Source organism: Pseudoalteromonas sp. Cn5-37, assembly GCF_021532495.1.
In the GTDB taxonomy this organism is placed as follows: domain Bacteria; phylum Pseudomonadota; class Gammaproteobacteria; order Enterobacterales; family Alteromonadaceae; genus Pseudoalteromonas; species Pseudoalteromonas simplex.
This window is the reverse complement of record NZ_JAKGBA010000025.1, coordinates 1-44,942: the sequence shown is the minus strand read 5'-3', so window position 1 is coordinate 44,942 and position 44,942 is coordinate 1. Positions and strand designations below refer to the sequence as shown.

Genomic DNA, 44,942 nt, shown 5'->3' with positions numbered 1-44,942 from the left:
GATCAACTGCTTGTAACTCATGGTAAATGCTTCTGTTTGTTTGGCGACGATAGAGTACCACCAACAGGCAGTTGATCTCTTCTCACCGTTTAACCATGAGTGGTGCACTTATTATCTGAATTCGGGCTAAGTTGTATCTGGTTTTTTTATTGCGCCATAAAATACAAACAAAAAGCAGGTAAAGCGGTATATCTTTTATTAGGCGTAGGAGCTGTGTTCTATTATTTTTGGTTTAGAGGCTTTTACGGTTTTTGGCAGTTATTGAACTACGAGCAAAAAGAAATCACAGTACAAGAGTTTTATGAAAAAACAGGTGGTACAGATAGACTCACTTCGTTGTTTGGTAACCGCCTCAGGCATCATGAACTGTGTAAGTCATCACATGACAAGATTAATTAAAATTCAGATGAGACGTTTTGTGTGATACCAATATCGGTTGCTGTAAAAATACACAGCATAGTTATTTCGTTCTTATATTCAAGATAATTAGCGACGAGCGCATTTTATTTTTCCGAAACCCTTTAGGATTAATTAAAAATACGAGTTGGCAATGCTTTACGTTATTTGTTACTAATAGATTGATTAATACCTGAGCGTGACATTGGCAGAAAGGTGCGTGTCGCGCGCACTATTAAAAAGTTATTTTTTGCTTTAACAAATATACAGCCCCGCGCTATTGCCGTTGTGCTGAACGTTAGGTAAAACGAGAGGTTAGAGATGAAATTATCAATCGTATATATAATTCTAGCTCTTTCGTTTGGTATTTTATCTGTCGTGAGTGTTCCAAGAGATGGATGTTATGGCGCAGTATGTAGTGACTTTCAATCTGTTGGTGTTATCACATTCATATTTTTTGGTTTAGCTTTATTGTTTTCTATTTTAGGCCTGTTGCGTTTATTAAAAAAAGTTAAACTCAACCAGTTGCATAAATATGAAAGTAAAGATCTAAATAACCTTGATGGGTAAGTTGTACCTAACAAGTATCTAAACCAAAGGACGCAAAACAGCAGGCTTGTGCTCCTTCGACGCTAATTTTAGCCAAGTATTTTACGCCCATTAATAAGGCGTTAGAGTTTCAGGGAAGATCTATGAAAAATTTCTGGTTAATTGTTTTCACCTTAGTATGTGTAGTTTCTTTCGCTACGTACGCATCAGATAAAATAAATTGGAAAGGCGTGGCTGAGATTAATCATCATGTACTTGCCACCGAAGCAGATGACTACATTAAATCAAAGTTCCCAGAACTAAAGAGTGTTGAGATAAAGCTAATTCGAGTTAATGCTAGTTATTCGTTTCAACATCAACATTATAACCTTAATGTTATGTTTATGCATTCGAACTCTCTCGTTGAAGGCTCAAATCATAAGCGTATTGTTTACGTTGATGAGAAAGCTCAAGAAATTGAAATGCATTTAATTCACTATATATTTTTGGATTTTGACGAAAATGGTGAGGTTATAAATCATCGTATTGAGGAAGTTCCTTTTCACGGTTCAAAAGAAGAATTTGAGAAGGAATTTCAGAACCTCTAACAAACGCATTAAGTGAATGGACTACTAAAGCTTAGCTCGGTTCCGCTTCGAAGAACAGTTTAGCCAGATATTACCAGCCCATTATTGGGGCATTAGGAGTACTAATGAGACCATGCATATTTCTTGCATTGTGTATAACTTCATTGAATGCATTTGCAATAGATAAGACTCAATACACACCAGAGCAATTGTTTGTTATTGGTACTGAATTATTCAAAGAAGAAAGAAATGAATTTAATCCTAAATTGGGTTTAGAATTCATGCTTGAATCAGCAAAATTCAAATATCAGTTTGCTCCTTTCGGGTTATGTGTTTCCTTATCAACTACAAAAGAGGTTTTGGATTTAAAAGAAGCTTATTCGTGGTGCTACGTCGCTGAAAAAATTGGCAACAAATATTCGAAAATGGCAGCGGAAAGAAGTAAGGAAATATTAGGTAAAATACTTTTGGATGATGGTGTTGAAGCAGTTACAGAAGCAAAAGAGTTAGGGAAATTAAAGTACAGTCAATAAGGTAAACCTAATAAGTGCATCAAAAATGATGCTAAACGCTTGGTTGGCACTGATTCTTCACTAGTTTTAGCCAAGCATTATCTGCCCAGTATGCGGGTGTTAGTCGGCAAGGAGTAGGAGTTTGGATTTTAAGGATGAATTAAGACCATTGATAAGCATTGAAGCTGCCAAATGGATTAAATATTTGAGAGTTGACGAAGAGTACTCGTTCCGTGGTATTGCAGAGGAATGCGCAATTAAATGGGATAAAGATTGGGGTACCAATCAAATATTAGGTGAAGATTTGTGCGCTGTTGCAATTGAAGTATTGGGCGATGATCCGCAAAAAGATGGCTGGTTATAAATTGCATACCAACAAGGCAGTGAAGCGGGATAATTAACATTTGGCTGGTTTCACTGCGTACAAACGTTTTAACCTACTATAAATTTTCACTTAATGGAACGTTACCGAATTAATATTCTAAACGTTTTAATCCAAATATGGTTATACGCAACGTTTGCTCACATTGAATGAAGGCCTTAAGGCGGCTAATGGCAAAAGGCCATCCCCTCCGCATATGTTAATTACGTAACATATGAATCATCAAGCATTTAGTAAGAGGCTCCTGAGAGTCGACTTCTAACTTCAACGAATAATGGCTCTGCATTGGTGTTACTATTTAATCAAAATTTCATCGTGCCTGAGATTCTCATATTGAATGGCAATCGCCACACGCAAAACTTGCTTTGCTAAATAGACTGGCGTAACTTAACACTGGTACGATGAGTCTATAAGAATAAAAAGGTCAAACGTGACGATTAAACAAGAATCGGTGTTTATTAAACTCGCCGAAAGCCAAACTTTACATTTACGCCGTATCAGTAAGACTGATGCGAAAGGCCCTGCGGTGTTTTTTATGCATGGTGCCGTTGAAAATGGCAAAATCTTTTACACCCACAGCAATAAAGGTTTAGCACCATTTTTAGCTGAGCATGGCTATGTTTGCTATGTGGCTGATTTGCGTGGTCGTGGTGAGAGTAAACCTGCGATTTCAAAGCATGCAAAGTATGGTCAAACCGAGGCTATTTTAGAAGATATCCCCGCATTTTTAGATAAAATTAAACAGCTTGAAGGTGAGCCTGCTCGTTATTGGGTGGCACACTCATGGGGCGGAGTGTTAATGAATAGTGTGTTTGCCCGTTTTCCCGAGTTGATTGATGATGTGAAAGCCTGCGGCTATTTTGGTTCTAAACGGTCTTTGTATAACCATCATCCAAGCAAGTATATTCAAGGTAATTTGATTTGGTATGGGTTGGCGCCCTTAGTTGCCCGTAAGCATGGCTTTGTGCCGGCTAAAAAACTGAAATGGGGCAGTGATGATGAAACCCGTAAGTCACATTATCAAAGTATGCAGTGGGCTAAGCGTAAACCTTGGATCGATACTGACGATGGCTTTGATTACGCTAACGCATTAGCTGATAAGGCACTGCCGCCCATTATGCATGTGGCGGGTGTTAAAGATAAAGCCCTATGCCAGCCGATTGATATTGAAAAATTTATGGAAGAGTCGGGCATCGGCAAGCAAACGATGACCATTTATGGCCGTAAGTTTGGCCACAAGGTCGATTATGATCACATTAATATGCTTACTCACCCACAGGCGCGTTTTGATCAGTTTGTTGACTTGTTGAACTGGTTTGAGACTCACGCATAAGTGTGTGCATTGCGCTCTCGTAGCGTTTGTATTTTTCTAATGCTTTATCAGTTAACGGCTGTCTTACAGCCGTTTTGCTGAGCGTTGCCACCGGTTTTTTTGACTTATAAAAATCTAAAAACTGTGTGCTGTACTCAATGTTTAAGAACTTGCAGAGGTCTGTAAGTGTTTGTTCGCTGTCACTGATAAGTGCTTCATAGCTTAAATCAAAAACCGCCTCTGGCATCACGTTTTGCCAATGCTCCATTAACTGCTGATACAAATCAAAGTACTGCTTAAACTCTGGGAGTGAACAAAAATAAGGTTCGTTTTCAGCAAAATAGTTGCTAAACACCGACCACGCAATTGCATCATATTCGCGCTGCATATTAATAAACTTGGCGTTAGGAAAGAGTAAGTAAATCAATCCGAGAGACTGGTAGTTAGCAGGTAGCTTGTTGATCATAAAAGGGCGCACAACTGGCGCTTGTTTTATTCGTTCAATATAAATATTGCGGGCATTGTTAATTAGCCCTTGGTTTAGCTCTGCTAAGCAATCTGGGTAGGGGAGTTGTGTTTGTTGTTCAAGGTATGCAACTACCTGATTGCTGATACTGGCATCTTCACCAAGGCTTGCAAAGTCATCGTGGCTTGCCAGCATTTGTTCTACTAGGGTTGAGCCACTTCTTGGCATGCCAATAATAAAAATGGGAGTAATTGTACCTGTAAATGTTTTGTCTCTGGCATCAATTAGCTCGGCCGTATTTTGCTCTATAATGCGCTGATAAAATGGCTCTAAATCACGGGTTCTAAACTGCGTGAGTTTTGTTTGTAGCTTATTAGCTAGGCTGAAGTAGTTAAAAGCTTGTTCTGTATCATTTAACTGATCATAGCTTTTACCAAGGGCATAATAACACACCATTTTTAAGCGCAAGTTATTGGTCAAAGTTAAAAACTGGTGTAGCTCATTTATGTAATTTTGTTCGTTGTTAAAGCGCCCAAACTGTACTAGTTCAAATAAAATGTACGCCGTCACTGGGTAATTTCCCATACCGAGTGCATGCTTTAAAATACTGTACGCTTTGTCTAACTCACCATAAGTTAAATAATGCTGGGCAAGGTAGTAATGTGGCTCAGGGTTATGGCTGGCAATTGATTTAGCATATTCGAGTACAGTTAAGGCATCTTGCGGTGAATGCACGCCATTAAAAGCATCGGCAAGCGCATGCAGTGGTTCAAGCATGTGGGATAGTCGTTCACAGGCTCTTTGTAAAAGGTAAACAGCGGCATCATAACGTTCTAAACGCAGTGCAATGCGGCCCAATCCAAATAACGCTTCGCCATTTTCAGGATCTGAATCGAGAAGGGTTTTAAAATGAAATTCGGCCTCTTTAAGCTTGTTTTCATTCAGTAGTTGATTCGCTTTTTCTAACAGCATAGGAATGGCGGGTTATTTGTTATTTTTATTTACTATAAAACGAAAAAGGCGAAATGTCTTTCGCCTTGGTTAACTATAAATATCCATAAAAAATCCGGGGTATCGACTTTCTAGGTTGATTGCTCAACCTAGAAAGCTGTTCTATTTAGAAAGTATAGGTAGCTTTCACGTAATAGAAGCCGCCGTTGATACCATATGGCGACGTTTCGTAGTATTTACCACCCCAGTTATTGTTAGGGATGCCAGTACTATCGAAGAAATCAAGTTTCTCTGCTTCTTGGTCGAATAAGTTTGTAGCACCAACAGAGAAGCTAAGCTCTTCAGTTAGGAAGTAAGTCACTTCTGCATCAATGGTTACTGCAGCATCAGCTGTTTTCGCTGTTGCATCGTAATCTACGTGAACACCTTGGTATTCGCCATAGTAGTTAACACGTGTAAATGCAGAGAAGCTCTCCCATTGTTGTGCCCAGCTAAGTGTTGCACGGTGGTTTGGTAAGTCATTTTCTAAACGGCTTACTTTAAATTCACCAGTAATGTCTGTTGACTTAGTTACTTCAGTGTCGTTCCAGTTGTACGCTAAGCTGAATGTTGAGCTACCGCCTAACAAATCAGTTGAGTAGTTAGCTACTGCATCAATACCTTGCGTTGTTGTATCGAAGTCATTGGTGAAGAAGCTTACTTGCGCTAAGTTTTGTACGTTTGGCACGCCTGCTGCTTCAAGTGTGTCTTTATCTGCTTGACTTAATTCAATTTTATCTGATTGACTGATACGGTCATCTACTTGGATGTTGTAGTAGTCAACTGTGAAGAATAAGTCGCCAAGTGTCCATACTGCACCAAACGTGTAGCTTTGAGACTCTTCAGGTTGTAGCTCTGTACCACCTAATTGCACTGCAATTGGGTTTGTTGGTGGTAAAAGTGCCGAGTCAACAAGTACACCGCTGCTTAGGTTAGTTTGAACGTTACTTACGTTTGCTTGACCAACAGTTGGTGCACGGAAACCAGTACTGATTGAACCACGAATGTTCAAGTCTTCAGTTACGTGGTATTGACCCGTTAACTTGTAGTTAGTAGTTGAACCAAATGAATCATAATCTTCATAACGTAGTGCTAAGCCCATTAAGAAGTCTTCTGTGAATGGTGCTTCAACATCAACGTATGCAGCATAGTTACGACGTGTATACTCGCCCGCATCAGATGGTTTGAAACCAGGGAAACCGTTCGAGCCGATACCAAAACCTTGTTCTGTTAGTGGGCCAGCTGTGAAAGACGCTTCGTCACCAGAAACAACTGTGAATGTTTCTTCGTGCCATTCTAGACCACCGGCAACGTTTACATCGTAAGCTAAACCAAAGTCAAAACCTTTTGATAAATCAGCATTAAAGTTTTTCTCTAACTGTGAGTATTTACCTGGGCTGAAATCGCGCGGGCTTTCTGGACCTAATGACGCATTGATTGTGTCATAGATGAAGTAGCGTGATTCGTTGTAACCAACTGTACCGCTTAAGTCATAGTATGCACCTTCAAGGAAACCAGATGTGATTTCACCTTTAGTACCAATTGTTAATGCAGTATCTGTGATGTTACCACCGAAGTTAGGTGTAAAACCGCCCGGAAGCATTTCGTTAAACGCAAAACAGTCTGGGTTGTTAGCAACTTCATCGATGTATCTTTGGTTATCTAAAACGTTATCATCAATCATGATATCGGTAGGACAGTTACCGCTCATATCGCCAGTTAAATCACCAACAAGCAGTGTTTCACCGCCGTCATTTGAGTAAACACCTGGGCGAGTGTGTGGGTTACGATAGTAGAAACCACCACGTACATCACGCTCAGAGTAGTTACCAAACATGTAGAATTCAGATGAATTACTTAACTCAAGACCGATGTTACCAAAGATAGTAATATCATCATCAACTTCTGGTGCACCCCAAACTTGTGCTAACGAAGATACTTCAGGCACACCTGCGGCATCTAGTGCGGCTGCATCAGGGCGTTGTACTGAGCGGCTAGTCGCATCAGCTGTTTTATATTGGAAGCTTAAGTTAGCAAAACCACTATCGGTAAACGGTAGACCCACGTTACCAGAAATTTGCGTTGTATCTCCATCGCCTTCGTAGTATTCACCTTGACGTATTTCGAATGAGCCGCCTTCAGAGGCATCTTTTAATACAAAGTTCATTACACCCGCGATTGCATCAGAACCATACTGTGCAGCAGCACCATCACGAAGTACTTCTACTTGCTTTAAGGCAATACTTGGAATAACAGAGATATCGGCACCTTGAGCACCATCATTAATACCACCACCTAAGAAAGCGATAACAGATGCACGGTGACGGCGTTTACCATTAACAAGTACTAAAGTACTGTCAGAAGGAAGGCCACGTAAGTTAGCTGGGCGAACAAGTGACGCAGCATCACTAATTGGGTTTTGGTGAACGTTAAAAGAAGGAACGGAGCCTTTTAAAAGCTCAAGCATATCGGTGTTACCACCTTTATCTAGCTCTTCACCACCAATGATATCAATGGGTACTGGTGAATCACCGATTGAACGTGGTGCTGAACGAGTACCCACCACGGCAATTTTCTCTACATTTTTGTTAACTTTCGTCTCTTCAGCTGCTTGCTCTGCAGCAACAACCGAACCCGACACAAACAGGCCTGCTGTTGTAGTCGCTAAAGCAAATTTAATTGCTTGTTGTAGCGCATTATTTTTGAATTTCATTCCGACTTCCCCAGTTAGAATAGTTATGATTATGTCACCAAATAAAGTATTAGAACTTGGTGTAAATCTCTTATACATCCTGTAAATAATTTTTGCAAATTGTTAATTTTATGTTGTTTTGTGGGTGTTTCTTTGTTCTTTGTCGTTCTTTTGTGGATTATCTTATTGAAAGTAAAGGGGATAATTTATTCTCGATATTGGGTTTTAGCGTAAGAAAATATATAAATTATGCAAAAATAATTAGATAGAAGGCTTTTTTGGATAGTTTTTGAACGGTTTTTGATTTGGAACGGTCTATTAAGCTTGTTGTGAATTATTGCTTAACCGCCATTGTTGCAGTTTTTTTCGGTATTCATCCCATACACATGGGCAACAGCTACCACCTCCACAACACTCATCTGAAGCTGGTTTTTTGGGTTTTGGTTCAGCTTGTTGTTTAGGTTGGTTCATTTTTAATACTGAAAAATAGTTACGAATAGAGTATTAAGGATAAAGTAAAATCTAATATAAGTAAATTATGCTTTGTGAACGTCGCATGCTGTGTGAAAATAACTAAATGCGATTATATAAAGTTATTCATCGAGCCCCATTTCGAGTGGCTAAAATTACCAAAAAGCGTCAAACATTACGTTTTAAGCGCGCTATGGTAGCACTCAAAATCGCACTTGCCCAAGAAAAGCAAGAAACAAAAGAAATGCTTCATATTTATAGGCGATACACCCAAGGCCAAGCTACTAAAGAAGAGTTACATACTGCTAATGAGCAGTTTTTAGATATCTTAAAAGGGCTTGGTTTAGGTGTGTTTGCAGTTTTACCCTTTGCGCCTATTACCATTCCTTTGGTTGTAAAGCTGGGGCAATGGGTTGGTGTCGATGTGCTACCTAGTTCATTCAATATAAATAAGTCAATTAAAGAGCTGGATCAACAAGTAGCAAAAGAAGAAAAAGAGAAACAAAACAAAGACTGATTAGGTTTTTTATCTGATTTTGCCTATACCTTTTGTATCAAGATATTGGTATGCTTAAATACCTTTTCTTTATATCGAGTCGTTTAATGAGTTCATTAATTCGCCATTCTTCTTCGGGAATTCCCCTGTCATTTATTGCTAAAGCTGACCTATCAACGTGGTTAACCGAGCAGCCGCAAGCCTTACAAAATTGGCTAACAAATTGTGATTTTAAAAATAAAGGCATGGCCTTAGTTGCTAATAATGAAACCGGCTCACTTGAGCATGTTTATTGTCTGGTAAATGATTTACAAGACTTTTGGTTAGCAGGTGACTTATCAACAAAACTGCCTGCAGGTTGTTACCAAATACAAGGTGATGAAAAGTTTGTAGAGCAAGTAACACTGGGCTTTGTGTTAGGCGGTTACGAGTTTAGTGAATATAAAGAAAAACCTTCGCCACGCGCTACCCTTGCCATTAAAGACGAATCGTTAGTAAAGCGTTTATCTCAGTATGCAAGTGCAATTAATTTAGTGCGTGATTTAGTGAATACGCCTGCTGCGGATATGATGCCGCAGCATTTATCACAAGTAATGGCTGATTTAGCTGATACCTTTGATGGTGAGTTCTGTGAGTGGGTGGGTGATGAATTATTAGAGCAAAACTACCCAACGATTCATATGGTTGGTCGTGCGTCTGAGAATAAACCTCGCTTACTTGATTTACGTTGGGGCGCAAAAGATGCACCGCAAATTACCTTAGTCGGTAAAGGCGTGTGTTTTGATTCTGGCGGTTTAGATTTAAAACCAAGTTCAGGTATGCGCAACATGAAAAAAGACATGGGCGGTGCAGCACATGTTATTGGCCTTGCGCAGTTAATTATGGCTGCCAACTTACCAATTCACTTACGTGTTCTGGTACCTGCGGTTGAAAATGCGGTTTCTCGAAATGCATTTAGACCGGGTGATGTGATCAAAACTCGCAAAGGGATCACAGTAGAAATTGATAACACGGACGCTGAGGGCCGTTTAGTGCTGTGTGATGCACTTGCTGAAGCACAAAATGATAACCCCGATCTTATCGTTGATTTTGCAACCCTTACAGGTGCTTGCCGTGTTGCGCTCGGTACAGAATTACCTGGCTTTTTCGCAAATAACCGTGAAGTGGCTAATAAACTGATGGATGCAGGTGAAAGCTGTCATGATCCTGTATGGCAACTGCCGTTATTTGATCAATACAAAGCATTATTAAAAAGTGACGTAGCAGATATTGCTAATTGTGCTTCCACTCCATTTGGTGGTGCGATCACCGCGGCACTTTACTTAAAAGAGTTCGTCGAGCCAAGTACGCCATGGGTTCACTTTGATGTGATGGCCTGGAACTTACGTGCATTACCGGGTCGTCCTGCAGGCGGTGAGGCACTGGGTATTCGTGCTGTGTTCAACTACCTACAAGATCGCTTCCAATAAGTTAAAGCTGGTAAAGCTCTAACGGTAAATCATCGGGATCGGCAAAAAACGTAAATTGCTTCCCGGTGATTTCATCCACTCTTATTTCTTCAACCGAAATGCCTTGTTGTTCTAAATAATGCTTAGATTTTGCAATATCGGCGACTTTAAACGCCAAATGGCGTAGCCCTTGTGCTTCTGGATAGCTTGGTCTCGGTGGCGCTCCAGGAAACGAAAAAAGCTCTATTTGGCTGCCATCAGGAAGTGCTAAATCTAATTTATACGAGTCACGTTCAGCGCGGTATTGTTCGTGAGTGATTGGTAGCTTTAATATTTCATTATAAAAATGCTTTGATTTTTCATAGTTGCTACAGATGATTGCAGCATGATGTATGCCTAATAGTTCCATAAATTAATCCTTTTATGCCCATAAAAAAACGCGGACTCAGCCGCGCTTCTCTATAAATGATAGGGGGATTACTCTGCCGCTTTACATGCTGCAACAGCCGGTGCAACCAGTTCAAGACCTGTTTTATCACACTCAGGTAGAGCTGCATCAGAAACCGAGATAGGTGTTACACGCTCGCCCCATTTAATGTAACTCGCCGCCCAAGTTAAACCAGCACCAAAGGCTGCTGACATAATGTTTGAGTTAGGTTTGATAAGCCCTTGCTCAACCGCTTCACAAATGGCAATCGCAATTGTTGCAGCAGACGTATTACCGTAATCGGCAATGTTCACCATTACTTTTTCGTCAGCTACTTTCAAACGTTGCTGAATAGCTTGGATAATACGTAAATTGGCTTGGTGAGGAACTAATACGTCAATGTCATCAAGCTCTAACTGCGCCTGGTTCAGCACGTCGTCACAAGCTTCGCTCATCCCTTTAACAGCACGTTTGAAGATTTCGCGACCTTCGAATAATAAGTTAGAAGGGCCAATTGGCTCGTACTTATTTAAATCGCTACCGAAGTTTTCGATATGCAGAATGTCGCGATCTTCACTGTCGCAACCTGTTTTAGTGGCAAGTAAACCTGATGGTGTGTCTGAGGCTTCTAATACCACGGCACCAGCACCATCACCGAATAATACAGCACTGTCGCGACGAGCCCAGTTGATGTACCACGTCATACGTTCAGCGGCAATAACGACTGCTTTTTTGATCATACCTGCACGAATTTGTGCCGTTGCTGCTTGTAATGCATATAAAAAGCCTGAACATGCAGCGTTTGTGTCCATTGCTGCAGCGCCAATCGCGCCAATGTTTTTTTGCACTAAAGAGGCCGTATTTGCCACCATGGTTGATGGTGTACAAGTCGCAAGAAGTACAAGATCAATGTCTTTACCATCAACACCAGCACAAGCAAGCGCTTGCTTTGCGGCAACGGTCGCTAAATCGGCAGTAGAAACATGGCTGACACGGCGAGATTTGATGCCTGTACGTGTTGTGATCCATTCGTCATTGGTATCAACAATATTGCTAATTTCATCATTGCTGATGCTTGCTGGTGGTATACATTTACCCCAGCCAGTAATTTGGGCATAAGACATAATGTGTTCTCTTTATGTGGTCAGACTTGTTAAATTTTCCCGAAGTTATATCAAAATTCACTTGTTAACACTAGTTCATTGCCGCGCTATGTCGTAAATAATGGCATTTACTCAGTATTTAAGTTAAACCTAGTATAAAAAAGAGGCGATTATGAAAAAAATAAATCTAAAAATAAGCACATTATCGGTACTATCTTTGTTATCTACGTTTGTGGTTAATGCACAAACCACCCTTATTCATGCAGGAAAGGTACTTGTTGGCACTGAACAGAGTGTTAAAGAGCAGCAAACGCTGGTTATTGAAGGTAATAAAATTGCTGCAATAAAAGCAGGCTACTTAACAACACAGCAGTTAGGCCTCAGTGATGCAGATGTTTTTGATTTAAAAAATCAGATGGTCTTGCCGGGTCTAATTGATATGCACGTTCATGTTACCTTTGAGCGAGATGCAACGCGTAACCCACATCAATGGGTCACTGAATACGAAGCAGATTATGCACTACGTTCTTTAAAATACTTAAAACGCACGGTTAATGCGGGTTTTACCTCTGTGCGCGACCTAGGTAGCAGCTATCAAGTTATCTTCCCATTAAAACGAGCGGTTGAGCGTGGCGACATTGTTGGCCCGCGCATTTTTGCAGCAGGTGATATGATCACACCGACCGGCGGCCACGCTGACATGCATGGCTATCGCCGTGATATTACCAAAGCGACAGAGGGTGGGGGCTTAGGTGTGTGTGATGGTGCTGACGATTGTACTCGTGCGGTACGCGATGTAATTAAAAGTGGTGCCGATGTGATCAAAATTACGGCAACAGGGGGTGTTTTAAGTAATACAGCGGCCGGGGTTAATCAGCAATTTACTGATGAAGAGCTCAGTGCCATTGTTAACACTGCTCATCATTTAGGCCGAAAAGTCACCGCTCATGCTCATGGCACAGAAGGTATAAAAGCAGCTCTCAGAGCGGGTGTTGATTCAATCGAACATGGCTCTTTTTTAGATAAAGACACAGTTAAATTATTTAAAAAGCAAGACGCGTATTTAGTTCCAACCTTACTCGCTGGCGCGACAGTAAAAGAAGAAGTGCTAAATAACCCTAATATGCCAAAAGCTATTGCTGAGAAGGTTGAATTTGTGGCGCCAAAAATGGAAGAGTCGTTTAAATTAGCATTAAAAAACAAGGTTAACATAGCCTTTGGTACAGATTCAGGCGTATCTAAGCATGGTGATAATGCTAAAGAGTTCGAGTTATTAGTTAAATATGGCATGACACCAAAACAAGCAATTAAATCAGCCACCGTTGAAGCTGCTAAACTATTAGGTCAAAGTGATAACCTCGGTGACTTGAGTGTTGGTAAACAAGCAGATATTATCAGCGTTAATATGAATGTGCTTGATAACATTAATGAACTTAGTCAGGTTCAGTTTGTTATGAAGGGCGGTAAAGTGCTCAAACAGTAAGGGTTACTATGGGCGGTAAAATTAAAGAGACGTTATTTAATCATTTAATTGATGCTGAGCGGCAGCTACTTGAGCCAGAAGTTCGGCAATCTGCTGAAGCGCTTGATGCATTACTTGATGATGATTTTATTGAAATAGCTGCTGATGGTACGTCTTTTAATAAGTTCCAAGTGTTAACCCGTCTGCCAACTGAGGTAGTACCGCAGTTTTATAATCAACACTTTAAAGGTCGAATGCTCAGTGATGATATTGCACAGCTGAGCTATCAAGCAGCCTTTAGACGTTCTGCGCGGTCAGAGTTTAATTACTCCATTCGTATGTCACTGTGGCGTTTTAATGGTAAACAATGGCAAATGGTGTTTCATCAAGGAACGCCTTGTGCTGTTTTTACAATTTCAATGGACGATGATTAAGTTTTAAAGAGTCCGTTATGCAAACCGATCCGGCGATTAGTCGCCTACTAATTTTAAGAAGCGCCGCAATCGCCGTACAATTTGTTGCTGTTATTGCGGTGTACTTTCTATTTGAATACCAAATCCCCTTACTGCCTTTACTTGCTGTTATTTGTGTTGAAGCAATCTTTCAGCTGCTAAGTATATTCGCTTATAGAAAAGTAACCAAAGCCAGACCAGCCGCTGTACTGATGCAGCTGACAGCCGATTTACTGTTTTTAACGATTTTGCTGTCATTAAGTGGCGGGGCTACCAATGCATTTGTGTCGTTATTACTGTTACCGATAATGATCGCTGCGGTCTCTGTTAATGCGAAAGGGCTTGCTTATACCGCAGTGCTGGCAATCGCCGCTTATAGCTTTTTACTGATAAATATGCCTGAGCACACCATGCACCAAATGCAGATGACGCATCATTTTATTGGTATGTGGATTAACTTTGTTATTAGCGCCATTGTTATTGCTTTTGTTATTGGTACATTAAACAGTACATTGAGAGCAAGAGAAGCCACCATTGCACGAACTCGTGAGCAACAATTAAGGCATGAGCAATTATTAACGCTTGATGGCGCTGCTGCACAAGTAACGCACCAACTTGCAACGCCTATCGCAAACTTACAGCTGTTATTTGAAGAACTGAAAGAACAACAAGCTGATGACCCCATTGTACAAGAAATGGCTAAGCCATTAGCCCAGTGTAAAGAACAGCTTGCTCATTTTAGGTCGCTTTCAAATGCCTTAAGGACCGGTCAAACACGGCAAGTGATCAGCGCTGAAACACTACAAAGCACCATTCAAGATGCGATGACACTGCATTTTCCAGAGCAAAACTTACAGTGGCTAAATAACGCCCCTGATTGTTCGATTTTAAGTGATGCCATGCTGTTACCGGCTATTTTAAACTTGCTGCAAAACGCCGTATCGGCGAATAACCATAATCAGCAATACTGCGTAGAAGCTAAGTGGCACATAGATCAGCAAACAGTTTCATTGTCGTTACGTGATTTCGGTCAAGGTTTTAGCGAACAACAAATGGCATCATTAGGTGGCCAACTCATGCCAAGTAACAATGGTATGGGGATGGCAGTTATGCTTTCGAATGTGACTTTAGAGCGCTTAAATGGCTCATTAACACTAAGCAATCACCCACAGCAAGGTGCAATTGCGATGGTTAGTTTAAAAATTGTATGAAACTTTTAATTATTGAAGACGATGAAAATCTTGCCAGCACACTGGCAAGGCGTTTTACAAAACAAGGCTTCACATGTTCACTCGCTCATAACGCTGAGCAAGCTTTACAGCATATAACCACTTTTGAGGCGAGCCACTTTCTAGTGGATTTAAAACTCGGGGATGATAATGGACTTGCCCTGATTAAACCATTAAGAGCACAATTTCCTTCAGCTCGTATCGTATTGCTCACTGGGTTTGCTAGTATTGCCAGTGCAGTCGAAGCCATACGATTAGGTGCTGACGACTATTTACCAAAACCTGTCGATTTTAATTCACTTTTAAAAACAATCTTGGGAGACACAGAGGTAAACCTATCACTTGAAGAGTCAAAGCCAAACAAAATTATGTCGCCAGAGCGCCTTGAGTGGGAGCATATCCAACATGTTTTGCACAGTAACGATGGTAATATTTCCGAAACTGCGCGCCAACTGAATATGCACAGAAGAACATTACAGCGTAAATTACAGAAAAAACCAGTTCAGCAGTAAAGTGATTATTAACGTAAGTAAAATAATTAGAAGGCGTAAATCAGTACAGGATTGAATTCTAAATAGGTACAAAATTACGTGTTTTAAATTTGCTGCATCGCTGATCCTTAACTAAAGTCATGTTAAACCTAATCGTTGTATGAGTCTGGTGTATGCATTTTTATCAACTTAACTTTTTCGCAATTTTTTTTGCAGGTCTTGCTTCATTCTTATTGGGAATTGTCTGGTATTCACCTTGGTTATTTAAGCGTATTTGGATGGAGAGCTGTGGTCTAACTGAGTTAGATTTGCAACAAATTAATCCATTTAAAGTTTTTGGTAGCAGTTTAATATTATGCTGTTTGATCTCATTTAGCTTTTCATTATTTGTTGGGCCCAATGTTGCTGTTGGGGTGGCTGTTGGTACAGGTTTTATAATTGGTTTATGTTGGGTAAGCCTTGCTATAGGCATAGGCTACATATTCGAGCAGCGGCCGTTAAAACTGTTTTTGGTAAATTCAGGTTATGCTATTTTACAATTTTCATTAATTGGCTTGGTTTTGGGTCTCTGGTCATAGCGTGATAGCATGCACTTTTTGAAATAATAAATGGATTAATGGCAAAACCAAATAAAAAAGGGCCAACTAAAACGGTCGATATTTTTTGTTCACAATGTAAAACGCAGTTATTTAAATACCGTAAAGGTGGAAAAGGCGCGTTGGTTAAATGTTTTGTTGAACGGATTAGCCAAGATTTTACCAATGACACCGGTATTTGCCCTGACTGCCAACGCCCATTTGCCCGGCAGACCATGATCCGTGGTACTCCAACTTTAAAAATAATCGGTGGTAAGGTGACACATAAATAGAATTAAAATACGGACATTTATCCTCGTTTCTTACTCATGCTCTGATACTATTGACCGGTTTGCTGTTTCAATGAATGAAAACAACCCTCCCCATGGATTGGGCCAGTTGTATGGGTATAAACATATGAACAAAATGGACTCACGCACGTGATAGCACTTTTATTTGATATTATTGGCATGACAGGCACATTCTTAGTGGTTGGTGCTTTCTTTTTACTACAACTGAATAAAGCATCGCCAACCGGCCTTGTGTATAACATGATGAACTTAACGGGCGCAATTCTGTTACTGATTAGTCTTTGTTATAACTTTAACCTTGCTAGTTTTGTTATTGAGATTTTCTGGATAGCGGCGTCACTTATTGGATTATATAAGTACATCAAAGCAAAGCGTACTGGAAATGTTGAAACAGCTTAATTAAGCTTGGCTCATTAAAACAGACGTTTTTAGAAACCCATTTACAGTTGAAAATGGGTTTTTTTGTCGCTATTTAAGAAAACTTTATAAACTAAAATTATAAAAACATTGCAAGCTTACCAATCTTTTGTATTAATAGTGTAAACATGGTGTTGCTTTTGCAACACGGGCTATAAGTACAGGTATCGCTTACCGTGGATCTTTTCAGATGTTCAGCACTTTTTACTATTGCAGTTGCCTCAACCTCGCCAGTGGTTGCAAACGCGGCTGAAGAGCAAGACTTATTTTCTTTAAGTTTTGAAGACTTACTTAATATTCAAGTCGATATAGCAAGTAAAACCAACGAAACTTTGTCATCAGTCCCTTCTACAATAAGTATTTTTAGTCGTAAGCAAATTCAAGCATTAGGGGTTGATAACGCCTACGAAGTGATGAATTTTGTGCCTGGTATGCAATCAACTCGAGGTGATTGGGTAGGGGCGGTGCCTAAAGAACATGCTCGGGGCGTTTATCTAGATAGCGGTAATGTTTTGGTGATGATAAATGGTGAGCGAGTTAATGAATCATCATTTGGTAAGGCTTCTGTTTACATGCCTTATATTCCTATTGAAATCATTGAAAAAATAGAGTTTATTCGCGGTCCAGGCTCGGCTCTGTATGGCAGTAATGCGTTTTTAGGGGTGATGAATATTGTTACCTCTAAAGAGCGAAATACACTGCAACTTGTGCTTGGCAATAATGGTCGCTACGGGGCAACAGGGCAGTTCAATACCTCTTTAAGTGATGATACATCACTCTTTGCGAGTTTTTCGTATGATCAAAAAGACGGCGAAAGCTACCCGCAAGGAGTAAAAGATCCTCTTGAGGCGCTTTACCTAGAAGCAGGTGTTGATTACAAAAAGCTGCAATTACGTGCCCGTTACAATGAAACATCCCTTGATGAATTTTTAAACCTCGCTGGATATTCTGAGCAAAACCAACATAATAGTAATAACACCTTTGTGGGAATTAAATACAACTGGATCAATAACGATAAGTTAAAGCTAGATTCTAGTTACTCATTCACAAAGCATAATATTTCAAGTGCAGGGTTAATCGCTACATTTGACGATATTCCAGACTTTCTCGTTGGCCCTGCGTGGCAAACAACTGACAGTAAATTCGAAACTGAGCTAAGTTATCAATTCGATAACCAATGGCAGCTTGCTGCGGGAATTGAATACTCAGAGGCTAAGCAAACTGAAGCAGGAGTTCGCACGTCTTATTATGATTTCGATTCAGAGCAAATAATTATCGACCCTGCCTTTGAACAGCAAGGGATCGTGTCTGTGATGGACTTTCCTGAGTTTTCGTCACTTAGGTTTACATTCGAAACCTTGAGTGCTTATGGGCAGCTAAAAATACCATACTCAGATGCACTTACTTTATTTATTGGCGCACGCTATGACGATGTGAAGGACATTGACAGTAAACTTTCTCCACGTCTTGCGGGTGTCTATAAAATAAATTCAGAGCATACTGTTAAGCTGCAATATGGTGAATCGTTTAGAACACCGGTTACCAATGAGCTGTTTTCAAATGATGATGTGACAATAGGTAACCCATCGCTTCGCTCTGAGTCGATTAAAACCACTGAGCTTGTTTGGCATTATAAAACCTCAGAGTTACAAGCTAATGCAGTGCTTTTTTATAATGAACTTAATGATTTTATAAATATTGAGCCAACATTATCAGATGATGCATTGTTTACCTTTACAAACTCATTCAACACCCAAAACAGTGGTATCGAGCTTGATAGCACTTGGCAATCAAGTAAAAATTTCTCGATTACAGGCACTTATACGCAATATTTTGAAGATCCCATCAATGCGAGCTTTAAGCGCTTTGCAAGCATAATCAGTAGTTATAACTTATCTGATTCATGGCAGGTGAGCTTAAACTTATTGTGGCGCGATACAGTTGAAGTAAGCTCAGAGACAGGTGCTCACTTTAAACAATCTGCTTACAGCTTATTGGGTGGCAGTTTAAAATGGCAGTTAAACAACAACAGCCAACTAATGCTAAAAGCAGAAAATTTGTTAGGAAAAAAATACAACGCATTTGATCCTCGCATTGACGATGGCGCAGTCGCTGGTACAACTGAGGAATTATCGTTACACTACCAATTCAATTTCTAGTTGTCCTGTTCGTAAGGTTTGAATGTCGTCATTAAGTAAAAAATTTATTGCAGCAGGTGTATTGCTAATAATGCTGTTAATATTAGTTTTTTATCTCGGTAGAAGCCATGATTACGAACAAGCTCAGCATCAAAGTCAAACACAAGCTACTCAGCTAAGCCATTATATCGCCAGTGAATTAGCACGATTTAAAACCATTCCTAGCTTAGTAAGTGCCAATGATTTGGTAAAATCATTTATTGTCGAAAAAGGTGCTGGTGGAGATGCGGTCAATGATTATCTTGAAGATATTCAACGAGCGAGTGGGGCTTCAGATGTTTACGTAATGGATTTGTCAGGCACTGTTTTAGCAAGTAGTAACTGGCAAGTTGACTATACTTTCTTAGGAAGTAATTTTGCTTTTCGGCCGTATTTTTATTTAGCCAAACAAGGCGAAAAAGTTGCTTATTTTGCTTTGGGTATGCGCTCTAGTGAGCGAGGCTTTTATTTTTCTGAGCCGTTATTTTATCAAGGCGAGGTGGTTGCGGTAGTGGCACTAAAAGTTAATGCCAAAAAATTTGAACAAGACCGCCAGCTACTTAATGCATCAGACACTTCACATTTCTACATTGCTCTTGAAGACAACGTTATTGTTATGTCTGATGTAGCTGATTGGCGTTTAAAGTCACTTAAGCCCCTTGATAATCAACAAATGGCTGCATTAGTTAAATCGCGCCGATATCTGTCACATAAACCCACTTTACTGCCCTATACCCATAAACCTCTAAATGAACAAACCATACTGCAAAAAGTTTTATTAAACGGTAAGCAATCGCGCTTTATTACTGCTGTTGAAAGCATTGAAATCATTAACGCCAAAGCGAGTGTGTTGGTGGATGTGACGAATGTCGAGCTTGCACAAATCCCTAGGCTTCTTTGGTTTAGTGTGTTTTATGCTATTGCGGTAGGACTTATTCATACGGCAATGGTACGTTTTGCTGGTTATAAAAAGCTTTTGTTTTCTAGGCACAGTCTTGAGCAAGAGGTTATAGAGCGTACACAGGCTCTCGAAAAGGCTCAAAAAGCGCTGATCCAAACAGCTAAACTTGCAACTATTGGTCAGTTAAGTGCAGGCATTAACCATGAAATCAATCAGCCATTAAGTGCTATGAATACCTACTTAGTGAGTGCAAAAAGGTTACTTATCAAAGGAAATATTGAGCAAGCCAGCGAAAATTTAGTTTTGGTGCAGTCGTTAATAGAGCGTGTACACAAAATTGTTGCACAGCTAAAGCATTTTAGTAAACCGGCACAAACTCAACTGAGACAGCAAAGCTTAGCGAGTATGTTAAAAAATGCCTTAATGATTGCAAGCGCACAGTTAAAGCAAGATGATATCGAAGTTAAAGCCGCAGATATTGATGCAAACATAACAGTATGGGTCGACAGCGTTAAGTTTGAGCAAGTCTTGGTTAACGTGATCACTAATGCCAGCCAAGCAATGAGTGAATCTGACAAACGCGAACTGAGCTTTGAGCTTGAACTGTTTGACGACCGAGTAAAGCTATCAATTCTCGATACTGGCCCGGGTATTGATCAACATGCATTAGGTAATATCTTTGAGCCATTTTATAGCACTAAAACCAGCAATGGTTTAGGCCTGGGCTTGTCTATTTCAAGGCAAATAATCGACTCATTTAATGGCCGCCTAACGGCCCATAACCGCCCTAAGGGCGGAGCACAGTTTATTATAACTTTACAAACTAACAAGGAAACATCATGAGTGAAGTTGCAGCGACCTGTGATCAGGTAATCGTTATCGATGACGAAGCGGTTATCCGTGATTCATTGAAGCAGCTCCTTGAGATTGAAGGTTATCAAGTTCAGTGTTTTAGTGAGCCTACAGCGGCACTTTCAAAATTAAGTCGTCGCTTCGAAGGTATTGTACTAAGCGACATAAACATGCCAAAAATGGATGGCTTGGCATTTTTAGAGCAAGTTAAAGCCTTTGATAGCGAGCTACCGGTTATTTTTCTTACCGGCTTTGCTGATGTATCTGTGGCCGTTAAAGCCATGCAGCTTGGTGCTTATGATCTATTTGAAAAGCCGCTAACTGAGCAGTTATTAGATTGTATTGCTCGTGCTTCAGAAAAACGTGCGTTAGTAATGGAAAACCGCGCCTTAAAAATTGCTGTTGAAAAAACGTCTGCGCCCGGTGTGCGTATTTTGGGTGAAACCGAACAAATGCAACAAATGATGCATTTACTTAATGCGGTAATCGATACGCCAGCAGATGTGCTAATAGAAGGTGAAACAGGCACGGGGAAAGAGTTAGTTGCTCGCTATTTACACGATCAAAGTAATCGTTCAGCGGCTAATTTTGTTGCTATAAACTGCGGCGCAATACCTGAGCAACTTATTGAAAGTGAGCTTTTTGGTGCAGCCAGTGGTGCATACACAGGGGCGACACAATCTCGCCAAGGTAAGTTTGAATTTGCCAAAGGCGGCACTGTCTTTTTAGATGAAATAGAGTCTACGCCTGCGAGTTTACAAGTAAAGTTGTTGAGGGTGCTTGAAGAGCGCAAAGTAACCCCTGTAGGTGACAACCACGCCATTGATTTAGATGTACGTATAGTTGCTGCTACCAAAGTAGACTTAATGACACTAGTCGAAGCAGGGGAGTTTAGAGCCGATTTATATTACCGCCTAAATTTAGTAAAAGTGAGTATTCCGGCATTACGTGACAGAAAAGCTGATATTCCACTGCTTTTTAAACACTTCAGCTCGATAGCGGCGACACGTTTTCATAAGCCGCCTGCGCCATTGAGTAGTGAAGCTAAACAACGACTCCTTGCGTATGATTGGCCGGGAAATGTGCGAGAGCTTAGAAATCAGGCTGAACGTGCGGTATTGCTAGGTTCTGATCTTGCGTTTGCTTCTTACAGCGACACAAATAATCAAAATGAACTTGCTCAAGATCTAAGTCTTGCTGAGAAAATTAGCTTTTATGAGCAGTCACTTATCGAAGAAGCGCTAGAGCGAAACAACGGCAGCATAAAAGACACCATGGTCACATTACAAATTGCCCGTAAAACCCTTTACGACAAGATGACCAAATACGGTATTAATCGCGAAATGTTTAAAGACTAAACAAACCTCTCACATTAAACTCTTCACAATGGGTGGAACAAGTGACAGCATATTTTTATAAATGTGTGGAAATCCACCCATAAAAGCCAGCCTCTTTTACGCCAAAAAAGTTAATTGACTGTTATTTAACAGCTTTTTTAAAATTAACTAAGTTGGCAACCAACTTGCCTTATTAGTTAGGAACAACAATTTGAACCTAATAAGGGGCGCATAATGACAACAATATTCACTCATACAAAAACACGCGTAGCAGCGGCTGTGATTTTAGCGAGCACAGCTGGCTCAGCAATGGCAGCAGACTACGCGGTATACGGTAAAGCAGAAGTTCAAATAGCAAACACAGATACAGGCGCTATGCGCTATGTTGATGAAGGTACGCAAATCGAAGCACCTTTTTCGCGCATTGGTATTAAAGGTAGTCACAAATTAACAGAGTCACTTAAAGCAGTATTCAAATACGAAGTACAAGTAAAAGGCTTTGAACATGATGATACCAGTGAGCCATTTTCAGCTCGTAATACTTACTTAGGCCTTGCAGGCGATTTTGGTGAAGTGGTTGTCGGTCGTAACGACACGCGTTTTAAATACTCAGAAGGTAAAGTAGACGGTTTTAACGAAACCCAAGCAGATATTGCACAGCTGATCCCGGGTCAAGATCGTATCGGCGATACCATTACTTACAGCTCAAAAACGTACGGTGGCGCATCACTTGCGCTAACGTATGCACCAAAAGATGACAGTAGCAACGATGAAGATGGTTTTGCGGCAACGGTTATTTATGGTGACCGTGCATTAAAATCTAAAGACTACTATGTTGCTATCAGCCATGTTGATGCGCTGAACAAGTTAACAGCAAGTCGTGTGGTTGCCGCATGGAAACATGAAAACCTACAGTTAGCGGGTTTATTCCAGCGCAGTGAATCTACCGATGGTACGAAAGAAGGCAATGGCTATGCAATTAGTGCAAGCTATGCAATCGATAAATGGGTACCTAAACTGCAATACGTTAAAGACGACTCAAAGATTCGCCATGCTGAAGAAGGTAAACAATGGACAGCAGGTGTTGACTATGTGTTCGATAAACAAACCACTGCTTACTTATTCTATACTGATTTAGATTTAGAACTTGAATCAGATAACAGCGTTGCACTTGGCCTTAAATACAAGTTCTAAGGAGTCGGTATGTCATTAGTAAATCAAACAAAAGATGGCTCACAGCCACGCCCATTAATGAGCACAGTGATGTTACTGCTAGGCCCATTAGTGATGTTATTAACTTGCTTAATTGATCCACCAGCGGGTATGAGTGTATCTGCATTACGTACTGCAGGCCTTGCATTTTGGATGGCTTCTTGGTGGGTAAGCGAAGTTGTGCCAATTCCTGCTACGTCTTTATTGCCACTGGTTATATCACCTCTTGCTGGCATTGCAGCAATCAAAGGGGTCGCGTCACCTTATGCACACCCTTTGATCTTTTTATTCTTAGGCGGCTTTTTGATCTCAATCGCGATGGAGCGTTGGGGTTTACACAAGCGTATTGCACTTAATACCATGCTTCGTGCTGGTACTAAGCCAAGCCTACAAATTTTAGCCATGATGTTAGTAACGGCATTTCTATCAATGTGGATGTCAAATACAGCGACTGCTGTGATGATGTTACCGATTGCAATGTCGATTACTATGTTGGTTAAACAGTCTAACCCAGATAATGACCAATTTGGTAAAGCATTGTTATTATCAATTGCCTATGGTGCTAGCATCGGTGGTATCGCAACCTTAATCGGTACGCCACCAAACGCATTAATGGCTGCATACCTATCAGATAGCTACAAGATTGATATTGGCTTTGCTGAGTGGATGAAAGTAGGTGTACCACTTGCGACAGTTATGCTTATTTTATGCTGGGTGTGGTTAACTAAGTTTGCCTATAAAGTAGATACACAATGTGCAAAAAGTGCAAGCAAAGACACTAAATCTTTATTCTTGTCACAGTTACAAGAGTTAGGAGCTATGCAGCGCGCTGAAAAAGGCGTAGCTGTTGTATTTGCTTTAGCTGCAGTATGCTGGATTTTTAGACCTATGATTGCTGGTTTCTCTGGCCTTAAAATTTCTGATACCGGCATAGCGATTGCTGCAGCATTGATGTTATTTGTGTTACCAGCAAATAAAGGCGATGGTGAGCGAATCCTTGATTGGGAAAGTGCAGCTAAAGTGCCATGGGGCGTATTGCTACTATTCGGTGGCGGTTTAACACTAGCTGCACAAATCAAGTCGTCTGGCCTTGCTGAATATATTGCCCATATGATCGAGGGCGCAAGCGCTATTCCGTTAGTTTTAAGTGTTTTAGCGGTAACGGCTCTTATTACATTCTTAACAGAAATAACCAGTAACACAGCCACTGCTGCAGGTTTCTTACCACTATTAGGCCCAGTTGCTGAGTCAGTATTTGGTACACCGCTTGTGTGGGTCATTCCTGCTGCAATTGCATGTAGCTGTGCGTTTATGATGCCAGTCGCGACACCACCAAACGCGATTGTGTTTGGATCAGGGCAAATTCAAATGCGCGATATGATCCGTTCTGGGTTCGCACTTAACTTAATAGCTATTGCCATGATCACCTTAGTAACAATGACTGTAGCAGCGAGTGTATTTGCTTTTTAAATGTAAAAATTAATGAATACAGAACAATAGTTTCAACTCTTACCAACCACTCACAGCGCTCTTTATGGGCGCTGTTTTTATTTGCTCTCGATTTTATTCATCGTTATAGTTGTTTAAACCTTTTTGATGAGTACTCGTTTTGGTCGAACTAGATTCACAATTACAAGAACAATATTATCAGCTGAACGATGCATTTTTAGCTGAACCTTACTTACCAATAGATATTAGAATAAAGCTTCTAAAACGCGTCAAAGTTGCGCTTATTGAGAACGAGCAGGCTTTAGTGAATGCTTCAAGTAAAGATTTTGGATACCGTACAGCCTTTGATACTGTACTAGGCGATATTTTCCCAACAGTCAAAACAATCAGTGATGTGATTAAGCGTTTGCCAAAGTGGGCAAAAAATGAATCTCGTGGTGTTGGACTTAGTTTATGGCCTTCGTCTGCACATATCAGTTATCAGCCGAAAGGGGTTGTAGGCATCATTGCCCCATGGAATTATCCAATTCAACTTGCGTTAGTTCCTGCCATAACCGCATTAGCCGCAGGCAATCGCGTAATGCTAAAGTTAAGCGAATATACACCTCACACTAACGCAGTTATAAAAACGATTTTGGCTGATGAATTGAAAGAGCATTGTATCGTGATTGAAGGCGAAGCAGAACTTGCTGCAAAATTTTGCCAACTTCCTTTTGCTCATATGCTGTTTACTGGTTCAACCGCTGTCGGCCGTAAAGTAATGCAAAGTGCTAGTAAAAACCTTACCCCAGTGACGTTAGAGCTAGGTGGTAAATCGCCAGTAATTGTTCTTGATGATGCAAATATCAAAGAAGCAGCGAAAACAATTTTATTTGGTAAATTGAACAATGCAGGGCAAATTTGTGTTGCTCCTGATTACGTATTTGTTCCAAAGCGGCTTGAGCATCAGTTGGTAATGCAGCTTTGTGATATTTACCGAAAACATTTTAAACAAGGTGTTGAAGGTAAAAATCTGACTTCAATTATCTCCGAGAGTCAATACCAGCGATTAGCTGCTTATTTAGTTGACGCAAAAGACAAAGGCGCGCAAGTATTTGAGCCGATAGAAGGTCATCAAGTTGATGAACTAAAACACCGTATGGGCTTGCACATTTTAACGCAAGTGAATGATGATATGCGCGTCATGCAAGACGAGATCTTTGGCCCCTTACTGCCCATTATCGGTTATGAGTCATTGCAGCAGGTGATTGATACGATCAATTGTGACTCATTACCTCTTGCTTTGTATATTTTGGGGCACGATAAAGAGAAAATCAGTAAATTAAGCACATCAATCAGAAGCGGTACATTAGCAATTAATGATGTATTGATGCAGGTAACAGCAGATCAGCTACCGTTTGGTGGTATTGGTGAGTCAGGGATGGGGCACTATCATGGCATTGAAGGTTTTAAAACCTTTAGCCATGCACGAAATACCTTGGTATCCGGTAAGTTTAACCCTCGCACTAGTTTATTGCTAAAACAAAATAAGTTGCTGATCAAACTATTAAAATGGCTGTACTTGCGCCCTTAAGCGCAAGTACGAAGTTTATTTATAGACGCCCGTCAGGTGCGTATAAACCAGCCTGTATTTTTGCATAAATGGCATCTGCTTTTTCTTTAGCAGCTTCAATTTCTGCAGGCATCATACTTCGCTCATCAAGCTTACGGCTATGACTTGCATCCATGTTGCCGTTGTATTCAGCAATGGTATTCCAAATGTATGATTTTTCGAGATTCTTAGGAACTCCTAACCCTTCGTAATACATTAAAGCCATGTTGAATTGCGCAAGAGTAAAGTTATTTGCAGCCGCCTTTTGGTACCAACTAAGCGCGGTACGGTAATCTTGAATTACCCCTTCGCCATTGGCATACATAACCCCTAAATTAAACTGTGCCGCTGGATGGTTTTTTTGTGACGCCATTTCATACAATGAAATGGCTTTTTCTTTATCAAGTTTGACACCTTTACCTTCTTGATAAAGTACACCCAATGCGAACATTGAATCAGCATGCACTTTTTTTACTGCTTTTTCGTACAACTCTGCTGCTTTACGATAGTCTCGTTGCACACCAAAGCCACCTTCGTACATTTTAGCAAGCTCATACATTGCAGGAGCATAACCTCTGTCTGCAAGGTAATTAAATTCATGAAGCGCTTCTTCAAAACGGCCTTCATTCGCCGCTAATTGGGCATCTTCAAGACTGGCATTTGCTAAAGGTGACAAGATTAACGTGCTAGCGAGCAATAGTGATTTAAAATTAGGCTTGATCATAGTCTGCCTCCAAATGTGTGTTAGGTATCAATAACAAAGCATTGAGCTATTGATAAAATGCCTTGCCAAACAGCCTCAGAGCAAAACATCACTTTTAGTTTAGCCCCAACAGCTGCAAATGCCCAATTTATAGACAGCGGCAAGCTTTGCAATTAACAAGTAGGCTTAAGATACAGATTTTCCAGAAAAATTAAAGAAATAAAAAAAGCCCTTAGCGGGCTTTTTCGTGTCATATCTACCGTCACCGATATGAGCAATGTAGCAAGTAAAGTGTAACGTTTTATGTCTATGTTTGGGTCGAGGAAACAGATGACAATCAAGAGTTACATCTTGAACTAACTTGGTAAAACAGCATCAAAACCTTTAACAGTATGATGTTGCTGTGAGAATAGTCTAGCGAACCAAGTTGTTGATAACGATTATTACTTAGGTTTAACCGTTCGTCAATACTCAAATGATAATTAATTTCATTTAATTTGGTTGCTGAATTTTTGTTCTTAGTGGTAAGTTTACTTTGTTTTGAAATAGGATTTGAAAAAACTACAATGAAAAAGCTATCAAAGTATCTAATAGTATTTAGTTTATTGTTTACATCAGCTGGGTGTTCTCCGAGCTTTACTTACAATAATTTAGGTTGGTTATCAGGGTTTTGGATTGATGATTATGTTGACCTTAACAGTGACCAGGCTGATAAATTTGAGCATATTGTCAAAACCAGCCGAGATTGGCATAGAGAAACACAACTCCCCTTATATAAACGCGACCTTGAAAATTTAAAGACCATGTTAGATAAGCAAGTTGACCATAACGAGCTTAAAGCACACTTTGTACAAGCGAAGCAGCACTGGCAAACATTGATTAATAAAATTGAGCCTGAACTTATCGCTTTAGCGAATTCACTTTCTTATAAGCAGCGCGTAGAGTTTGTTGCTGCACTGCAAGAAAGCATTAATGATGAGTACAAAGAACACGAAGAAAAATCGCCTGAGCAACATAAAAAAGAACGTTTAGAAGAAAACCTTGAAAACTATAAAGAGTGGTTCGGTAGCAAACTCACTGCGCAGCAAAAAACACTCATAGAGAGTTCATCAAATTCTCGAGTCAGTACATTTTTAATGTGGATGCAGTACAAACAAAGGCGTTTAGATGCATTAAAAACGTTATTTATGCAAAAGCAAAAACCAACAGACTTTGATAGCCAGTTGGCAGTCATCATTAATAATCGCTTAGCTTTTATGAGCGACGAGTTAATTGCAGCCGATGATAAAAATCTCGATAACTACGTTAATTTGTTAGTGGAACTAAAACCTACATTAACCGATAAACAGCGTCGTAACGTTCGCGATGAGTTTGATGAGTTAATCGAAGAGGTAAGTGACTTGATTGATGATTAATGGGCTAGATGTGTTTGGACGTGATATGAAATCGATGGCAGCTAGCAGCTTATGTTTTGAAAATAAAAGTTAGTAAGTATCAGTTTTTCAAGATTTTATGTTAATAAACGTAGTTTAATGAGGGTTCGCTTAATAATTTGTTCCTAATTTTTTAATTTGGAGTTAAAATCTAGTCACTATAATAATAACGAGAAACTGAATGGATATTGGTGCGCTAAGAGGCACTCAAGCTTTACGTAATAACGTTCTTAAATGGATGGGCTTTTGTCTAGGTGTTTTAGCGGGCGTGTTCGCGGTTTTTAATCTATTTATAAATGACTTTGTTGTTCTAGGTGCGTTAGAAGTCGTTTTTGCTTCGTTTTGTTTTTATATCTTTTTCTATACCCGAAAACGTAATGCTCAGCTCTGGCAATCACTTACTCTGTGTTTGTTTTTAAGTTTACTCATTACATTAGGTACTTACTTAAGCAGTATTAAGAGTTTACTTTTTATCTGGACATGTTCATTGCCTGTATTGTTCTATCTACTACTTGGTAAGCAATATGGGCAAGTATTGTCTTTGATGGTTGCACTATTACAAGCACTGATTTTATTTAGTAAATCAAGTCTTGAACCTCTCAATAGTGTTAATTTTTTACTCAATTTTTCATTTACATATATCTGTATTTGGGCAGTATCTCACACCTTTGAAAATAGTCGTGCTGAATATGGACAGCGACTTGAAAACTTAGCCTTGCTCGACCCTTTGACTGGCGCGGGGAACCGCTTGGCAATGACCCATTATTTTGAAGTTGAATTAAAAAACAAAAATGGCTTGTTTATCTTAATGCTCGACCTTGATTATTTTAAGAATATTAATGATCAGTATGGCCATGATGTTGGCGATCGCATTTTGATTGAAGTAACCAGTTTCTTTAGGCAACGCATTAGTAAAGGCTATGTATTTCGTATTGGCGGTGAGGAGTTTGCTATCTTTTTACCCAGTAGTGACCCAAGAAGTGCTTATGAATTCGCAGATATGCTGCGCGAGCACTTATCAACCACTATCCACAATATTGATGAGCAAGTAATTAATCTGACCATTAGTATTGGTGTTGCTTGCTACATGCCAAATCAAACCCTGAAAAACTTTATTAAACGTGCTGACGATGCGCTATACCAAGCAAAGCAGCAAGGACGAAATAAAGTTGTAACAGCTTATGAGTTGAGCCAAGAGTCAATTGAGCATAATAAAGCGAGTTAGCGTTTATAAATTTAGCTTTTGTACATGGTGTCGAAATCAGGGATGTTTGCCTCCCAAATAGGAATATCTTTGCCTATGTATTCACGCATAGCATCAAAGAATAAACGCGTTCTTACTGGTAAGTCTCTGTGTGGGTAAACTGCATACACCGCGCTGTAATCGAGTAATTCCATATCGGTTAAAATGGGTACGAGATCGCCTCGCTTAACTTCATCGTCAAGAATAAATGCCGGCGCCAAAACATACGCATTGCCTGAAATAGCTTTCATTAAAAGTACTTCTGCATCGTTCGCACGAAAGACGCTTTTAATATTTTGCTCAATAATATCGCCATCTGCATTACGATAACGAATTCCGCTGATGCGTTTACTTGGGCTTGAATAGCTAGCGGCAGGTAGCTCTTTTAAATCTTCAACCTGTTTTGGCATACCGTAAGTTTCAATAAATTCCGGTGAAGCCAACAGCAACATACGGTTGCGGGCAATTTTACGGGCAATAAATGACGAGTCTTTTGGTTCGCCAACACGAAAAGCTAAATCATAGCCTTCTGATACTAAATCAATCAGCCTGTCGTCTAAACGAAGTTCCACCTCAACTTGCGGAAAGCGTTTTTGAAAGTCGTTAATGACTGGTTGAATATAGCGCTTACCGATAATACTTGATGAGGTAATTTTTAACGTACCACGGGGTTCTTGGTGGTAATTCTCTGCAAGTCTTACGGTATCTGATAACAAATCTCTCAGTTCAGCTGCTTTTTTTACCATTTCAGCACCAGCGGCAGTCAACGAAAAAGAACGTGTAGTACGATTTAGTAAACGAACACCTAATTCATCTTCGAGGCGGCTAATTTGTTTTGAAATAACTGAGCGATCTATATTTCTAGATTCGGCGGCTTTGGCAAATGAGCCTCGTTCAATTACTTCAAGCAACATTAATAAGCGGCTGGTGGTATCCATAGCAGTTCCTTAAATTCTATTGGTGCAATTCTGGCATTAATGAATTTAAAAATCTATCATTTTTATCCACTAATTAGTTGCGTAACATTGTCTCCTATCTAAATACAGGAGAGTCGTTATGAACAAATCTATTCTTGCAGTGGCAGTGACCATTGCGAGCTTAACGTTGGCAGGATGTGGTAGCGAAGCTAGCCAATCAGCGCAACAGCAACAATTACAACCTATCGATGTAGCGCAAGTACTTGTAAAGCCAGTACAAAATTGGCACACCTACACAACGCGTTTAGAGGCACCGCAAGAGGTTGCACTTATGCCGCGTGTTTCAGGTGTGATCGATAAAATTAACTTTAAAGAAGGTGACAGTGTTAAAGAAGGTGATTTGCTTTTCACCCTTGATGCACGCCCTTTTGCAGCAGTAGTCGATAGCTTAAAAGCGCAGATAGAGAGCGCCAAGGCCGCATTAGAGCAGGCTAAAAGTGAAGCAAAACGTGCAGAGCGCTTAACTGAGCGTAAAGCAATTTCAACGGAGCAAGCGGAGTCTCGTAAATCAACGCTAAGACAACGCGAAGCGCAATTGCTAGCGCTACAGGCTGAACTTACGGCCGCAGAGCTTGATTTAGAATTTACTCAAGTGCGTTCACCTATTGATGGCGTTGTATCGCGTGCGAATATTACCAAAGGTAATAACGTGCTTGCTGGTCAAAGCGTGTTAACAAGCATTGTTTCAAACCAGCAAATGTATGCTTATTTTGATATTGATGAGCGTACATGGAATCAATCGTTTACTGATGTGACAGCGCAAAGTGAACAAGCGGTTGTGATGCAAAAAGTGGGTCAAACCAGCTTTAACTACAATGGCAAAATCAACTTCATTGATAACCAAATTAATGAAACTACCGGCACTCTTCGTGTTCGTGCGGTGTTCGAAAACGATGAACAACAATTACGTGCGGGCTCATTTGCACGTATTAAGCTTGCTGCCAATAAAGTAAGTGAAAAAGTCATTGTGCCTGAGCGTGCAATTGGGACTGATTTAAAGAATCGCTTTGTACTCACTGTAGGTGAAGGCAATGTTCTTGAATACAAATTAGTAACGGTGGGTGAGCGTTACGGCAGTTTACGTGCGATTACATCAGGACTAAACGAAAACGATGTGATTGCTTTGAATGGCCCGGCGCGTGTTGGCCCTGGTATGCCAATTTCACCAAACACAGTCACAATCAATAGCGACGGAATTGCATTTACTCTTTCAAATAATCACTCAGATTTGGTTGCTAAACAGTAGGTCAAAATGAAATTTTCACACTTTTTTATCCAGCGACCCATCTTCGCAGCGATGCTGTCGCTTATATTTCTCATTGCAGGGGCAATTTCGCTATTTCAATTGCCAGTGAGTGAGTACCCTGAGGTTGTACCGCCAACGGTTGTAGTTACAGCAAATTACCCGGGTGCTAACCCAACGGTGATTGCCGAAACAGTGGCAACGCCACTTGAGCAAGAAATCAATGGTACAGAAAACATGTTGTATATGTTTTCACAAGCAACCAGTGATGGCCGCATGACTTTAACAGTTACTTTTGCATTAGGTACTGATTTAGACCGTGCACAAGTTCAAGTGCAAAACCGTGTTAACAGTGCGCTACCACGCTTACCACAAGAAGTTCAGCGTTTAGGTGTTGTAGCCGAAAAATCATCACCTGATTTAACCATGGTGGTGCATTTGTACTCGCCTGAAAAAACGCATGATACAACTTACTTAGCGAACTATGCTGATTTGTATATCAAAGACCAAATTGCGCGCTTAGGCGGCGTGGGTGATGTGCAAATGTTTGGTGGTGGTCAATATTCAATGCGTGTTTGGCTTAACCCTGATGCACTCTCTGCTCGCGATTTAACAGCAATGGACGTAGTAAATGCATTACGCGCTCAGAACCAACAGGTTGCTGCGGGTAGTTTAGGTGCGCAACCTACCTCGAAAAGTAATCAATTTCAAATTCTGATGAATGTAAAAGGGCGCTTAAGCTCACAAGAAGAATTTGAAAATGTGATCATCAAAGTAGGTGAGCAAGGTCAGCTTACACGCCTAAGTGATGTAGCACGCCTTGAATTAGGCCAAAACACCTATGCATTAAGAGCGATGTTAGATGGTCAACCTGCACTTGCAATGCCGATTTTCCAGCGCCCAGGTTCAAATGCGATTGAGCTTTCTGATCAAGTGCGTGAAACCATGAAAGTATTATCAAAAGACTTTCCGGCAGGTGTTGAATACGACATTGTTTATGACCCAACTGTATTCGTACGCGGTTCAATTGATGCTGTTATTAAAACGCTACTAGAAGCAATTGCATTAGTTGTAATCGTTGTTGTGGTGTTCTTACAAACTTGGCGTGCATCAGTAATCCCACTGATTGCAGTACCGGTATCTTTGATTGGTACGTTTGCGGTTATGCAATGGTTGGGGGTTTCGATTAATACCTTATCGCTATTCGGTTTGGTTCTTGCCATTGGTATTGTTGTTGATGATGCCATTGTTGTGGTTGAGAACGTTGAGCGTAATATCGAGCAGGGTTTATCACCACTTGAAGCAACCCGTGTTGCAATGACAGAAGTAACAGGACCAATTATCGCCATTGCACTTGTATTGTGTGCGGTATTTATTCCTACGGCATTTATTACGGGGTTATCTGGTCAATTTTACAAGCAATTTGCTTTAACCATTACTATTTCGACGGTTATCTCAGCGTTTAACTCGTTAACACTATCGCCTGCGTTATCGGCGTTACTATTAAAAGGTCATGATGCAAAACCAGATCGTTTAACTAAGCTATTAAACCGTGTATTTGGTAACTGGTTATTTAAACCTTTTAACCGCTTATTTGATAAAGGCGCCAATGGCTACGAAAAGCTGGTACAAAAGCTAATTCGTATGAGTGTGATTGTATTAGTTGCTTATGTTGCACTTGTTGGTGGCACAGTAAAATTGTTTGACGCAGTACCAGGTGGTTTTATCCCACAGCAAGATAAGCAATATTTAGTGGCTGTTGCACAGTTGCCTGATGCGGCAAGTTTAGACAGAACTCAAGAAGTCGTGCAAGAAATGGAAAAAATTGCATTACAAGTACCGGGTGTTGCTAACACAGTATCGTTTCCTGGTTTATCGGTGAATGGTTTCACAAATAGCCCTAATAGCGGCATTGTATTTACACCGCTTGCCCCTTTTGAAGAGCGTCAAGATCCGAGTATGTCGGCAATGGCGATTGCGGCTCAGTTAAATCAAAAGTTTGCCAGTATTGATGAAGCATTTGTTGCGGTATTCCCGCCACCGCCAATTCAAGGTTTAGGTACAACGGGTGGCTTTAAACTGCAAATTGAAGACCGTGCAAACAAAGGCTTTGAAGCACTCTTTAACAGCTTACAAGCAACTATTGCGAAAGCGCAGCAAGACCCTGCATTAATGGGACTTTATTCAAGCTTTAGAATTCAAGTACCGCAAATGGATATCGACATTGACCGTGAGCAAGCGCTGATCCAAGGTATCCCACTTGATGAAGTATTTAATGCCTTACAAGTGTACTTAGGTTCTGTGTATGTGAATGACTTTAACTTGTTTGGTCGTACATATCAGGTTAATGCGCAAGCTGATGCTGACTACCGCCAAGATCCTGAGCAAATCTTGAATCTTAAAGTACGTAACCACATGGGTGAAATGGTGCCATTAGGCTCTGTATTAACGGTCACACCAACAACAGGCCCAGATCGTGTAATGCACTACAATGGTTACCCTACAGCTGAATTAAATGGTAGCCCAGCACCAGGTTATAGCTCTGATCAAGCGCAACATGCGATTGAAGCAATCCTTGCCGATACATTACCAAATGGTATTGAGTTTGAGTGGACAGAAGTAACTTATCAGCAAATATTAGCGGGTAATACCATGGTGTATGTTTTCCCACTTGTTGTATTGCTTGTGTTTATGGTACTTGCAGCGCAATACGAGAGCTTAAGATTACCACTGGCTATTATTCTGATTGTACCTATGACGATTTTCTCCGCCTTATTAGGTGTGTGGTTTGTTGGTGATGACAACAACATTTTCACGCAAATCGCATTAATCGTACTGGTTGCACTGGCAAGTAAAAATGCCATCTTGATGGTAGAGTTTGCACGAGACCAGCATAAAACGGGGTTGTCTCACCTTGAAGCCATTATTAAAGCGTGTCGCTTACGACTTCGCCCAATTTTAATGACATCAATTGCCTTTACGGCAGGCGTTGTACCTCTTGTTTTAGCCACAGGTGCAGGTGCAGAGATGCGTCATGCCATGGGTAACGCAGTGTTCTCAGGCATGATTGGTGTAACTGTGTTTGGCTTATTGTTCACCCCGGTGTTTTATATGTTAGTCACTAAAAAATCGCAGAAGGAGCAACACGATGCATAAGCCTCTTCATGGAACCTTTAAACACGGCAAACTAGTCAGTGCGATGCTGTTAGCTGGAGCACTGGCTGGCTGCGCACAAAGCGTTGATATGCAAGAGCAGCAAGTGAGCCTGACACAATTTGTTAGCGATACACAAATTGGTGAACAAAGCGAAGGTGCGAGCGAAAATAACTGGTGGCGTCGTTTAGATTCAGCGCAGTTAAACAATTTAGTGACTGATGCATTAGCAATGAATCACGACCTAAAAACCAGTCAACTTCAACTTGATGCAGCCATTGCCCGTTTAGGTGCAGCCCGCGCGGATTATTATCCGCAGGGCAGCCTAAGCGTAGGCGCAGAGCGCAGCAGCTTAGATGGCGCAATTACGCGCCAATCAAACGCAGGTGTGAACGTAAATTGGCAGCTTGATTTGTTTGGTCGTATTACTGCGCTTGTCGATGCTGCTAATGCGGGTGCACTAAACCAAGCGGAGCAGCTAAGAGCATTACAGGTTGAAGTGGTTTCTGCCGTGGTGCAAGGCTATGTCAGCTATCAAGGTAATGTACAAAAGCAAGCGATTATTGAAATGCAAATCGAGGCGCTCGAGCAAAGTATTGATGTGCTTAAAGCGCGAGTAGAAGAGGGGGTTGCGAATGAGCTTGATCTTAACCGTACTCTTGCCCAGTTAAAGCAGCAACAAGCGCTCATTCCTGAGCTTAGCTACTTGCAATATCGTGACCTCGCAACCCTTGCGGTGCTAACAGGGCGACTTGCCAGTGACATAACTTTGATAGAAGAGCCTGAGTTACTCAGTCACGAATTTAGTGTGTCGTTTAATAAAGCCAGTGAAGCAATGGCACTGAGACCAGATATCACCAGTGCTTTATACCAGTTTAGTCAGGCTTATTCGCTAAGTGTTGCCGCCTCAAAAGCATTACTGCCAGATATTAGTTTGGCCGGGTTTGCAGGTGTGGTGAGTTTAACCAGCAATGGCTTAGAAGATACTGTGCAACAATGGCAAGTAACCCCAAAAGTTGAATGGTCATTACTCAGCTATCCTGCATTATTAGCTCAGCGTGATACACAGCAATTTTTAAGTGAAGCTGCTTACAGTGACTATCAAAGTAAAGTACTAAAAGCCATTAGCGATAGTGAACTTACTTTACAAAGGCTAGTCAAACAGCAGCAACAGTTAAGTTATGCTGATCAGCGTTTTAATTATGCCAATAAAGCATTTGGTCAAGCTCAAGCAATGTATCAAGAAGGACAAATTCCTTACTTAGAGTTGTTAGATGCGAGACAGGATGTTTTAATAGCGCAAGAGAACGCTGTTGATTCAACAATTGCTTCATTACAGGCCAAAGTAAGTGCTTATCAAGCATTTAATGGTCGTTGGAGCTTTGAACTAAACAACCTTTAACCCAGAGTATTCAATGTCACATATTCAACAAACTACAGAACTTCCGTCAACAATGCGCGCGCTTGCACTGATTGAGCCGAATGACGCCATAGCGTTATCTGAACTTTCTGTGCCAGTACCGAGCCCTGAAGGCAATGAGCTTTTGGTTAAAGTTGAATATGTAGGCTTAAATCATGGTGATGCCAACTTTGCAAAACAAGGTTTTTGTAAATGGCATTACCCCCATGTATTAGGTCATGATGCTGTTGGCGTGGTTGTTCAGGCAAATAAAGGTGTATTCCCAGGTGTGGGCGCGCGCGTTGTATGGCACGCCAGCCTTGGCGACCAAGGTGTGTTATCTGAATACACAACGGTGCCAAACTATGCGGTATCGGTTGTGCCAGATAACGTTTCACCGGCAGATGCTGCAACCTTACCTTGTTCAGGTATGACGGCATTAATTGCCCTTGATAAGTTGCAACTAAGCGAAGGGGATTCACTGTTTATTGACGCAGGGGCAGGCGGCGTTGGTCAATTTGCTATTCAATTTGCTAAGCAACGTGGTGCAACTGTATTTACCACTGCCAGTAAACACAATCATAAGTTACTTAAGCAATTAGGTGCTGATGTGGTGTTTGATTACAAAGACCCTAAACTTGAAGATAAAATTCGCCGTGAATTAGGCCCGCAAGGCTTTGACGCGGTGCTTGATTGTATTGGTGGCGATACCACCATTCGTAACGTTGAGCTAATGCGCTTTTGTGGCCGTATTGCCTGTTTAAATGAATTACCTAAATTTGAACAAGAACTTATGTTTAGGCGCGCACCAAATATTGGCATTGTATCCTTAGGCGGAGCGTGGCTTGCAAATAGCTTATGTGCGCAGCAAAAGCTGAGCTTTATGGGTAACTTATTACTCGATAATGCAGCCCGTGGCGAGATCAAACTGCCACAAATTCATGCCGTTGATTTTACCGCCGAGGCTGTTTCAGCTGCTTTAAATAAACAACTTGCTGGTGGCTTTACCGGTAAACAAGTTGTGCAGGTAAGCGGTTAATCTTGCAAACTCACTGCCCAGTCATCTTGTTTGATGGTCAGTGCAATCTGTGCCATTTTTGTGTGCGGTTTATTGTTCACTTTGATAAGCAAATCACCTTTAAGTTATGCCCCATGCAAAGCGATAAAGGTGAGCGTTTATTAATGGCTCACAAAGTTAAAGATCCACTTTCCTCAATGTTAGTGATTGATAAAAACCAGCTATATAAACAAAGTGACGCTGTGTTATTTATCGCAACTCAATTAGGTTTTCCATTCTCTTTAGCTAACGTGTTCAAGCTACTGCCAAAAGGTTTTCGCGATCGTATCTATGATTGGCTTGGTCGTAATCGGTATCGGTTTTTTGGCAAGCAAACACAGTGTAAGTTACTGACCGAAGAACAAAAGCAGCATTTTTTATAAACATTTAAAGCAAAGCTTGCTATTCTCGTTATTGGGAACAAATCACAATAATAAGAATATGAACATTCTCTTTCTAATCCTAAGTTCGGTTTACATTGCTTTACTGCTCTTACAACTAGCATTGCCACAGCCTATTATGGCGCTATTTAAAACATTACCAATCGGCCTGTTGATTGTGATGGTGTTAAAAGGGCGCAATCAGTTACAAAATCGCACTTTTATTACTTTATTATTCGCTCTTAGTTTTTCAGCACTAGGTGATGTGTTGCTAGCCCTTGATACGGGGCAACTGTTTATAGGCGGTTTAGCGGCATTTTTTGTCAGCCACGCTTTTTATATCATTACCATGTTGCCAATTAAAAACTGGCGACTAGACGTTGTACTTCTTTATCTATTTTTGGCCATCATCGTTTTTTGCTTATTCTATCCAAACTTAAATGACATGCTCATTCCTGTGCTTTTCTATATGCTGGTGCTTACTATAATGGCAAGCCTTACTTGGATGACGGATCAATCGAACGGTTTTTTAGTGTTAGGTGGGGCCGTGTTTGTTATATCAGACTCTATTCTTGGCCTTAATCGTTTTTATTTAGAAATAGCACATGCAGATATCGCAATAATGTGTAGTTATTATTTAGCGCAATTTTGTTTGGTGACAGGTTTTTTGCAGGCAACAAGTAAACATAAATAGCCGCAGTGGCTCAGTGGTGATTGCCGTGATAAAATATGCGCGTTTTAATTTTCGAGATTTTCCATGGCAAATACAGCGCACGCACTGCACATCCTTGTTAAGCACAAAGAACAAGCTGAAGACATCATCAAGCAACTTAAAAAAGGTGCGAAGTTTCAGACGTTAGCTAAAAAACATTCAACCTGTCCGTCGGGTAAAAAAGGCGGCGATTTGGGTGAATTCAGACGTGGGCAAATGGTTTCACAGTTTGACAAAGTAGCATTCAGCGGTGAAATCTTAGAGCCACATTTAGTGAAAACGCGCTTTGGTTGGCATGTAATTAAAGTGCTATACAGAACTTAAAAATTAAAGCCTGCTTAAATAGTGTAAGACATGTTGTTAGTCTTATACTTTTATTCTCAGTGAGTTAAAGCGCAAGGTTTAACTCACTATTGGACAAAAACACGTTAGAGTATTTAATCAGTAACGCCCGCATTTGCGGCTATTTTGGAGCGCAGCGGAAAAATAGTCCGACGACATGCGCTTGTTATGTGCAGCCTATATACCAGTGATCATTTACCATCTCGCTCATTTATATGCTGCTGTGTTTCTTCAGGAACAACATCTGAGTAAAGAAGATCAAGCTCTTTAGGTTTTGATATCATTTCGTCGGCGATGAAATTAAGCACATGAAAGAGTTTAAGAGCTATATCACGACCATCTTCGAGATCAATTTGACCTGGATGAACTGCGTTATTTCCAACGACACGAAGAAGGTCTAGTGCTTTCTGAATTTTGGGGCTTAAACCGTCAGCAACTAATTCCTTAATGTCATTGTTAATGTTTTTTCCAGATTTACCTAGCTGCTTTAGAAGTAGCTGAAGAGCCAAGCGAAGCAAGGCCGTAGCACCTTTGGGAGAATCTACAACAATTGTTGATGCCTCAAGATATAGATCTTGAATTTCTTGCTCCATATCTTCGTTTGGTGGAGCCACTGCGGTTTGTTTTGGGTAAACAATTTCTTGGTTTACCCAAAGAGATATATCTCCGCATGACGAACAAGTCGCTACAGAAAAGCCTTTAGGCACAAATTCGGACATATGCCTTTTATTCGCGCTCTCTACTTCCCTGATAAAATTGGCAATTGCTTCCTGCTTATAATCCTGAATCTGAGTTCTATATTCATAGAAAACGTGATTTAGAATATTGTTTGCTGCACTACTAGAGCTACCTAAGTCAAACCAGGCTTGTTGAGAAGCCACTTGGCAATGTGGGCATTGAAATTTTTCACTCTTGAATCTTGGGCTTAAGTCCAAAATTAGGCTCCTATATTCTTGGGCACATAACGCCCTGTTAATGGGCGGATTACGCTTGGCTAAAATTAGCGAAGAATGAGCGCCAGCCAAGCAGTAAGGCGTCCATTTTAAACAGCTTGTTAGGTTACGAACCTCAATCTACATTGTGATACTGTGCTGCTTGTTCGTAACAGTAAACACATACGACTGACATTTGATTAAACTCTCTGAATCTTTCTGTCATGCCGTCCTCTTCCTCAAAAACAGCCTCACATTGATAACACCAAGCTTGAAGATCATTTGGAACGCTTGAATTTTCAATGAAACAGAGAGGCTCTCCCTCAGGTTTGACAAGATGACCACATAGTACGGCAGCCACTCGCTTTCCATGCTTACCGCAATCAATATACATCGGTTCTATATCTGTACTCATTAGTAACCTAACGCCCCAAGCAGGGACAACTTTTAAGCTGGCTAAAATTAGGAGCGAAGCGACGGGAGCCAGCTTAAAATTGTCCCGTTGACTTGGCTTGTTATATTTTCATTACGCGGGACATTTTGCCTGCTGCATTTTGTTATCAATGTATTCTTGATACGAGTTATATCCGCCTAAATTCAACTTGGCGTCAGGATTCTTTGTTATGAAAACTTTGTTCATTTCTAAACTTTTCAAGAACATCTCACAACCTTTAGCAACATTGTTATCTGTAAGGTATGTAAATCCCATATGTAAAAAGGCGTTTGTTAAATTATCAAACTCCTTTTTCTCCTGGTATATGGAAACAGATTTCTCTAAATACTCTATAGAAGCATTATATCGATCATTGAAAGCTATTTCCCCACTATTAAAACCAGTCTCTTTGTAATGTTCAGCATACCTATCGACAGCGTATGATCTCAGAAAAATAGCATAAGTGACGTACGCTTTTGCGAGTCCTGATTGATTACCTTCTTCTTTAAATATTTCAATTGATTCCAAAATGAGCTTTTGTGCAGGTAACGCTCTTTGTTTGGTGTCAAAGAGCCAATAAGCATCGGACAACTTTTGATTTGGATCGCTGGTGTATGGAACTAATGCAGCTGCACAACCAGTTAAAAAAAATATCGTAATAGCGAATAGAATATGACGCAAAACTAGATATCCCTGAAAATATAACGCCGCAATATGGGGCGCAAAAGCTTGGCTAAAATTAGGAACGAAGTGACGCAAGCCAAGCTTTATGCGTCCCATCATAATTGCCTTGTTATATGCCAATTACCACTCTATTTGGATTTTTGTGCCTACTTTAACCAAATCCATGAATTCATCCATTTCTGAATTTGTTAAAGCAATACAACCATTTGTCCAATTGAAATTTTGAGTAATTCCAGACAACCAACCCAACCAATTCCTTTGCCCATGCACCATGATAAAACCTCCAGCAGAAACACCTTTTCTTTTAGCATTATCTAAATCAGCTTCATTGGGATAATTGATGTGCATTGCTCGGTAAAAAGAAGAATCTTCTTTTTTATAGTCTAATGTATAAACACCTTCGGGAGTTTTCTGATCACCTTCTTGTTCCTTGTGACCTTTGGGTGCACCACCAAAAGCAACATGATATTCTTTTATTACTTTACCATCATCCAGTAAATACATTTTATTTTCTGACTTATCAACTTTTACTAAGTTAACCTCAGCAAAAGTTGAAAATGATAGAATACTCAAAATTAACGCAAATAGTTTCATGGCATATAACGCCTTAATAAACGGCGGAAAATAGCAGGCTAAACTAAGCGAAGAATGAGCGCAAGCCTGCTGTTTTACGTCCACTGTTTAATTAATTTGTTAGGTTTATTTTTGCATACTAATTTTTTATAACATACCAATTATCAAACAAGTGCTCTAAACATTGTACTTTTGGTAAACACACATCTTTGGGGTTAATATTCTTACCTAAAGCGTAAGCACCTTCACCAATTCCGTACTCACTTTTAAAGGAAAAAGCTTTTCTTAATATCCAAGCCTCACCCTCTTTTTGAAGCCAAAGTGAATTAAAGCCATTTTCTTTATATGGAACTACAATTCTGCTTAAATCTGGGTTGGAGACTTTTTTATATTTGGCACCTGCAGCAACCCAAGCTAGTGAAACTTCGGTTTCTGCAGAGGTTTGTACCCACTGTATTGAAACATAACCTTCTTGCTCGGTTGCCCTTATAGCTTTTACAAAACTTTTTGAATTCAAAAACACATAAACTACATGCTGCAATTTGCTTTCAGGCCAGTATGAGACTGTTTTCAGTATTACAAAGCAAATTATTAAAGAGAAACTTAAATATAAAATCGGCTTCATCATAAACCTAACGCTTGCCTATCTGGCGCAAAATAGCAGGCTAAAATTAGCGACGAAGGAGCGCAAGCCTGCTGTTTTGCGTCCCTAGGTTTAGGCACTTGTTATGTATTTTTTAACCTTAGCTTATACAAACCAGTTAACCTTTTTGATAAGCCCATACAAATCATCACTGCATAGAGCAATGCAACAATATTCCACCCTAGATAAATTAGAACTCCAGTATTAATAAAGCTATTAATATACAAAGCCCAACCTAAATTTCGGTCTATTGCTCCTTGGGCAAAGTCAGTACTATTTACTGTAAATAAAGCAATAGTCCCCATTAACGCAAAAATGAAGAAAAGTACTGAAACAGGATAATAAATCCACACGACTTCAAAATATGCACTTAAAGCGAAGATTATGGTGATTATTGTCCACCTAATTGTTTTCATACTCAAAACCTAAGAAATACATAACGCTCGATTAACGGGTAAAAAATTGTAGGCTAAAATTGAGCGAAGCGAATAGCCCGCAAGTTTTTTATCCCTGTTTAATTGCTTGTTAGGCAATGTGTTACGCATGAGGCTCAGTTGGGTAACTATGCATTACACACCTTTGATTACATTTGTCACAATCTGCCGAGATAACCAACTTATAGTTGATGAAATACCCAAGAATGTTGAGCAATTTTGGCATGTACTTCACTAAAAAGCGTGCAAGTATTAAATACAAAATAACTACAGGTACTAAAGACCTTAAAAGTACAGGGTTTGTGTTTACACCTGCCAAAATTGATCCAACGGCACCGACAAACAGAGATGTTACTCCGTAGACTATCGCAAACAAAATTGAGGCGAGAGGAATGCAAAGTACAAACAATCCAAAACAATCTAACAGACTAATTTTAAATTCGATTTTCCGTTTAGATTTATTTCCACAGACGCTACATTTCATCGAGTTGCCTAACGCCCGCATAATGGGCGGATTAAGCTTGGCTAAAATAGCGAAGAATGAGCGACAGCCAAGCTAAAGACGTCCATTCATTGATGCGTTTGTTAGGTATACTTTGCACCAAATTCTTTGTAACACTTTGGAAAGTAACCCCAAACTCTTATAAATGAGTCTGTCGCTTCAAATTCAAAGCCGATGCGTTGAATAAGGTTTAGAACCTTTTCAGACAAATCAATATCAATCCACTCAACACTCAGCAGTGTGAATGGCAAGTGATAGTACCATTCGCTATCCCAACCAGAAATGTAACCGTTAACTACCTTTGTTCGGTAACAAGGTTTTTCTGAAAAATCGCGAACCTCAGAAATAAGCTCATTCCATTTGGTATTGTTGGCTGCCCCAACCAACTGCCTTTCAGCAATAATTCTCATTGCTTCTTTTTTATACTTTTCATCGGAAACGGCATCAGCCATTGGCATCAGACTCATTAGTATACCTAACGCCTTAATAAACGGCGAAAAATAGCAGGCTAAACTAAGCGAAGAATGAGCGCAAGCCTGCTGTTTTACGTCTATTGTTTAATTAACTTGTTATATTTCTACTGCACTCCAAATCACTCCGTTTAGAGAAATAACTACGTGCCTTTCGCAACCCTCAAACTCTTTTTCAGTGAAAAGTATATGGTCAAAAGGCGGGCTTAAATCATAAATTCCATCTCTAAAAGATACAAAACCTTCAAAATCATACTTTAAAAGGTCAATACCCTCACTAGTGAACAAATCAGTCACCAACTGGCCTTTATTGCAAGTAATTTCATGGGTAGGAGCAATTGAGTGAAAGAAAACTCGGCTATGTGCCGCAGCTTCATAGTCGCTACCACAACCGTATATCACTAAGCTAGATTCATTGGAGCAAACAGTTCTTTCAACAATTAATTCCCAATTTGATTGCGCCCAATCATGGAAATAATCATCAAAGCAAACGGCAAAGTCTCTATCTCTTGAATCAGCTTCTTTTGCATATGATTCATATGAAGCCAATACGGAGCTAAAGCCTGAATTCAATATGCTCCTGAAGTTTTTAATCGCTAGTGGTAGCAATTCTTGATTTATACTCATGCCAGTGACTCAATAGAAATATAACGCCGCAAATAAACGGCTAAAAATAGTTGGCTACAATTTGTGAGGAACGAACAAAGCCAACTGTTTTTTGTCCGCACTTTTTAATTTGCTTTGTTATATGCCGTTTACAACATGTATTTCCCAAAGTTTGTCAAACTCTTGCTGAGTAATAACCTTTGCGAAAAATAAAGGATCTGAGTTTATTTCTTCGATACTAGGGACTACATCAGTTCCAAGTAATGTTGTTTTCGAACTTTGATTACTTGTAGCAATGCCCACAGTGCCGTCTGAGAAAAACTCAAGTTTTCTGATTTCGAAATTATCAGCACCGACCTCCGAAACAAGCCTTATAGGATATACGCTCGATTCATGGTTCCAAGTTACATCTATGTATTTCAAGTGCTCGATTTCCCTTAGGCATATAACGCCGCAATATGGGGCGCATAAATGCTTGGCTAAAATTAGCGACGAAGGAGCGCAAGCCAAGTGTTTTGCGTCCCACACATAATTGCCTTGTTATAAGCCACCGATAACTAAATGATAGATATTTGTGACTAAGGGACTAAACCAATCAAGCCCTTTAAAACTAACTATTATCCAATAAGTCCCGAATTCAGATAATAAGTGCACCACTCATGGTTAAACGGTGAGAAGAGATCAACTGCCTGTTGGTGGTACTCTGTAATCGCCAAAAAACAAGAGTAGATACCATGAGTTACAAGCAGTTGATCGA

At 40.3% G+C, this 44,942-nt stretch carries 46 protein-coding genes; 30 read left to right on the top strand and 16 right to left on the bottom strand.

Going from position 1 to position 44,942, the window contains the following annotated elements:
* Nucleotides 1-213: 213 nt before the first annotated feature.
* The 6 genes from L1266_RS18410 (at nucleotide 214) to L1266_RS18385 (ending at nucleotide 3,738) form a co-directional block, all read left to right on the top strand.
* The gene (locus L1266_RS18410) at nucleotides 214-399 is read left to right on the top strand and encodes a hypothetical protein (RefSeq protein ID WP_235378092.1); all 186 of its coding nucleotides are present in this window, start codon (nucleotides 214-216) and stop codon (nucleotides 397-399) included.
* A 318-nt stretch (nucleotides 400-717) separates the two neighbouring features.
* Nucleotides 718-966, top strand: a complete 249-nt coding sequence (locus L1266_RS18405) for a hypothetical protein (RefSeq protein WP_138617414.1) — start codon at nucleotides 718-720, stop codon at nucleotides 964-966.
* A gap of 122 nt (nucleotides 967-1,088) precedes the next feature.
* Nucleotides 1,089-1,532 carry a hypothetical protein gene (locus L1266_RS18400; RefSeq protein WP_138617412.1) on the top strand — a complete coding sequence of 148 codons (444 nt, stop codon included), beginning with the start codon at nucleotides 1,089-1,091 and terminating at the stop codon, nucleotides 1,530-1,532.
* A 104-nt stretch (nucleotides 1,533-1,636) separates the two neighbouring features.
* Nucleotides 1,637-2,044 carry a hypothetical protein gene (locus tag L1266_RS18395; RefSeq protein ID WP_171043825.1) on the top strand — a complete coding sequence of 136 codons (408 nt, stop codon included), beginning with the start codon at nucleotides 1,637-1,639 and terminating at the stop codon, nucleotides 2,042-2,044.
* A gap of 121 nt (nucleotides 2,045-2,165) precedes the next feature.
* Nucleotides 2,166-2,387, top strand: a complete 222-nt coding sequence (locus L1266_RS18390) for a hypothetical protein (RefSeq protein WP_138617408.1) — start codon at nucleotides 2,166-2,168, stop codon at nucleotides 2,385-2,387.
* A gap of 448 nt (nucleotides 2,388-2,835) precedes the next feature.
* Nucleotides 2,836-3,738, top strand: a complete 903-nt coding sequence (locus L1266_RS18385; RefSeq protein WP_235378091.1) for an alpha/beta fold hydrolase — start codon at nucleotides 2,836-2,838, stop codon at nucleotides 3,736-3,738.
* Here L1266_RS18385 and L1266_RS18380 read toward each other — a convergent pair.
* The 3 genes from L1266_RS18380 to L1266_RS18370 form a co-directional block, all read right to left on the bottom strand.
* The gene (locus L1266_RS18380) at nucleotides 3,671-5,155 is read right to left on the bottom strand and encodes a tetratricopeptide repeat-containing sulfotransferase family protein (RefSeq protein WP_235378090.1); all 1,485 of its coding nucleotides are present in this window, start codon (nucleotides 5,153-5,155) and stop codon (nucleotides 3,671-3,673) included. The genes L1266_RS18385 and L1266_RS18380 overlap by 68 nt on opposite strands.
* A gap of 145 nt (nucleotides 5,156-5,300) precedes the next feature.
* Nucleotides 5,301-7,886, bottom strand: a complete 2,586-nt coding sequence (locus L1266_RS18375; protein ID WP_138599852.1) for a TonB-dependent receptor plug domain-containing protein — start codon at nucleotides 7,884-7,886, stop codon at nucleotides 5,301-5,303.
* 297 nt (nucleotides 7,887-8,183) lie between these two features.
* Nucleotides 8,184-8,336 carry an oxidoreductase-like domain-containing protein gene (locus L1266_RS18370; RefSeq protein WP_187490874.1) on the bottom strand — a complete coding sequence of 51 codons (153 nt, stop codon included), beginning with the start codon at nucleotides 8,334-8,336 and terminating at the stop codon, nucleotides 8,184-8,186.
* Between the two features lie 106 nt (nucleotides 8,337-8,442).
* On the opposite strand from L1266_RS18370, the gene L1266_RS18365 reads away from it, so the two are divergent.
* Both L1266_RS18365 and L1266_RS18360 read left to right on the top strand, forming a co-directional pair.
* The gene (locus tag L1266_RS18365) at nucleotides 8,443-8,853 is read left to right on the top strand and encodes a hypothetical protein (protein ID WP_054552118.1); all 411 of its coding nucleotides are present in this window, start codon (nucleotides 8,443-8,445) and stop codon (nucleotides 8,851-8,853) included.
* Between the two features lie 86 nt (nucleotides 8,854-8,939).
* Nucleotides 8,940-10,301 (top strand): leucyl aminopeptidase family protein, encoded by a 1,362-nt coding sequence (locus L1266_RS18360; RefSeq protein ID WP_235378089.1) that lies wholly within the window; start codon nucleotides 8,940-8,942, stop codon nucleotides 10,299-10,301.
* A 1-nt stretch (nucleotide 10,302) separates the two neighbouring features.
* Here L1266_RS18360 and gloA2 read toward each other — a convergent pair whose 3' ends face one another.
* Together gloA2 and L1266_RS18350 are read right to left on the bottom strand one after the other, a co-directional pair.
* A complete protein-coding gene (gene gloA2 / locus L1266_RS18355; protein WP_235378088.1) occupies nucleotides 10,303-10,689 on the bottom strand; it encodes an SMU1112c/YaeR family gloxylase I-like metalloprotein in 387 nt (128 codons plus the stop codon).
* A 68-nt stretch (nucleotides 10,690-10,757) separates the two neighbouring features.
* Complete coding sequence (locus tag L1266_RS18350; RefSeq protein ID WP_235378087.1) at nucleotides 10,758-11,831, bottom strand: ketoacyl-ACP synthase III; 1,074 nt, start codon at nucleotides 11,829-11,831, stop codon at nucleotides 10,758-10,760.
* A gap of 160 nt (nucleotides 11,832-11,991) precedes the next feature.
* Here L1266_RS18350 and L1266_RS18345 point away from each other — a divergent pair, with 160 nt between their 5' ends.
* The 13 genes from L1266_RS18345 (at nucleotide 11,992) to L1266_RS18285 (ending at nucleotide 26,248) form a co-directional block, all read left to right on the top strand.
* Entirely contained in the window at nucleotides 11,992-13,293 is a 1,302-nt protein-coding gene (locus tag L1266_RS18345; RefSeq protein ID WP_328260721.1) for a metal-dependent hydrolase family protein, read from the top strand.
* An 8-nt stretch (nucleotides 13,294-13,301) separates the two neighbouring features.
* Nucleotides 13,302-13,706, top strand: coding sequence for a nuclear transport factor 2 family protein (locus L1266_RS18340; protein WP_054552122.1), 405 nt, complete (start codon nucleotides 13,302-13,304; stop codon nucleotides 13,704-13,706).
* A gap of 17 nt (nucleotides 13,707-13,723) precedes the next feature.
* The gene (locus L1266_RS18335) at nucleotides 13,724-14,935 is read left to right on the top strand and encodes a sensor histidine kinase (RefSeq protein ID WP_166340917.1); all 1,212 of its coding nucleotides are present in this window, start codon (nucleotides 13,724-13,726) and stop codon (nucleotides 14,933-14,935) included.
* Nucleotides 14,932-15,465 (top strand): response regulator transcription factor, encoded by a 534-nt coding sequence (locus tag L1266_RS18330; RefSeq protein ID WP_235378085.1) that lies wholly within the window; start codon nucleotides 14,932-14,934, stop codon nucleotides 15,463-15,465. The genes L1266_RS18335 and L1266_RS18330 overlap by 4 nt, the downstream gene beginning before the upstream one ends.
* A gap of 152 nt (nucleotides 15,466-15,617) precedes the next feature.
* Complete coding sequence (locus L1266_RS18325) at nucleotides 15,618-16,022, top strand: DUF1761 domain-containing protein (RefSeq protein ID WP_054552125.1); 405 nt, start codon at nucleotides 15,618-15,620, stop codon at nucleotides 16,020-16,022.
* A gap of 38 nt (nucleotides 16,023-16,060) precedes the next feature.
* Complete coding sequence (locus L1266_RS18320) at nucleotides 16,061-16,312, top strand: hypothetical protein (protein WP_235378084.1); 252 nt, start codon at nucleotides 16,061-16,063, stop codon at nucleotides 16,310-16,312.
* 147 nt (nucleotides 16,313-16,459) lie between these two features.
* Nucleotides 16,460-16,729 carry a CBU_0592 family membrane protein gene (locus L1266_RS18315; RefSeq protein ID WP_054552127.1) on the top strand — a complete coding sequence of 90 codons (270 nt, stop codon included), beginning with the start codon at nucleotides 16,460-16,462 and terminating at the stop codon, nucleotides 16,727-16,729.
* A gap of 194 nt (nucleotides 16,730-16,923) precedes the next feature.
* Nucleotides 16,924-18,906 carry a TonB-dependent receptor plug domain-containing protein gene (locus tag L1266_RS18310; RefSeq protein ID WP_235378083.1) on the top strand — a complete coding sequence of 661 codons (1,983 nt, stop codon included), beginning with the start codon at nucleotides 16,924-16,926 and terminating at the stop codon, nucleotides 18,904-18,906.
* 22 nt (nucleotides 18,907-18,928) lie between these two features.
* A complete protein-coding gene (locus tag L1266_RS18305) occupies nucleotides 18,929-20,668 on the top strand; it encodes a sensor histidine kinase (protein ID WP_235378082.1) in 1,740 nt (579 codons plus the stop codon).
* Nucleotides 20,665-22,035: a sigma-54-dependent transcriptional regulator gene (locus L1266_RS18300; RefSeq protein ID WP_054552130.1), complete on the top strand. Its 1,371-nt coding sequence runs from the start codon at nucleotides 20,665-20,667 to the stop codon at nucleotides 22,033-22,035. Before L1266_RS18305 ends, L1266_RS18300 begins: the two co-directional genes overlap by 4 nt.
* 213 nt (nucleotides 22,036-22,248) lie before the next feature.
* Complete coding sequence (locus L1266_RS18295) at nucleotides 22,249-23,208, top strand: porin (protein WP_235378081.1); 960 nt, start codon at nucleotides 22,249-22,251, stop codon at nucleotides 23,206-23,208.
* Between the two features lie 57 nt (nucleotides 23,209-23,265).
* Nucleotides 23,266-24,696: an SLC13 family permease gene (locus tag L1266_RS18290; RefSeq protein WP_235378093.1), complete on the top strand. Its 1,431-nt coding sequence runs from the start codon at nucleotides 23,266-23,268 to the stop codon at nucleotides 24,694-24,696.
* A 139-nt stretch (nucleotides 24,697-24,835) separates the two neighbouring features.
* Nucleotides 24,836-26,248: a coniferyl aldehyde dehydrogenase gene (locus tag L1266_RS18285; RefSeq protein WP_235378080.1), complete on the top strand. Its 1,413-nt coding sequence runs from the start codon at nucleotides 24,836-24,838 to the stop codon at nucleotides 26,246-26,248.
* A gap of 19 nt (nucleotides 26,249-26,267) precedes the next feature.
* Here L1266_RS18285 and L1266_RS18280 read toward each other — a convergent pair whose 3' ends face one another.
* Nucleotides 26,268-26,990, bottom strand: coding sequence for a tetratricopeptide repeat protein (locus tag L1266_RS18280; protein WP_054552133.1), 723 nt, complete (start codon nucleotides 26,988-26,990; stop codon nucleotides 26,268-26,270).
* Nucleotides 26,991-27,535: 545 nt separating this feature from the next.
* On the opposite strand from L1266_RS18280, the gene L1266_RS18275 reads away from it, so the two are divergent.
* Together L1266_RS18275 and L1266_RS18270 are read left to right on the top strand one after the other, a co-directional pair.
* The gene (locus L1266_RS18275; protein WP_235378079.1) at nucleotides 27,536-28,384 is read left to right on the top strand and encodes a DUF6279 family lipoprotein; all 849 of its coding nucleotides are present in this window, start codon (nucleotides 27,536-27,538) and stop codon (nucleotides 28,382-28,384) included.
* Nucleotides 28,385-28,583: 199 nt separating this feature from the next.
* A complete protein-coding gene (locus L1266_RS18270) occupies nucleotides 28,584-29,627 on the top strand; it encodes a GGDEF domain-containing protein (protein WP_054552135.1) in 1,044 nt (347 codons plus the stop codon).
* A gap of 11 nt (nucleotides 29,628-29,638) precedes the next feature.
* Here the strand turns inward: L1266_RS18270 and L1266_RS18265 are convergent, their stop codons facing one another.
* Nucleotides 29,639-30,583 carry a LysR family transcriptional regulator gene (locus tag L1266_RS18265; RefSeq protein WP_054552136.1) on the bottom strand — a complete coding sequence of 315 codons (945 nt, stop codon included), beginning with the start codon at nucleotides 30,581-30,583 and terminating at the stop codon, nucleotides 29,639-29,641.
* A gap of 118 nt (nucleotides 30,584-30,701) precedes the next feature.
* On the opposite strand from L1266_RS18265, the gene L1266_RS18260 reads away from it, so the two are divergent.
* The 7 genes from L1266_RS18260 to ppiC all read left to right on the top strand — a co-directional run bounded on the left by L1266_RS18260 (nucleotide 30,702) and on the right by ppiC (nucleotide 38,890).
* Nucleotides 30,702-31,868: an efflux RND transporter periplasmic adaptor subunit gene (locus tag L1266_RS18260; protein ID WP_235378078.1), complete on the top strand. Its 1,167-nt coding sequence runs from the start codon at nucleotides 30,702-30,704 to the stop codon at nucleotides 31,866-31,868.
* A gap of 6 nt (nucleotides 31,869-31,874) precedes the next feature.
* Nucleotides 31,875-35,021, top strand: a complete 3,147-nt coding sequence (locus L1266_RS18255; protein WP_235378077.1) for an efflux RND transporter permease subunit — start codon at nucleotides 31,875-31,877, stop codon at nucleotides 35,019-35,021.
* Nucleotides 35,014-36,420, top strand: a complete 1,407-nt coding sequence (locus L1266_RS18250) for a TolC family protein (RefSeq protein WP_235378076.1) — start codon at nucleotides 35,014-35,016, stop codon at nucleotides 36,418-36,420. The genes L1266_RS18255 and L1266_RS18250 overlap by 8 nt, the downstream gene beginning before the upstream one ends.
* Nucleotides 36,421-36,433: 13 nt before the next feature.
* Nucleotides 36,434-37,456: a zinc-binding dehydrogenase gene (locus L1266_RS18245; protein WP_138599835.1), complete on the top strand. Its 1,023-nt coding sequence runs from the start codon at nucleotides 36,434-36,436 to the stop codon at nucleotides 37,454-37,456.
* Between the two features lie 2 nt (nucleotides 37,457-37,458).
* Nucleotides 37,459-37,857 (top strand): thiol-disulfide oxidoreductase DCC family protein, encoded by a 399-nt coding sequence (locus tag L1266_RS18240; RefSeq protein ID WP_328260711.1) that lies wholly within the window; start codon nucleotides 37,459-37,461, stop codon nucleotides 37,855-37,857.
* Nucleotides 37,858-37,993: 136 nt separating this feature from the next.
* Complete coding sequence (locus tag L1266_RS18235; RefSeq protein ID WP_235378074.1) at nucleotides 37,994-38,548, top strand: lysoplasmalogenase; 555 nt, start codon at nucleotides 37,994-37,996, stop codon at nucleotides 38,546-38,548.
* 63 nt (nucleotides 38,549-38,611) lie between these two features.
* Nucleotides 38,612-38,890: a peptidylprolyl isomerase PpiC gene (gene ppiC / locus L1266_RS18230; protein ID WP_235378073.1), complete on the top strand. Its 279-nt coding sequence runs from the start codon at nucleotides 38,612-38,614 to the stop codon at nucleotides 38,888-38,890.
* A 209-nt stretch (nucleotides 38,891-39,099) separates the two neighbouring features.
* Here ppiC and L1266_RS18225 read toward each other — a convergent pair whose 3' ends face one another.
* The 9 genes from L1266_RS18225 to L1266_RS18185 all read right to left on the bottom strand — a co-directional run bounded on the left by L1266_RS18225 (nucleotide 39,100) and on the right by L1266_RS18185 (nucleotide 44,608).
* Nucleotides 39,100-39,843 (bottom strand): DUF4145 domain-containing protein, encoded by a 744-nt coding sequence (locus L1266_RS18225; protein ID WP_235378072.1) that lies wholly within the window; start codon nucleotides 39,841-39,843, stop codon nucleotides 39,100-39,102.
* A gap of 133 nt (nucleotides 39,844-39,976) precedes the next feature.
* Nucleotides 39,977-40,255 (bottom strand): hypothetical protein, encoded by a 279-nt coding sequence (locus L1266_RS18220; protein WP_235378071.1) that lies wholly within the window; start codon nucleotides 40,253-40,255, stop codon nucleotides 39,977-39,979.
* A gap of 111 nt (nucleotides 40,256-40,366) precedes the next feature.
* On the bottom strand, nucleotides 40,367-41,077 hold the full coding sequence (locus L1266_RS18215; RefSeq protein ID WP_235378070.1) for a hypothetical protein: 711 nt from the start codon (nucleotides 41,075-41,077) through the stop codon (nucleotides 40,367-40,369).
* On the bottom strand, nucleotides 41,078-41,551 hold the full coding sequence (locus L1266_RS18210) for a L,D-transpeptidase family protein (RefSeq protein ID WP_235378069.1): 474 nt from the start codon (nucleotides 41,549-41,551) through the stop codon (nucleotides 41,078-41,080).
* A 118-nt stretch (nucleotides 41,552-41,669) separates the two neighbouring features.
* On the bottom strand, nucleotides 41,670-42,158 hold the full coding sequence (locus L1266_RS18205; RefSeq protein WP_235378068.1) for a hypothetical protein: 489 nt from the start codon (nucleotides 42,156-42,158) through the stop codon (nucleotides 41,670-41,672).
* A 98-nt stretch (nucleotides 42,159-42,256) separates the two neighbouring features.
* Complete coding sequence (locus tag L1266_RS18200; protein ID WP_235378067.1) at nucleotides 42,257-42,589, bottom strand: hypothetical protein; 333 nt, start codon at nucleotides 42,587-42,589, stop codon at nucleotides 42,257-42,259.
* A gap of 603 nt (nucleotides 42,590-43,192) precedes the next feature.
* Entirely contained in the window at nucleotides 43,193-43,576 is a 384-nt protein-coding gene (locus L1266_RS18195) for a DUF6678 family protein (RefSeq protein WP_235378066.1), read from the bottom strand.
* A gap of 102 nt (nucleotides 43,577-43,678) precedes the next feature.
* Nucleotides 43,679-44,206: a hypothetical protein gene (locus L1266_RS18190; protein WP_152967117.1), complete on the bottom strand. Its 528-nt coding sequence runs from the start codon at nucleotides 44,204-44,206 to the stop codon at nucleotides 43,679-43,681.
* A gap of 117 nt (nucleotides 44,207-44,323) precedes the next feature.
* On the bottom strand, nucleotides 44,324-44,608 hold the full coding sequence (locus L1266_RS18185; RefSeq protein WP_054552152.1) for a DUF6881 domain-containing protein: 285 nt from the start codon (nucleotides 44,606-44,608) through the stop codon (nucleotides 44,324-44,326).
* Between the last annotated feature and the right edge of the window lie 334 nt (nucleotides 44,609-44,942).

Coding starts and splice junctions, on each gene's coding strand:
- L1266_RS18400 (WP_138617412.1), top strand. CDS start 1,089: ATGAAAAATTTCTGGTTAATTGTTTTCACCTTAGTATGTGTAGTTTCT.
- L1266_RS18395 (WP_171043825.1), top strand. CDS start 1,637: ATGAGACCATGCATATTTCTTGCATTGTGTATAACTTCATTGAATGCA.
- L1266_RS18195 (WP_235378066.1), bottom strand. CDS start 43,576: ATGAGTCTGATGCCAATGGCTGATGCCGTTTCCGATGAAAAGTATAAA.
- L1266_RS18205 (WP_235378068.1), bottom strand. CDS start 42,158: ATGATGAAGCCGATTTTATATTTAAGTTTCTCTTTAATAATTTGCTTT.
- L1266_RS18295 (WP_235378081.1), top strand. CDS start 22,249: ATGACAACAATATTCACTCATACAAAAACACGCGTAGCAGCGGCTGTG.
- L1266_RS18255 (WP_235378077.1), top strand. CDS start 31,875: ATGAAATTTTCACACTTTTTTATCCAGCGACCCATCTTCGCAGCGATG.
- L1266_RS18275 (WP_235378079.1), top strand. CDS start 27,536: ATGAAAAAGCTATCAAAGTATCTAATAGTATTTAGTTTATTGTTTACA.
- L1266_RS18365 (WP_054552118.1), top strand. CDS start 8,443: ATGCGATTATATAAAGTTATTCATCGAGCCCCATTTCGAGTGGCTAAA.
- L1266_RS18190 (WP_152967117.1), bottom strand. CDS start 44,206: ATGAGTATAAATCAAGAATTGCTACCACTAGCGATTAAAAACTTCAGG.
- L1266_RS18350 (WP_235378087.1), bottom strand. CDS start 11,831: ATGTCTTATGCCCAAATTACTGGCTGGGGTAAATGTATACCACCAGCA.
- L1266_RS18370 (WP_187490874.1), bottom strand. CDS start 8,336: ATGAACCAACCTAAACAACAAGCTGAACCAAAACCCAAAAAACCAGCT.
- L1266_RS18250 (WP_235378076.1), top strand. CDS start 35,014: ATGCATAAGCCTCTTCATGGAACCTTTAAACACGGCAAACTAGTCAGT.
- L1266_RS18320 (WP_235378084.1), top strand. CDS start 16,061: ATGGCAAAACCAAATAAAAAAGGGCCAACTAAAACGGTCGATATTTTT.
- L1266_RS18220 (WP_235378071.1), bottom strand. CDS start 40,255: ATGAGTACAGATATAGAACCGATGTATATTGATTGCGGTAAGCATGGA.
- gloA2 (WP_235378088.1), bottom strand. CDS start 10,689: ATGGAACTATTAGGCATACATCATGCTGCAATCATCTGTAGCAACTAT.
- L1266_RS18340 (WP_054552122.1), top strand. CDS start 13,302: ATGGGCGGTAAAATTAAAGAGACGTTATTTAATCATTTAATTGATGCT.
- L1266_RS18200 (WP_235378067.1), bottom strand. CDS start 42,589: ATGAAAACAATTAGGTGGACAATAATCACCATAATCTTCGCTTTAAGT.
- L1266_RS18210 (WP_235378069.1), bottom strand. CDS start 41,551: ATGAAACTATTTGCGTTAATTTTGAGTATTCTATCATTTTCAACTTTT.
- L1266_RS18300 (WP_054552130.1), top strand. CDS start 20,665: ATGAGTGAAGTTGCAGCGACCTGTGATCAGGTAATCGTTATCGATGAC.
- L1266_RS18235 (WP_235378074.1), top strand. CDS start 37,994: ATGGCGCTATTTAAAACATTACCAATCGGCCTGTTGATTGTGATGGTG.
- L1266_RS18270 (WP_054552135.1), top strand. CDS start 28,584: ATGGATATTGGTGCGCTAAGAGGCACTCAAGCTTTACGTAATAACGTT.
- L1266_RS18335 (WP_166340917.1), top strand. CDS start 13,724: ATGCAAACCGATCCGGCGATTAGTCGCCTACTAATTTTAAGAAGCGCC.
- L1266_RS18375 (WP_138599852.1), bottom strand. CDS start 7,886: ATGAAATTCAAAAATAATGCGCTACAACAAGCAATTAAATTTGCTTTA.
- L1266_RS18290 (WP_235378093.1), top strand. CDS start 23,266: ATGAGCACAGTGATGTTACTGCTAGGCCCATTAGTGATGTTATTAACT.
- L1266_RS18360 (WP_235378089.1), top strand. CDS start 8,940: ATGAGTTCATTAATTCGCCATTCTTCTTCGGGAATTCCCCTGTCATTT.
- L1266_RS18380 (WP_235378090.1), bottom strand. CDS start 5,155: ATGCTGTTAGAAAAAGCGAATCAACTACTGAATGAAAACAAGCTTAAA.
- ppiC (WP_235378073.1), top strand. CDS start 38,612: ATGGCAAATACAGCGCACGCACTGCACATCCTTGTTAAGCACAAAGAA.
- L1266_RS18305 (WP_235378082.1), top strand. CDS start 18,929: ATGTCGTCATTAAGTAAAAAATTTATTGCAGCAGGTGTATTGCTAATA.
- L1266_RS18280 (WP_054552133.1), bottom strand. CDS start 26,990: ATGATCAAGCCTAATTTTAAATCACTATTGCTCGCTAGCACGTTAATC.
- L1266_RS18330 (WP_235378085.1), top strand. CDS start 14,932: ATGAAACTTTTAATTATTGAAGACGATGAAAATCTTGCCAGCACACTG.
- L1266_RS18260 (WP_235378078.1), top strand. CDS start 30,702: ATGAACAAATCTATTCTTGCAGTGGCAGTGACCATTGCGAGCTTAACG.
- L1266_RS18265 (WP_054552136.1), bottom strand. CDS start 30,583: ATGGATACCACCAGCCGCTTATTAATGTTGCTTGAAGTAATTGAACGA.
- L1266_RS18405 (WP_138617414.1), top strand. CDS start 718: ATGAAATTATCAATCGTATATATAATTCTAGCTCTTTCGTTTGGTATT.
- L1266_RS18245 (WP_138599835.1), top strand. CDS start 36,434: ATGTCACATATTCAACAAACTACAGAACTTCCGTCAACAATGCGCGCG.
- L1266_RS18325 (WP_054552125.1), top strand. CDS start 15,618: ATGCATTTTTATCAACTTAACTTTTTCGCAATTTTTTTTGCAGGTCTT.